At 72.3% G+C, this 57,239-nt stretch carries 52 protein-coding genes (1 of these 52 cut by a window edge); 21 read left to right on the top strand and 31 right to left on the bottom strand.

The annotated features are described in order from the left end of the window. From AB0K43_RS12410 to pyk, 5 genes are all read left to right on the top strand, one after another. Nucleotides 1-236, top strand: partial view of a maltokinase gene (locus AB0K43_RS12410; RefSeq protein WP_363638684.1) — the final stretch only. The gene continues 1,225 nt to the left of window position 1, outside the view; the window shows 236 of its 1,461 coding nt (coding positions 1,226-1,461); its start codon lies beyond the left edge, outside the window; it ends in the stop codon at nt 234-236. 35 nt (nt 237-271) lie between these two features. Next, complete coding sequence (gene glgB, locus AB0K43_RS12405; protein WP_363638682.1) at nt 272-2,746, top strand: 1,4-alpha-glucan branching protein GlgB; 2,475 nt, start codon at nt 272-274, stop codon at nt 2,744-2,746. 152 nt (nt 2,747-2,898) lie between these two features. Beyond that, nucleotides 2,899-5,031: a phosphate acetyltransferase gene (pta, locus tag AB0K43_RS12400; protein WP_363638680.1), complete on the top strand. Its 2,133-nt coding sequence runs from the start codon at nt 2,899-2,901 to the stop codon at nt 5,029-5,031. Further along, entirely contained in the window at nt 5,028-6,239 is a 1,212-nt protein-coding gene (locus tag AB0K43_RS12395; RefSeq protein ID WP_363638678.1) for an acetate kinase, read from the top strand. Before pta ends, AB0K43_RS12395 begins: the two co-directional genes overlap by 4 nt. 102 nt (nt 6,240-6,341) lie before the next feature. Continuing rightward, entirely contained in the window at nt 6,342-7,772 is a 1,431-nt protein-coding gene (gene pyk / locus AB0K43_RS12390) for a pyruvate kinase (protein WP_363638676.1), read from the top strand. Nucleotides 7,773-7,844: 72 nt separating this feature from the next. Here pyk and AB0K43_RS12385 read toward each other — a convergent pair whose 3' ends face one another. The 4 genes from AB0K43_RS12385 to trxA all read right to left on the bottom strand — a co-directional run bounded on the left by AB0K43_RS12385 (nt 7,845) and on the right by trxA (nt 12,063). Next, nucleotides 7,845-9,140 (bottom strand): hypothetical protein, encoded by a 1,296-nt coding sequence (locus tag AB0K43_RS12385; protein ID WP_363638674.1) that lies wholly within the window; start codon nt 9,138-9,140, stop codon nt 7,845-7,847. After that, entirely contained in the window at nt 9,137-9,673 is a 537-nt protein-coding gene (locus AB0K43_RS12380; RefSeq protein ID WP_363638672.1) for a DUF6114 domain-containing protein, read from the bottom strand. Before AB0K43_RS12380 ends, AB0K43_RS12385 begins: the two co-directional genes overlap by 4 nt. 132 nt (nt 9,674-9,805) lie before the next feature. After that, nucleotides 9,806-10,465 (bottom strand): DUF6230 family protein, encoded by a 660-nt coding sequence (locus AB0K43_RS12375; RefSeq protein ID WP_363638670.1) that lies wholly within the window; start codon nt 10,463-10,465, stop codon nt 9,806-9,808. Between the two features lie 599 nt (nt 10,466-11,064). Next, nucleotides 11,065-12,063 carry a thioredoxin gene (gene trxA / locus AB0K43_RS12370; RefSeq protein ID WP_363638668.1) on the bottom strand — a complete coding sequence of 333 codons (999 nt, stop codon included), beginning with the start codon at nt 12,061-12,063 and terminating at the stop codon, nt 11,065-11,067. Between the two features lie 452 nt (nt 12,064-12,515). Between trxA and AB0K43_RS12365 the strand changes: the two genes are divergently transcribed. Then, nucleotides 12,516-13,148, top strand: coding sequence for a TetR/AcrR family transcriptional regulator (locus AB0K43_RS12365; protein ID WP_363638795.1), 633 nt, complete (start codon nt 12,516-12,518; stop codon nt 13,146-13,148). A gap of 83 nt (nt 13,149-13,231) precedes the next feature. Here AB0K43_RS12365 and AB0K43_RS12360 read toward each other — a convergent pair whose 3' ends face one another. From AB0K43_RS12360 to AB0K43_RS12350, 3 genes are all read right to left on the bottom strand, one after another. After that, a complete protein-coding gene (locus AB0K43_RS12360) occupies nt 13,232-14,917 on the bottom strand; it encodes a methylmalonyl-CoA mutase family protein (RefSeq protein ID WP_363638666.1) in 1,686 nt (561 codons plus the stop codon). 266 nt (nt 14,918-15,183) lie between these two features. Then, nucleotides 15,184-15,516: a DUF3817 domain-containing protein gene (locus tag AB0K43_RS12355; protein ID WP_363638664.1), complete on the bottom strand. Its 333-nt coding sequence runs from the start codon at nt 15,514-15,516 to the stop codon at nt 15,184-15,186. A gap of 115 nt (nt 15,517-15,631) precedes the next feature. Next, the gene (locus tag AB0K43_RS12350; protein ID WP_363638662.1) at nt 15,632-16,153 is read right to left on the bottom strand and encodes a MarR family transcriptional regulator; all 522 of its coding nucleotides are present in this window, start codon (nt 16,151-16,153) and stop codon (nt 15,632-15,634) included. A 499-nt stretch (nt 16,154-16,652) separates the two neighbouring features. Between AB0K43_RS12350 and AB0K43_RS12345 the strand changes: the two genes are divergently transcribed. Then, on the top strand, nt 16,653-18,302 hold the full coding sequence (locus AB0K43_RS12345; protein WP_363638660.1) for a M4 family metallopeptidase: 1,650 nt from the start codon (nt 16,653-16,655) through the stop codon (nt 18,300-18,302). Nucleotides 18,303-18,668: 366 nt separating this feature from the next. After that, nucleotides 18,669-20,285 (top strand): M4 family metallopeptidase, encoded by a 1,617-nt coding sequence (locus AB0K43_RS12340; RefSeq protein ID WP_363638658.1) that lies wholly within the window; start codon nt 18,669-18,671, stop codon nt 20,283-20,285. Between the two features lie 83 nt (nt 20,286-20,368). On the opposite strand, the gene AB0K43_RS12335 is transcribed toward AB0K43_RS12340, so the two are convergent. Continuing rightward, nucleotides 20,369-20,698 carry a DUF3817 domain-containing protein gene (locus AB0K43_RS12335; protein WP_363638656.1) on the bottom strand — a complete coding sequence of 110 codons (330 nt, stop codon included), beginning with the start codon at nt 20,696-20,698 and terminating at the stop codon, nt 20,369-20,371. Between the two features lie 249 nt (nt 20,699-20,947). Between AB0K43_RS12335 and AB0K43_RS12330 the strand changes: the two genes are divergently transcribed. From AB0K43_RS12330 to AB0K43_RS12310, 5 genes are all read left to right on the top strand, one after another. Beyond that, nucleotides 20,948-21,724, top strand: coding sequence for a DUF2127 domain-containing protein (locus tag AB0K43_RS12330; protein ID WP_363638654.1), 777 nt, complete (start codon nt 20,948-20,950; stop codon nt 21,722-21,724). Between the two features lie 103 nt (nt 21,725-21,827). Further along, nucleotides 21,828-22,466, top strand: coding sequence for an AIM24 family protein (locus AB0K43_RS12325; RefSeq protein WP_363638652.1), 639 nt, complete (start codon nt 21,828-21,830; stop codon nt 22,464-22,466). Next, nucleotides 22,466-23,116, top strand: coding sequence for an AIM24 family protein (locus AB0K43_RS12320; protein WP_363638650.1), 651 nt, complete (start codon nt 22,466-22,468; stop codon nt 23,114-23,116). The genes AB0K43_RS12325 and AB0K43_RS12320 overlap by 1 nt, the downstream gene beginning before the upstream one ends. A 233-nt stretch (nt 23,117-23,349) precedes the next feature. Beyond that, a complete protein-coding gene (locus AB0K43_RS12315; RefSeq protein ID WP_363638793.1) occupies nt 23,350-24,171 on the top strand; it encodes an AIM24 family protein in 822 nt (273 codons plus the stop codon). Between the two features lie 85 nt (nt 24,172-24,256). Next, nucleotides 24,257-24,772 (top strand): MarR family transcriptional regulator, encoded by a 516-nt coding sequence (locus AB0K43_RS12310; RefSeq protein WP_363638648.1) that lies wholly within the window; start codon nt 24,257-24,259, stop codon nt 24,770-24,772. A 13-nt stretch (nt 24,773-24,785) separates the two neighbouring features. On the opposite strand, the gene AB0K43_RS12305 is transcribed toward AB0K43_RS12310, so the two are convergent. The 3 genes from AB0K43_RS12305 to AB0K43_RS12295 all read right to left on the bottom strand — a co-directional run bounded on the left by AB0K43_RS12305 (nt 24,786) and on the right by AB0K43_RS12295 (nt 27,755). After that, the gene (locus AB0K43_RS12305) at nt 24,786-25,379 is read right to left on the bottom strand and encodes a hypothetical protein (RefSeq protein WP_363638646.1); all 594 of its coding nucleotides are present in this window, start codon (nt 25,377-25,379) and stop codon (nt 24,786-24,788) included. Nucleotides 25,380-25,522: 143 nt separating this feature from the next. Beyond that, a complete protein-coding gene (gene meaB / locus AB0K43_RS12300) occupies nt 25,523-26,479 on the bottom strand; it encodes a methylmalonyl Co-A mutase-associated GTPase MeaB (protein WP_363638644.1) in 957 nt (318 codons plus the stop codon). 88 nt (nt 26,480-26,567) lie between these two features. Then, nucleotides 26,568-27,755, bottom strand: coding sequence for an acetyl-CoA C-acetyltransferase (locus tag AB0K43_RS12295; RefSeq protein WP_363638642.1), 1,188 nt, complete (start codon nt 27,753-27,755; stop codon nt 26,568-26,570). Between the two features lie 246 nt (nt 27,756-28,001). On the opposite strand from AB0K43_RS12295, the gene mce reads away from it, so the two are divergent. The 3 genes from mce to AB0K43_RS12280 all read left to right on the top strand — a co-directional run bounded on the left by mce (nt 28,002) and on the right by AB0K43_RS12280 (nt 34,243). After that, the gene (gene mce / locus AB0K43_RS12290; protein ID WP_363638640.1) at nt 28,002-28,445 is read left to right on the top strand and encodes a methylmalonyl-CoA epimerase; all 444 of its coding nucleotides are present in this window, start codon (nt 28,002-28,004) and stop codon (nt 28,443-28,445) included. 434 nt (nt 28,446-28,879) lie between these two features. Beyond that, the gene (locus AB0K43_RS12285) at nt 28,880-33,205 is read left to right on the top strand and encodes a hypothetical protein (RefSeq protein WP_363638638.1); all 4,326 of its coding nucleotides are present in this window, start codon (nt 28,880-28,882) and stop codon (nt 33,203-33,205) included. A 108-nt stretch (nt 33,206-33,313) separates the two neighbouring features. After that, a complete protein-coding gene (locus AB0K43_RS12280) occupies nt 33,314-34,243 on the top strand; it encodes a cellulose-binding protein (protein WP_350638011.1) in 930 nt (309 codons plus the stop codon). A 136-nt stretch (nt 34,244-34,379) separates the two neighbouring features. On the opposite strand, the gene AB0K43_RS12275 is transcribed toward AB0K43_RS12280, so the two are convergent. After that, on the bottom strand, nt 34,380-35,174 hold the full coding sequence (locus AB0K43_RS12275) for an alpha/beta hydrolase (RefSeq protein ID WP_363638636.1): 795 nt from the start codon (nt 35,172-35,174) through the stop codon (nt 34,380-34,382). 91 nt (nt 35,175-35,265) lie between these two features. Here AB0K43_RS12275 and AB0K43_RS12270 point away from each other — a divergent pair, with 91 nt between their 5' ends. Both AB0K43_RS12270 and AB0K43_RS12265 read left to right on the top strand, forming a co-directional pair. Beyond that, nucleotides 35,266-36,333 (top strand): ABC transporter ATP-binding protein, encoded by a 1,068-nt coding sequence (locus AB0K43_RS12270; protein ID WP_363638634.1) that lies wholly within the window; start codon nt 35,266-35,268, stop codon nt 36,331-36,333. Between the two features lies 1 nt (nt 36,334). Continuing rightward, entirely contained in the window at nt 36,335-37,096 is a 762-nt protein-coding gene (locus AB0K43_RS12265; protein WP_363638632.1) for an ABC transporter permease subunit, read from the top strand. Nucleotides 37,097-37,103: 7 nt separating this feature from the next. Here AB0K43_RS12265 and AB0K43_RS12260 read toward each other — a convergent pair whose 3' ends face one another. Continuing rightward, nucleotides 37,104-37,424, bottom strand: coding sequence for an ATP/GTP-binding protein (locus AB0K43_RS12260; protein WP_363638630.1), 321 nt, complete (start codon nt 37,422-37,424; stop codon nt 37,104-37,106). Between the two features lie 314 nt (nt 37,425-37,738). On the opposite strand from AB0K43_RS12260, the gene AB0K43_RS12255 reads away from it, so the two are divergent. Next, nucleotides 37,739-38,962 carry an LLM class flavin-dependent oxidoreductase gene (locus AB0K43_RS12255; protein WP_363638791.1) on the top strand — a complete coding sequence of 408 codons (1,224 nt, stop codon included), beginning with the start codon at nt 37,739-37,741 and terminating at the stop codon, nt 38,960-38,962. Between the two features lie 53 nt (nt 38,963-39,015). Here AB0K43_RS12255 and AB0K43_RS12250 read toward each other — a convergent pair whose 3' ends face one another. After that, entirely contained in the window at nt 39,016-39,408 is a 393-nt protein-coding gene (locus tag AB0K43_RS12250; protein ID WP_363638628.1) for an SCO5389 family protein, read from the bottom strand. A 562-nt stretch (nt 39,409-39,970) separates the two neighbouring features. Between AB0K43_RS12250 and nucS the strand changes: the two genes are divergently transcribed. Further along, the gene (nucS, locus tag AB0K43_RS12245) at nt 39,971-40,630 is read left to right on the top strand and encodes an endonuclease NucS (RefSeq protein ID WP_363638626.1); all 660 of its coding nucleotides are present in this window, start codon (nt 39,971-39,973) and stop codon (nt 40,628-40,630) included. 10 nt (nt 40,631-40,640) lie between these two features. Here the strand turns inward: nucS and AB0K43_RS12240 are convergent, their stop codons facing one another. From AB0K43_RS12240 to AB0K43_RS12230, 3 genes are all read right to left on the bottom strand, one after another. After that, a complete protein-coding gene (locus AB0K43_RS12240) occupies nt 40,641-42,833 on the bottom strand; it encodes an ATP-binding protein (protein ID WP_363638624.1) in 2,193 nt (730 codons plus the stop codon). Between the two features lie 293 nt (nt 42,834-43,126). Next, the gene (locus AB0K43_RS12235; protein ID WP_363638622.1) at nt 43,127-43,495 is read right to left on the bottom strand and encodes an STAS domain-containing protein; all 369 of its coding nucleotides are present in this window, start codon (nt 43,493-43,495) and stop codon (nt 43,127-43,129) included. Nucleotides 43,496-43,805: 310 nt separating this feature from the next. Then, nucleotides 43,806-44,675 (bottom strand): 3-hydroxyacyl-CoA dehydrogenase family protein, encoded by an 870-nt coding sequence (locus AB0K43_RS12230; RefSeq protein ID WP_363638620.1) that lies wholly within the window; start codon nt 44,673-44,675, stop codon nt 43,806-43,808. Nucleotides 44,676-44,896: 221 nt separating this feature from the next. On the opposite strand from AB0K43_RS12230, the gene AB0K43_RS12225 reads away from it, so the two are divergent. Further along, nucleotides 44,897-45,211 carry a hypothetical protein gene (locus tag AB0K43_RS12225; protein ID WP_350638001.1) on the top strand — a complete coding sequence of 105 codons (315 nt, stop codon included), beginning with the start codon at nt 44,897-44,899 and terminating at the stop codon, nt 45,209-45,211. 3 nt (nt 45,212-45,214) lie between these two features. On the opposite strand, the gene AB0K43_RS12220 is transcribed toward AB0K43_RS12225, so the two are convergent. The 14 genes from AB0K43_RS12220 to AB0K43_RS12155 all read right to left on the bottom strand — a co-directional run bounded on the left by AB0K43_RS12220 (nt 45,215) and on the right by AB0K43_RS12155 (nt 57,047). Then, on the bottom strand, nt 45,215-45,871 hold the full coding sequence (locus AB0K43_RS12220) for a response regulator transcription factor (RefSeq protein ID WP_363638618.1): 657 nt from the start codon (nt 45,869-45,871) through the stop codon (nt 45,215-45,217). Next, nucleotides 45,868-47,088: a histidine kinase gene (locus tag AB0K43_RS12215; protein ID WP_363638616.1), complete on the bottom strand. Its 1,221-nt coding sequence runs from the start codon at nt 47,086-47,088 to the stop codon at nt 45,868-45,870. The genes AB0K43_RS12220 and AB0K43_RS12215 overlap by 4 nt, the downstream gene beginning before the upstream one ends. A gap of 196 nt (nt 47,089-47,284) precedes the next feature. Then, the gene (locus AB0K43_RS12210) at nt 47,285-47,857 is read right to left on the bottom strand and encodes a cob(I)yrinic acid a,c-diamide adenosyltransferase (RefSeq protein ID WP_363638614.1); all 573 of its coding nucleotides are present in this window, start codon (nt 47,855-47,857) and stop codon (nt 47,285-47,287) included. Nucleotides 47,858-47,871: 14 nt separating this feature from the next. Beyond that, a complete protein-coding gene (locus AB0K43_RS12205) occupies nt 47,872-48,048 on the bottom strand; it encodes a hypothetical protein (RefSeq protein WP_363638612.1) in 177 nt (58 codons plus the stop codon). A gap of 389 nt (nt 48,049-48,437) precedes the next feature. Further along, entirely contained in the window at nt 48,438-48,938 is a 501-nt protein-coding gene (locus AB0K43_RS12200; protein ID WP_350637995.1) for a DUF2550 domain-containing protein, read from the bottom strand. Between the two features lie 128 nt (nt 48,939-49,066). Beyond that, nucleotides 49,067-49,447, bottom strand: coding sequence for a F0F1 ATP synthase subunit epsilon (locus AB0K43_RS12195; RefSeq protein WP_363638610.1), 381 nt, complete (start codon nt 49,445-49,447; stop codon nt 49,067-49,069). A gap of 210 nt (nt 49,448-49,657) precedes the next feature. After that, nucleotides 49,658-51,103, bottom strand: coding sequence for a F0F1 ATP synthase subunit beta (gene atpD / locus AB0K43_RS12190; protein ID WP_363638608.1), 1,446 nt, complete (start codon nt 51,101-51,103; stop codon nt 49,658-49,660). Nucleotides 51,104-51,105: 2 nt separating this feature from the next. Beyond that, entirely contained in the window at nt 51,106-52,020 is a 915-nt protein-coding gene (locus AB0K43_RS12185) for a F0F1 ATP synthase subunit gamma (protein ID WP_033824076.1), read from the bottom strand. A 32-nt stretch (nt 52,021-52,052) separates the two neighbouring features. After that, nucleotides 52,053-53,627 carry a F0F1 ATP synthase subunit alpha gene (atpA, locus tag AB0K43_RS12180; RefSeq protein WP_363638606.1) on the bottom strand — a complete coding sequence of 525 codons (1,575 nt, stop codon included), beginning with the start codon at nt 53,625-53,627 and terminating at the stop codon, nt 52,053-52,055. 158 nt (nt 53,628-53,785) lie between these two features. Next, the gene (locus AB0K43_RS12175; RefSeq protein WP_363638604.1) at nt 53,786-54,601 is read right to left on the bottom strand and encodes a F0F1 ATP synthase subunit delta; all 816 of its coding nucleotides are present in this window, start codon (nt 54,599-54,601) and stop codon (nt 53,786-53,788) included. After that, the gene (locus AB0K43_RS12170) at nt 54,598-55,152 is read right to left on the bottom strand and encodes a F0F1 ATP synthase subunit B (protein WP_363638602.1); all 555 of its coding nucleotides are present in this window, start codon (nt 55,150-55,152) and stop codon (nt 54,598-54,600) included. Before AB0K43_RS12170 ends, AB0K43_RS12175 begins: the two co-directional genes overlap by 4 nt. A gap of 41 nt (nt 55,153-55,193) precedes the next feature. After that, nucleotides 55,194-55,421 (bottom strand): ATP synthase F0 subunit C, encoded by a 228-nt coding sequence (atpE, locus tag AB0K43_RS12165; RefSeq protein WP_030909515.1) that lies wholly within the window; start codon nt 55,419-55,421, stop codon nt 55,194-55,196. An 81-nt stretch (nt 55,422-55,502) separates the two neighbouring features. Beyond that, complete coding sequence (atpB, locus tag AB0K43_RS12160) at nt 55,503-56,333, bottom strand: F0F1 ATP synthase subunit A (RefSeq protein ID WP_363638600.1); 831 nt, start codon at nt 56,331-56,333, stop codon at nt 55,503-55,505. A 279-nt stretch (nt 56,334-56,612) separates the two neighbouring features. Then, nucleotides 56,613-57,047, bottom strand: coding sequence for a hypothetical protein (locus AB0K43_RS12155; protein WP_363638598.1), 435 nt, complete (start codon nt 57,045-57,047; stop codon nt 56,613-56,615). Nucleotides 57,048-57,239 lie beyond the last annotated feature (192 nt).

Below are 57,239 nucleotides of genomic sequence, written 5' to 3'. Positions count from 1 at the left end.
CCGGCACCGACCCGGAGCTGGCCCACCTGGCCGCGGCCTGGGCGGCCCGCAACCGGGCCGCGTACTGCGCCGGGTACACCGCGGGCGGCGGCACCGACCCCACGGCCGCACCGGAGCTGATGCGCGCCCTGGAGATCGACAAGGCGGTCTACGAAGTGGTGTACGAGGCCCGCCACCGGCCCAGCTGGCTCCCCATCCCGCTGGCCGCCATCAACCGCCTGGCCCTCACCGTCTGACCCCCGCACAACCACCGCCGCAGGAGGATCCCGTCGTGACACCGCTCGGCCCGAAGCCCGACCGCACCAACCCCGCCGTGCCCGCCACCTTCCTGCCCGAGCGGGGCACCCCAGCCCGGGCGGGTCGGTCGCGGGCGGCCGGGGCGGCTCGGCGGACCGAGCCGTCCGACGGCCGGCCCGCGGCCCAGACCGGACCGGCGCCCGCCGGACGGCAGGCGCCGCCGTCCGCGCCCCGGCCGCCGGCCCGGCGCTCCGCAGAGCCCGAGCCCGCCGAGCCCGCCGACCGGCCGGTCGCCCAGGCCCGCCCGGACTCGGTGCTCCGGCTGCCGGAGGCACCACTGCCGCCGGCCGAGGTCGACCGGCTGGTGTCCGGCGGCCATCACGACCCGCACGCTCTACTGGGCGCGCACCCCACCCAGGGCGGCACCGCGATCCGGGTGCTGCGCCCGTTCGCCGAGCGGGTGCTGATCGAGACCGAGCACGGCCCGGCCGAGCTGACCCACCAGCGGTCCGGCCTGTTCACCGGCCTGCTGGCGGGCGAGGACTTCCCGGCGTACCGGCTGAAGGTGTCCTACCCGGGCACCGGGCTGCTGCCCCAGGAGGACGGCTACCGGGCCGCCCCCACCCTCGGCGAGCTGGACCTGCACCTGATCGCCGAGGGCCGGCACGAGCAGCTCTGGCGGGCGCTCGGCTCGCACGTCCGCGAGGTCGGCGGCGTGCGCGGCACCACCTTCGCCGTCTGGGCGCCGAACGCCGTCGGGGTGCGGCTGATCGGCGACTTCAACCACTGGGACGGCACCGGCCACCCGATGCGCTCGCTCGGCTCCTCGGGCATCTGGGAGCTGTTCGTGCCGGGGCTCGGCGAGGGCACCACGTACAAGTACCAGATCCGCACCAAGCAGGGCTGGGTGCTGGAGAAGGCCGACCCGCTGGCCCGGGCCGCGCAGTGCCCGCCGGACACCGCCTCGGTGGTGCACACCTCGCACTACGAGTGGGGCGACGCCGAGTGGCTGGCCCGGCGGGCGGGCTCGGTGCACCACCGCGCGCCGATGTCGGTCTACGAGCTGCACCTCGCCTCCTGGCGGCCGGATCTCACCAGCTACCGCGAGATCGCCGCCGAGCTGCCCGGCTACCTGGATCGACTCGGCTTCACCCACGTCGAGTTCATGCCGGTGATGGAGCACCCGTTCGGCGGCTCCTGGGGCTACCAGGTGTCCGGCTTCTACGCACCGACCGCCCGGCTCGGCAGCCCGGACGACTTCAAGCACCTGGTCGACACGCTGCACCGGCACGGCATCGGCGTGATCGTCGACTGGGTGCCCGCGCACTTCCCCAAGGACGACTTCGCGCTCGCCCGGTTCGACGGCGAGCCGCTCTACGAGCCCGCCGACCCGCTGCGGGCCGAGCACCCGGACTGGGGCACCCTGGAGTTCGACTACGGCCGCACCGAGGTGCGCAACTTCCTGGTGGCCAACGCGGTCTACTGGTGCGAGGAGTTCCACATCGACGGCCTGCGGGTGGACGCCGTCGCCTCGATGCTCTACCTCGACTACTCCCGCGAGGGCGGCGGGTGGACCCCGAACCAGTACGGCGGGCGGGAGAACCTGGACGCGGCCGCCTTCCTTCAGGAGATGAACGCCACGGTCTACCGGCGCTGCCCCGGGGTGATCACCATCGCCGAGGAGTCCACCGCCTGGGACGGCGTCACCCGCCCCACCGACACCGGCGGCCTCGGCTTCGGGCTGAAGTGGAACATGGGCTGGATGCACGACTCGCTGGTCTACATGTCCAAGGAGCCGGTGCACCGCAAGTACCACCACAACGAGATCACCTTCTCGATGGTGTACGCCTACTCGGAGAACTACATCCTGCCGATCTCGCACGACGAGGTGGTGCACGGCAAGCAGGCCCTGGTCGCCAAGATGCCCGGCGACTGGTGGCAGCAGCGCGCCAACCACCGGGCCTACCTCGGCTTCATGTGGGCCCACCCGGGCAAGCAACTCCTCTTCATGGGGCAGGAGTTCGCCCAGGGGGCGGAGTGGGACCACGAGCACGGCCCGCAGTGGTGGGTGCTCGCCGACGACTGGCCGGCCGCGGCCGAGCACCAGGGCGTCCAGCGGCTGGTCGGCGAGCTCAACCGGGTCTACCGCGCCACCCCCGCGCTGTGGGAGCAGGACAACACCCCCGACGGCTTCCGCTGGCTGGACGGCGGCGCGGCCGAGGACAACCTGCTCTCCTTCGTCCGGTACGCCGCCGACGGCACCCCGCTGGTCGCGGTCTGCAACTTCGCGCCGGTGGTCCGGCGCGGCCACCGGGTCGGCCTGCCCCGGCTGGAGGGGCGCGAGCAGCTCTGGCAGGAGGCGCTCAACACGGACGCCGCGCGCTTCGGCGGCAGCGGTGTGGCCAACTCCCGCCCGACCAAGGCCGAGCCCGTCGCCTGGAACGACCAGCCCCGCAGCGCCGAGCTGATCATCCCTCCGCTCGCCACCGTCTGGCTCCGCCCGGCCTGATCGCGCGCAGGCCCGGGCCCGCCGGTGGCGGCGGGCCCGGGCCCTTCGCCCCTTGCTTCCATCGGCTCCACCCGCGTGCGGCCGTCCGTACCGACGGCGAATGTAGGGTCGACGTGACGGATGGCGCAGGGCGACGGGACGGAGACAGCCGGGTGGCGCGCAGCGTGTACGTGACCGGGATCGACCGGGGGGACGGCCGGCAGGCCGTCGAGCTGGGGGTCATGGAACTGCTCACCCGCCAGGTGGACCGGGTCGGCGTGTTCCGCCCGCTGGTGCACGCCCCGGCGCCCGGCGAGGCGGCCTCGGACCACATGGTCGAGCTGCTGCGGGCCAGGTACCGGCTGGAGCTGCCGGCCGACCAGCTGTACGGGCTGACCTACGAGGAGGCCGCCGCGCTCCAGGCCGCGCAGGGCCAGGACGAGCTGGTCTCGGCACTGGTCGACCGGTTCCACGCGCTGGAGCGGCAGTGCCAGGCGGTGCTGGTGCTCGGCACCGACTTCGCGGGCACCAACATCCCGGACGAGCTGGCCTTCAACGCCCGGCTGGCGAACGAGTTCGGCGCCTGGGTGCTGCCGGTGGTCGGCGGGCAGGGCGAGGACCCGAAGACCGTGATCGCCGAGGTCCGCAACGCCCACCGGGCCTACACCGACCTCGGCTGCTCGACCCTGGCGATGATCGCCAACCGGGTCGTGCCGGGCGCCAAGCCCGAGGTCCGGCAGACCCTGGCACAGAAGCTGCCGGTGCCCGCCTACGTCATCCCGGAGGAGCTGGCGCTGGCCGCGCCGACCGTGGCGCAGCTGGTCGGCGCGACCGGGGCGGAGGTGCTGCTGGGGGACGCGGCGGGCCTCGCCCGGGACGTGCGCTCGTTCGTCTTCGGCGGCGCGATGCTGCCGACCTTCCTCACCGCGCTGACCGAGGGCGCGCTGGTGGTCACCCCCGGGGACCGCGCCGACCTGCTGATCGGCTCGCTGGCCGCGCACGCGGCCGGCGCACCGCCGATCGCCGGCGTGCTGCTCACCCTCGGCCAGCACCCCGGGCCGAACGTGATGGCGCTGGCCGCCCGGCTCGCGCCCGGCACCCCGGTCGCCGTGGTGCCGGAGGGCAGCTGGATCACCGCCGCGGCGCTGACCCACCTGGAGGGCCGGATCGGCCCGGACAGCCCGCGGAAGTCCGAGATCGCCCTCGGGCTGTTCGAACTCCACGTGGACACGGCCGAGTTGACCAAGCGGATCGAGCTGAGCCGGTCCGAGCGGGTGACCCCGATGATGTTCGAGCACGAGCTGCTGGAGCGGGCCCGCGCCGCCCGCCGGCACATCGTGCTGCCGGAGGGCACCGAGGACCGGGTGCTGCGCGCCGCCGAGGTGCTGCTGCGCCGCAACATCTGCGACCTCACCCTGCTCGGCGAGCCGGACGCGGTGCAGCGCCGGGCCGCCGCCCTGGGCATCGAGCTGCCGCCGCCGGACGAGACCCTCGACCGCGCCCAGGTGCGGATCGTCGACCCGGCCACCAGCCCGCTGCGCCGGCGCTTCGCCGAGCTGTACGCGAAGCTGCGCGCGCACAAGGGCATGACCGTGGAGCTGGCGCTGGACGTGGTCACCGATGTCTCCTACTTCGGCACCCTGATGGTCCAGGAGGGCATCGCCGACGGCATGGTCTCCGGCGCCGTGCACTCCACCGCGGCGACCATCCGGCCCGCCTTCGAAGTGATCAAGACCGCGCCGGGCGCCGCGATCGTCTCCTCGGTGTTCTTCATGTGCCTGGCCGACCGGGTGCTGGTCTACGGCGACTGCGCGGTCAACCCCGACCCGGACGCCCGGCAGCTGGCCGACATCGCCGTCCAGGCCGCCGACACCGCCGCGCAGTTCGGGGTGGAGCCGCGGGTGGCGATGCTCTCCTACTCGACCGGCACCTCCGGGTCGGGGGCGGACGTGGACAAGGTCCGCGCGGCCACCGAGCTGGTCCGGGCGCTGCGGCCGGAGCTGCCGGTGGAGGGCCCGATCCAGTACGACGCGGCGGTGGACGCCCATGTCGCGCGGACCAAGCTGCCCGACTCGCCGGTGGCAGGCCGGGCCACCGTGCTGATCTTCCCGGACCTGAACACCGGCAACAACACCTACAAGGCGGTCCAGCGCTCGGCCGGCGCGGTCGCGGTCGGCCCGGTGCTGCAGGGGCTGCGCAAGCCGGTCAACGACCTCTCGCGGGGCGCGCTGGTGGAGGACATCGTCAACACCGTGGCCATCACCGCCATCCAGGCGAGGACGGCCACCGAAGGAGCGGCGCAGTGACCACCGGCACCCGGATCCTCGTACTGAACGCGGGCTCCTCCTCGCTCAAGTACCAGCTGATCGACATGCTGGACGGCAGCCGGGCGGCGGCCGGCCTGGTGGAGCGGATCGGCGAGCCGGCCGGCCGGCTGGCGCACACCCCGCGCAGCGGCCCGGGACGCGAGGAGCTGCGGTTCTTCCCGGACCACGGGGCCGCGCTGACCGCCGTGGCCGCGCAGCTGGCCGCGGACGGGCTCGGCCTGGACTCCCCCGAGCTGGCCGCGATCGGCCACCGGGTGGTGCACGGCGGCCGCCGGTTCACCGAGCCGACCGTGATCACCGACGAGGTGCTGGCCGAGATCCGCCGGCTGATCCCGGTCGCCCCGCTGCACAACCCGGCCAACATCACCGGCATCGAGGTGGCCCGCGGCCTGCGCCCGGACCTGCCGCAGGTGGCGGTCTTCGACACCGCCTTCCACGCCACCCTGCCGGAGCACGCGGCCCGGTACGCGATCGACCGGGCGGTGGCGGACGAGCACCGGGTGCGCCGCTACGGCTTCCACGGCACCTCGCACCGGTACGTCTCCCGGGCCACCGCGCGGCTGCTCGGCAAGGATCCGGCCGAGGTCAACGTGATCGTGCTGCACCTGGGCAACGGCGCCTCCGCCTCGGCGGTGGCCGGCGGGGTCTGTGTGGAGACCTCGATGGGCCTCACCCCGCTGGAGGGGCTGGTGATGGGCACCCGATCGGGGGACATCGACCCGGGCGTGGTGTTCCACCTGCACCGGGTCGGCGGGCTGGGCATCGACGAGATCGACGCGCTGCTGAACCGGCGCAGCGGCCTGCTCGGGCTGTGCGGGGACAACGACATGCGCGAGGTCGTGCGCCGCTCGCAGGAGGGGGACGCCGAGGCCCGGATCGCCTTCGACGCCTACGTGCACCGGCTGCGCAAGTACCTCGGCGCCTACTACGCGGTGCTCGGACGGGTGGACGCGGTCGCCTTCACCGCCGGGGTGGGCGAGAACTCCGCCCCGGTGCGGGAGGCCGCCTGCGCGGGCCTGGACGCGCTGGGCATCGCGGTGGACGCCGAGCTGAACTCGGTCAGGTCCGACCGGCCCCGGATCATCTCGCCGGGGTACGCGCGGGTGACCGTGGCCGTCGTACCCACCGACGAGGAGCTGGAGATCGCGCAGCAGGCCTTCGCCCTGGTGCACACTGCTGTGGAGTGACCTGACTACCAGTCAGTATCCCAACCCTCGGGATGGTTCGTTGGCGATCCCTCAGGTTTCGAGCGGAATGCACCGATAACACGAACGGATAGACTGACCGATATGCGCCGAGCGAAAATTGTCTGCACCCTGGGTCCTGCCACGGACTCCTACGAACAGCTGAAGGCCATCGTCGAGGCGGGCATGAACGTCGCCCGACTGAACATGAGCCACGGCACCCACCCCGAGCACGAGGAGCGGTACCGCAAGGTCCGCCAGGTGGCCGAGGACACCGGCCGCACCATCGGTGTGCTGGCCGACCTCCAGGGCCCGAAGATCCGCCTGGCGACCTTCGCCAACGGCCCGGTCACCGTCGACAACGGTGACACCTTCACCATCACCACCGAGGATGTGCCCGGGGACCAGCACATCTGCGGCACCACCTACAAGGGCCTGCCCGGCGACGTGAAGCCCGGCGACCCGATCCTGATCAACGACGGCGTCATCGCCCTGGAGGTCGTCAGCGTCGACGGCCCGCGGGTGAAGACCGTGGTGGTCGAGGGCGGCGTGCTCTCGAACAACAAGGGCATCAACCTGCCCGGCGCGGCCGTGAACGTGCCGGCGCTCTCCGAGAAGGACAAGGACGACCTCCGGTTCGCCCTGCGCCTGGGCGTCGACATGGTCGCGCTCTCGTTCGTCCGCAACGCCGGCGACGTCGACGACGTGCACAAGGTGATGGACGAGGTCGGCATCCGCGTCCCGGTCATCGCCAAGATCGAGAAGCCGCAGGCCGTCGAGGCGATGGAGGAGATCGTCCTCGCCTTCGACGCCGTCATGGTGGCCCGTGGCGACCTCGCCGTGGAGTACCCGCTGGAGCGGGTGCCGCTGGTGCAGAAGGAGCTCATCACGCTCTGTCGCCGCAACGCCAAGCCGGTCATCGTCGCCACCCAGATGATGGAGTCGATGATCCACGCCTCGCGGCCGACCCGCGCCGAGGTCTCGGACGTCGCCAACGCCATCCTGGACGGCGCGGACGCGGTCATGCTGTCCGCCGAGTCGAGCGTCGGCAAGTTCCCGGTCGAGACGGTCAAGACCATGAGCCGGATCGCCGAGACCGCCGAGCAGCAGCTGGTCTCCCAGGGCCTGCAGCCGCTCAACCCGGGCCGCAAGCCGCGCACCCAGTCCGGCTCGGTCGCCCGCGCCGCGTGCGAGCTGGGCGACTTCCTGAACGGCAAGGCACTGATCGCCTTCACCAAGTCCGGCGACACCGCCCGCCGGCTGTCCCGCTACCGCTCGCCGATCCCGGTGATCGCCTTCACCCCGGACGCCGCCACCCGCAACCAGCTGTCGCTCAGCTGGGGCGTCGAGGCGTACGTCACGGAGCAGGTCGAGACCACGGACGAGATGGTCGAGCAGGTCGACCGCGAGCTGCTGCGCCTCGACCGGCTGGCCGAGGGCGACACCGTGATCGTCACCGCCGGCTCGCCCCCCGGCATCCCCGGCACCACCAACATGGTGCAGGTCCACCACCTGGGCACCCGCGTCAAGAACTGACGCCCGGCACCGACGGCTCCGGCCCGACCGCTACGCGCGGTCGGGCCGGTTTCGCATCCGCCTGACGATCCGTCAGTTCTCGTACGGGGTGTCGTCGTTGTAGAGCTTCATGCCGGGGATCTTCAATGTGCCGCCGAACTGGCCGGCCTGCACGGCGGTGGCGTTGTCCAGGGTGATGTCGAGCGGGATCGGCACCCCGCTGAGCAGGTCCCAGAGCCACCTCGGCAGGGTGTCGGGGGTGAGGGTGATCTCCCCCAGGTCGATCGGGATCGGCAGGCCGTAGATCTCGGACAGGTGGCCGGAGAGCCGCTCCACGTACATGGTGATCGGGCCGTTGCGCATGGTCGACGTGGAGTTCGGCGCGCTCTTCACATGGAAGGTCAGGCCCGGGATCTGAATCGTCGACATGTCGAGGTTGCCGATGTCCACGCTGGCGGTGGTGAACTTCAGCACCCGCTTGCTGCCGGTCGGGGTCTTCACGTCGTAGACGCCGTTGAAGACCGAGCCGTGCAGGGCCAGCCGGGAGGACTTGAGGGTCCAGTTCTGCTCCGGCACCACATGGCCGCTGGTCGCCGCGCGGGCGGCCATGTGGCTGGTGTCCACCGCGCAGTTGGGCCCGGCCGAGGCGGAGGGCGAGGCGGTGGGCGCGGCCGAGGTCTTGGGCTTGCTCGCCGGTGCCTTGCCGGCCGGGGAGCCGGACGCCTGGGCGGCGGCCGACCGGGCGGGCGCCGCCGGGGCCGGGGCGGGCGCCGAGGGCGAGGCGGCGGCCGACGGGGCGGCCGAGGCGGAGGCCGCGGGGGGCGGGGTGGCGGGCGCGCCGCTCGACCCGCCGGGCGTGGTCGGGACGGGGGACGGCGTGGCGCTCTTCCCGCCGCCCGGGTGGAATATCCCGTCCACGATGTCGTCGATCAGCCCGGCCGGCCGGGGCGCGGAGGTCTGCACGGCCCGCCCGGTGTCGACGGTGCTGTACCCGGCGGGGCTCACCCGGGCGGCGGCCGCCTGCGCGGCGGCGTCCTGCGGCTTCGCGGTCGCCGTCGTGGCCGTCGCGGTGGGCGTCGCGGTCGGCGTCCCGGTGGGCTTGCCGGCCTCGGTCGTCGGCGCCGTGGTCGGGGCCTGCGCGCCGGGCTCCGGGGCCACCTTGATCTCGCTCTGCGGGACCGGCGTCTCCTCGATCACCGTGTCCGGGGCGCTCGCGCAGGTGGTCTTGGAGTCGGCCATCGCCAGCGTGGGCGCGTAGGCCGCACCCACCAGCAGGGCGGTCGGCACCGCGGCGATCGCCAGCGCCCGGCCGCGCAGACGGCTGCGGACCCCGACCCGGGGCGCGGCGTGGCGCGGGCCCTCGGCGGTCGGTCCGTCGTGCTCGGTCATCGCTGCTCCTCCGGGTGGACGGGCTGCGGGGCCGCGCCGTACTCGATCGGCTGCGACTGCTGCGGCACGTGCGGCTCCTCGGCCCGGGCGTCCGCCTCGGCGTCCTCGGCGGGGCCGGCCGGCAGGGTCTTCAGCGGGGCCCAGGAGCAGAGCAGGCCACCGGCGATCAGACCGGTCACCGCGCCGAGCAGGAAGCCGCCCAGGTTGGCGACCGGGATCGAGATCAGCGACAGGATCGTGGTGGCCACACCGCAGAAGATCCGGACGATCGGCTGGAACCAGGCGGTCAGCCCGAGTGCGATCATCAGCAGGCCGATGATCAGCGCACCGGCGCCGGCCGTGGTCGACATCGCCAGCGTCAGACCGCCGAGGGTCAGGTGGGCGTAGGGGAAGTAGAGGATCGGAACGCCGGCGATCATGGCCAGCAGGCCGCCCCAGAACGGCCGGGTGCGACGCCAGGTACGGAATCCCGGCCGGATCCGGCCGAGGACGCTGCCGGCCTCGGACCGCGGGTTGGCAGTTGCGCTGGACACGATACGACTCCTCGATGGTGCAAACGAGGGGGAAAGCTGGAATGTGCAGCCGGGAGAGGTGCCTTGGCACCGCCCCCGGCTGTTCGAAGCTCAACTCCGGGTCGCGCCGGACGGCGCGCCCTCAGCGGAGCGTCAGTAGCACTCGTTGCCCGGGCCGTCGCCGTTCTTCAGCGACAGGTGCAGGCCGTTGAGCTTGAAGGTGCCGGCCGAGGTGGCCCAGGCACGCTGCTGCACGTTGGACAGGGTCGCCTCGGGGGCGGCCTGGGCGAAGCCCGACTTGCCCGTGGGCAGGCCCTGCGAGTGCAGCTTCTCGTGGGTCTTCCAGCCCTTGAGGGCGGTCGAGTCCAGGGTGGAGGCGTCCTGGCCGATGTTGATGCCGCGGAACTCGGCGTCGGCGTCCAGCTGGTCCAGGTCGATCAGCAGGTTCTCGGCCTCGACCGGCTTCTTCGGGTCGGTGCCCGCGTTCAGCTGGAGGGTGATCTTGCCGAGGCCCAGCGCCGACAGGTCGGTCACCACGGACTGGCAGAGGTTGTTGATGGTGGCGGTGTCGAAAGCCGACACGGCGACCGGGTGGAACGTGCCGTTGGCCTCGACGTCGACCGAGCCGAACTGCGCGAAGTTGGTGCCGTGCAGCTTGTCCGTGCGGACCTTGAAGCTCTGGCCGGAGACGCTGAACGAGGCGGCCAGGGCGCTGTTGGCCAGGCTGACACCGATGGCGGCGGTCGCGGCGATGCTGGGGACCATCACGACGGCGAAACGACGCCAGCGCGTCTTGCCGAAAGTCTGGGACATGCAGTCCTCCTTCTAGGACGTACATCTCCGGCCGGGTTCCGGTGCGTCCCGCACTGGCCCGGCCCGGGATGGGAGAGAGCTACGTCCTCGGTAACGGAGAGCGCCCGACCGTCGTAGGACCGACGGTCTCGGCGATCACCCCCGAGCGACAACCGACGGCCGCACAGGGTGCGCGACCGACATGAGGCCAGGAGTCGCGGTGTGGGATCTGCGACTACCCCCCTGTCCTCCAGACACCGGCCCAGGGGGCCGGCGGCTGCCCGGTGGGGATCCCTCGACCGAGGGACCGGGCGTCGCCGATCGTGCTTGAATCCCGGGCGAAGCACAAGAGGTCCGTTACTGACGGGTAATCCAACAGCAGATGACGTTGATCATGGAATCGAAGGCGTCACTACGGAGAGTGACATTCTGGAGATTTCGTGGCGCCGAAATCCGCTGGAAACAGGAACGAAACACCCCTCCCCGGTCACCTGTGGTGACCGGGGAGGGGTATTGTCAAGATTTGATAAAGCTCTAGGGTTTCGGTGGGATTGTCGCCAAATCAACCACGACACCGCAGGTCATCCGCCGTGCCATCCGCAGTGCCGTCCGAGCAGGTGTCAGAACAGCACCCGGGCCAGCGCCGCGCGCGCCGCGATCACCCTCGGGTCGTCCGCGCCGATCACCTCGAACAGCTCCAGCAGCCGCAGCCGCACGGTGTCCCGGTCCTCGCCGAAGGTCTTCGCCACGGTGGCCACCAGCCGCCCGAAGGCGTCCTCGACATGACCGCCCACCAGATCCAGATCGGCCGCCTGCAGCTGCGCCGCGACATCCTTCGGATCGGCGGCCGCGGCCGCGCGGACGGTCTGCAGGTCCAGGCTCTCCACCCGGCGCAGCAGCTGCGCCTGGGCCAGGCCCAGCTTGGCCTCGAGGTGGCCAGGGCGGTCGGCCAGCACGTTCTGGTACGCCTGGATGGCGCCGCCGAGGTCGCCGCGGTCCAGCGCGTCGTGCGCGGCCTCCAGCGCCGGGTCCGCCGGCACCCGCGGGGCCGCCGCGGCGCCCTCGCCGGCCTCGGCCGCGGCCGCCGGGTCCACCGGGACACCGGTGATGCCGAAGCGCTGCTCGGCCACGGCGATCAACTGGTCAATGATCTTACGGACGTTGGCCTCGTTCTCGGCGCCCTGGAAGAGCGGCACGAGCTGGCCGGCGACCACCGCCATGACGGCGGGGATGCCCTGGATGCCGAACTGCTGGGCGATCAGCTGGTTGGCGTCCACGTCGATCTTGGCGAGCACGATCCGGCCGGCGTACTCCTCGGCCAGCCGCTCCAGGATGGGGCTCAGCTGCTTGCACGGGCCGCACCACTCGGCCCAGAAGTCGACCACGACGGGCACCTCGGTCGACCGCTGGACGACCTCCGTCTCGAAGGTCTCCTCGGTGACGTCGATAACCAGCGGGTACGCCGGCTCGGCCGGGACACCGCCGGCCGCGGACTGCCGGGCCCGCTCGGCCCGGGCCTGCTCGGCCTTCTGGGCCGCTTCGCCGGCGGCCTTGACGGCGGCGAGGTCGACCGCGCCGCGCAGGGCGGAGTTGTTGAGACGCGAATTCCGTGACTGCATGGCACCATCCTCCCCCGTCGGCACGGATGACGGGCGCCAACCGCTCGGAAATACCCGACCGAGCCGCCCCGCCCGTGCGCCCGCCGGCCGGCGGGCGCCTGTTTCCCCCAGGTAGCCCTGCGTCCCGGTGCGGATCCCCACCCGCACCCGCGCCCGCCCGATCCCTTGGGTCGAGGCGCTCCGGTTGTCGCTCTTTCGCTACGAGTCGTAGCGTATCTGCATCCCGGGCCGGTCCCGCAAGCCCCCGATGCCCTTCCCGGACGTGAGCTGCCCCACTTTCCCGACCCACCCCGCTGCGGGCCCGGCCGGACGGTCGCTACGGTGGCACTGCCCGACAAGTTACTTATCGGTAGAACGTCTTTATCGGAAGACCGCAAGGAGGCTCGGTGGCCCCCACCACCCGGCAGCCCGCAGCAGCGGCGGACCACGCTGCGGACCAGGCGCCGTTCGGCGTGCCCGGCCGCGGCAAGGGCCGGCCGCGCAGCGCCAGTGCCGACCGCGCCATCCTGGACGCCACCAGGGCCGCCCTCGCCGAGATCGGCTGGGGCGGGCTGACCATGGGCCACGTCGCCACCCGGGCCGGCGTCGCCAAGACCACCCTCTACCGGCGCTGGCCGTCCAAGAACGAGCTCGTGGTGGACGCGGTCGCCAGCCTGTTCGACGACCTGGAGGTGGCCGACCTCGGCAGCCTGCAGGCCGACATCGAGGCGGTGGTGGCGCAGTTCGGCGACCTGCTGGCCCGGCCGGAGACCCAGGCCGCGCTGCTGGCCCTGTTCGCCGAGGGCAGCCGCGACCCGCTGCTGCGCCGGCGGATCCGCGAGCGCATCGTGGACCCGCAGAAGCACCTGGTGCGCCTCGGCCGCGCCAACGCCCAGGCCCGCGGCGAACTCGACCCGGACCGGGACGAGGACACCGCCTGCGCGGAGATCGACATCATCTTCGACACCATCGCCGGCACCGTGGAGCACCGGATGCTGGTCAGCGGCGAGCCGATCACGGCCGACTGGATCCACCGCTTCACCACCCTGCTGCTGAGCCCGCTGCCCGGGCTGTCCGCGGCGCTCGCCGACACCCCCCGGAGCTGACCAGGGCCTGATGAGCACCTGATCAGGGGCAGCCCGACGGGGCGCCGGGGAACACCCCGGCGCCCCGTCGTGGTGGCCTCGGCTCAGAAGGAGGCGTTCTCCCGGTAGACGCCCCACTCGTCGCGCAGCGCGTGGCAGATCTCGCCCAGGGTGGCCTCGGCCCGCACGGCGCGCAGCATCGGGGGGATCATGTTCTCCCCGGAGCGGGCGGCGGCGAGCATCTCGGCCAGCCCGGCCCGCACGGCGGCCTCGTCGCGGGCGGCCTTGCGGGCGCCGAGCACCCGGACCTGCTCGCGCTCGACCTCGTGGCTGACCCGGAGGATCTCCAACTCCTTGGTGACGCTGCCCGGGTGGCAGTTGACGCCGACCACCCGCTTCTCGCCCTTCTCCAGCGAGCGCTGGTACTGGAAGGCCGCCTCGGCGATCTCCCCGGTGAACCAGCCCTCCTCGATGCCGCGCAGGATGCCGGAGGTGATCGGCCCGATCGGGTGGTCGGCGCGGCCCTTGTCGAGGATCCGTTGGAAGATCTCCTCGGCCTGCGCCTCGATCCGGTCGGTGAGCGCCTCCACGTACCAGGAGCCGCCCAGCGGGTCGGCCACGTTGGTGACGCCGGTCTCCTCCATCAGCACCTGCTGGGTGCGCAGGGCGATCTCGGCGGCCTGCTCGGAGGGCAGCGCCAGGGTCTCGTCCAGCGCGTTGGTGTGCAGCGAGTTGGTGCCGCCGAGCACGGCGGACAGCGCCTCGACCGCGGTGCGCACCACGTTGTTGTACGGCTGCTGCGCGGTGAGCGACACCCCCGCGGTCTGGGTGTGGAAGCGCAGCCACTGCGCCTTGTCGGTCTTGGCCCCGAAGTGGTCCCGCATCCAGCGGGCCCAGATCCGCCGGGCGGCCCGGAACTTGGCGATCTCCTCGAAGAAGTCCAGGTGGGCGTCGAAGAAGAAGGACAGTCCGGAGGCGAAGTCGTCCACGTCCATGCCGCGGGACAGCCCGAGCTCGACGTAGCCGAAGCCGTCCGCCAGGGTGTAGGCCAGCTCCTGGGCGGCCGTCGCGCCGGCCTCCCGGATGTGGTAGCCGGAGACCGAGAGCGGCTTGTACGCCGGGATGTTGGCCTGGCAGTACTCCATCAGGTCGCCGATCAGCCGCAGGTGCGGCTCCGGCGCGAACAGCCACTCCTTCTGGGCGATGTACTCCTTGAAGATGTCGGTCTGCAGGGTGCCGTTGAGCACGCCCGGGTCGGCGCCCTGCCGCTCGGCCGCGACCAGGTACATGCAGAAGACCGGCACCGCCGGACCGCTGATGGTCATCGAGGTGGTGACCTCGCCCAGCGGGATGCCGCGGAACAGGATGTCCATGTCGGCGGCCGAGTCGATGGCCACCCCGCAGTGGCCGACCTCGCCGAGCGAGCGGCCGTCGTCGGAGTCGTAGCCCATCAGGGTCGGCATGTCGAAGGCGACCGAGAGGCCGCCGCCGCCGGCCTGCAGGATCATCCGGTAGCGCTCGTTGGTCTGCTCGGCGTTGCCGAAGCCCGCGAACTGCCGGATGGTCCACGTCCGGCCGCGGTAGCCGGTCGGGTGCAGGCCCCGGGTGTACGGGTACTCGCCGGGCCAGCCGATCCGCTCGAACCCCTCGTAGGGCTGACCGGCGGGCGGGCCGTAGACCGGCTCGACCTCGTCGCCGCTCAGGGTGGTGAAGTCCGCGTCGCGCTTGCGGGCCTTGTCGTACCGCTGCTGCCAGCGCTGGCGGCCGGCCTCGATCTCGTCGGCGTCCATCGACTCCGAACTCCACTCCGTGCGGCCGCCCGATCCGGGACGGCACAGCTATTAGGACGTCCTACCAATTTACTCGGACGTCCTAGTATCTGTCGATGGCTCGCCGCGTGCCCCGACGCCCCGCCGACGCGGGCCCGCGAACCGCGGGGACGTGGGCGGGCGAACCGCGGGGACGTGGGCGGGCGCGAACGGGGGCGGGCAGGATATGGGAAGGCGCCCCCTCCCGGCCGGGAGGGGGCGCCTGGCAGAAGCCGAGCGGGTGCGGGTCAGGCGCTGACCGGCTGCGCGTCCTGGAGCAGCGGGGCCACCTCGCGGGAGACCTTGCGCTCGACGAAGAAGACGGCGGTCGGGATGGTGCCGGCCAGCAGCACCCAGGCCAGCTTGCCGATCGGCCACTTGGCCTTGGTGCCCAGGTCGAAGGCGAGCACCAGGTAGACCACGTACAGCCAGCCGTGCGCGATGCCGACGGCGGTGGTGAAGCCGGCCGCGCCGGAGATGTCCAGCGCGTACTTGGCGATCACCCCGAGGGTGAGCAGGATCAGGAGGACGCCGGTCACGTACGCCAGCGCCCGGTAGCGGGTCAGCACACTCTGCTTCATGGCATCGAGGGTAACCGGCCCTACGGCCCGCTCCCGCCGCGCCCCGGACCGCACGGCCGGGGCCCCGGGCCGGCCGGGTGGGCCCGGGCCTGCCGGGCGTCGCGGGCCGGCCGGGTCAGGACCCGGTCGCTGGCTCGCTGAAGTCGCCGGCCGTGACCCGCAGCGGGCGCAGCAGGTCGAAGACCTGCCGGCACTGCTCCTCGTCGTAGCCGTCCAGGCCGAAGTCGACGGCCATCAGCTCACGGGTGGCCTCCTCGACCACCTCCCGGCCGCGGGCGGTGATCGAGGCGAGCACGCCCCGGCCGTCCAGCGGGTTCGGGCGGCGGGCCACCAGGCCGGCCCGCTCCAGCCGGTCGACGGTGTTGGTGACGCTGGTCGGGTGGACCATCAGCCGTTCGCCGATCTTGGAGAGCGAGAGCTCGCCCGTCCTGCTGAAGGTGAGCAGCACCAGCGCCTCGTAGCGGGCGAAGGTCAGCCCGTAGGGCTTCACCACCGCATCCACCCGGGAGAGCAGGATCTGGTGCGCGCGCATCACCGAGGTGATCGCCGGCATGGCGGGGACGCTTCCCCACCGGCGCTTCCAGAGCTCGTCGGCGCGGGCGATCGGGTCGAAGTCGAGTGCGAGGGGCTTGGCCACACCTCCACCGTACCGGCGGGCCCGCGGGCGGGTAGCAGGTGTCCACGATGCTGGACAAGGGCACCTGCTGGCGGGATCACGCCAGCCGGAATCACCCGGCAACAGCCCGGTCAATGCTGTGTATATTCCGGCAATATTCAGTTGAATCAACCGAGTTGTCGGAATTCAGCAGGAGTTCGACCCACGTTCGAACGGAAACCCCCTGCCCGCAAAGGCATTTGGGCGATTTGTCGGATTCCCGATGTGCCTGCCGCGGCGCCCCCGCCTGCGCTGAGCTGGCGAGACATGGCCAACTCTTGCTGTAGACCTGTCATTTGATCAGCTTGATTGTCATGCTTCTGGCCAGCCCCGTGAGGCGGCCGCCACCCCCACCCCGGCAGCCGGCTCGTGACCGCACGGAGCAGCACGTCAGCGTCCGTTCCGCCCCAGCAGGCACCAGCTCCGGTGCCCCGGAGCGAGGCGCGACCGCGCACGCGGTTGATCCGGAAGGAATCCGTACGTGAAGCGAAAGCTGACAGTCGGAGCCGTTCTCTCTGCCTCGGCCATTCTCGCCAGCGCGATCCAGGTCAGCGCCGGAATCGCCCAGGCCGCACCGTCCCCCCTCGCCGAGGCTCCGGCCGCCGGCAAGCAGCGTGTCGAGCTGATCGCGCTGGCCGACGCACAGGCTCCGACCGCGGCCCGCGCCCTCGGACTCGGCGGCCAGGAGAAGCTGATCGCCAAGGACGCGATCGTCGACGCCGACGGCACCCGGCACCTGCGCTACGAGCGCACCCTCGGCGGCCTGCCGGTGATCGGCGGCGACGTGGTGGTGCACCTCGACGCCAAGGGCGCCGTGAAGGCCTCCGACCGCGCCGTCCAGGGTTCCGTCGCCCCGGCCACCGCCACCCCGAAGCTGTCCGCCGACCAGGCCGCCGCCGACGCGGCCGGCGCGGTGCGGGCCACCGTCGGGATCGCCAAGGACGCCGACGAGCCCGCGCTCGTCTCGGCCGGCGAGGCCGGCCCGGCCGAGCTGGTCGTCTGGGCCAGCTCCGGCACCCCGCGCCTGGCCTACCGGACCACCGTCAAGGGCCTGCGCGCCGACGGCACCCCGAGCAGCCAGCTGCTGGTCACCGACGCCGCCACCGGCGAGGTGCTGTCCAGCCACGAGCAGGTGCAGACCGCCGGCGCGGCGGGCACCGGCAAGGGCGTGTTCGTCGGCAGCGTGCCGCTGACCACCACCACCTCGGGCTCGACGTACCAGCTCAAGGACGCGAGCCGGGGCGGGATGTACACCAGCAACCTGGCCGGCAAGACCTCGGGCAAGGGCACCCTGTACACCGACGCCGACAACGCCTGGGGCACCGGCGCCGCCTCCAACACCCAGTCCGCCGCCGTGGACGCCCAGTTCGGCGCCGCCGCCACCTGGGACTTCTACAAGAACACCTTCGGCCGGCTCGGCATCCGGGGCGACGGTGTCGGCGCGTACAGCCGGGTCCACTACGGCAAGAACTACGTGAACGCGTTCTGGGACGACAGCTGCTTCTGCATGACCTACGGCGACGGTGACGGCAACAGCCACCCGCTGACCGAACTGGACGTCTCGGGCCACGAGATGACCCACGGCGTGACGGCCAACACCGCGGGCCTGAACTACTCGGGCGAGTCCGGCGGCCTGAACGAGGCCACCTCGGACATCTTCGGCACCATGGTCGAGTTCTCCGCCAACCTGGCGTCCGACAAGCCGGACTACCTGATCGGCGAGCTGATCGACATCAACGGCGACGGCACCCCGCTGCGCTACATGGACAAGCCCTCCAAGGACGGCGGCTCCGCCGACTACTGGTCCTCCACCGTCGGCAGCAAGGACGTCCACTACTCCTCGGGCGTCGCCAACCACTTCTTCTACCTGCTGGCCGAGGGCAGCGGCGCGAAGGTGATCAACGGGGTCAGCTACAACAGCCCGACCTCCAACGGCTCCACCCTCACCGGCATCGGCCGGGACAAGGCCGCCAAGATCTGGTACCGCGCGCTGACCGTCTACATGACCTCCACCACCAACTACAAGGCCGCCCGCACCGCGACGCTGAAGGCCGCGAGCGACCTCTACGGCGCGACCTCCACCGAGTACAAGGCGGTCGCGGCCGCCTGGAGCGGCGTCAACGTCAGCTGACCCGACGTCACCGAGCCACCTGAACGCGTGGCTGCCGGGCCCTCCGGAGGGGAGGTCCGGCCGCCACGCCGCAGGCCCTGGCGGTGTCCGGCATCGCCGGGTGCCGGACACCGCCGGGCTGACGGACCCCGCTCCACTGACCGGATCTCGCCAATTCCTGTCGCAGACCTGTCATTTGACTGACCGGATTGTCATGCTACTGACCAGCCCCGTAGGGCACCCGTAGCCACCCCCACCCTGGCCGGTGCCCGAAGCCCGCACGGAGCAGCACGTCAGCGTCCGTTCCGCCCCAGCAGGCACTAACCCCGGTGCCCCGGAGCGAGGCGCGACCGCGCACCCGCGGTTGGATCCGGAAGGAACCCGCACGTGAAGCGAAAGCTTGCAGTCGGAGCCGCACTCTCCGCCTCGGCCCTGCTGGCCGGCGCGATCCAGGTCGGCGCCGGCATGGCGCAGGCGGCCCCCGCGCCCGCCGCCGCCCAGCAGCGCGCCGCGCTGGTCGCCCAGGCGGATGCCGAGGCCCCGGCCACGGCCCGCGAACTGGGCCTCGCCGCCCAGGAGAAGCTGGTCGTCAAGGACGTGGTGACCGACGCGGACGGCAGTCGGCACGTGCGCTTCGAGCGCACCTTCGGCGGACTCCCCGTCCTCGGCGGCGACCTCATCGTGCACCACGACGCCCGGGGCGCCGTGACCTCGGTCGACCGGGCCGTGCCGGGCTCCATCGCCCCGGCCTCGCTCGCCCCGAAGCTCTCCGCCGACCAGGCGGCCGCGAAGGCCACCGGCGTGGTGCAGGCCACCGTGGGCAGCACCGCGGACGCCGACCAGGCCGCGCTGACCTCGGTCGGCAAGGCGGGCGCCGCCAAGCTGGTGGTGTGGGCCGCGAGCGGCACCCCGCGGCTGGCCTACCAGACGGTGGTCGAGGGCGTCCGCGCCGACGGCACGCCCAGCCGCCAGCTGCTGGTCACCGACGCCGCCTCGGGCGAGGTGCTCTCCACCCACGAGCAGATCCAGACCTCCAACGCCACCGGCTCCGGCAAGGGCGTGTTCGTCGGCAGCGTCACCCTGACCACGAACTACACCGGCAGCACCTACCAGTTGAAGGACAACACCCGCGGCGGCCAGTACACCGTGGACAAGAACGGCACGCTGTACACCGACGCCGACAACGTCTGGGGCAACGGCCTCGCCAGCAACCCCCAGTCCGCCGCGGTGGACGCCCAGTACGGCGCCGCCGCCACCTGGGACTTCTACAAGAACACCTTCGGCCGGCTCGGCATCCGGAACGACGGCGTCGGCGCCTACAGCAAGGTCCACTACGGCAGCAACTACGTCAACGCGTTCTGGGACGACGGCTGCTTCTGCATGACGTACGGCGACGGGTCCGGCAACACCCACCCGCTGACCGCGATCGACGTGGCCGGCCACGAGATGACCCACGGCGTCACCTCGGCCACCGCGGGCCTGAACTACTCGGGCGAGTCCGGCGGCCTGAACGAGGCCACCTCGGACATCTTCGGCACCATGGTCGAGTTCTACGCCAACCTGCCCGTGGACACCCCGGACTACCTGATCGGCGAGCGGCTCAACCTGAACGGCAACGGCACCCCGCTGCGGTACATGGACAAGCCTTCCAAGGACGGCGCCTCGGCCGACTACTGGTCCTCCACGGTCGGCAACAAGGACGTCCACTACTCGTCCGGCGTCGCCAACCACTTCTTCTACCTGCTGTCCGAGGGCAGCGGCGCGAAGGTGATCAACGGCGTCAGCTACAACAGCCCGACCTACACCGGCGCGGCCGTCGCCGGCATCGGCCGGACCAAGGCGGCGGCGATCTGGTACCGCGCGCTGACCACCTACATGACCTCCACCACCAACTACAAGGGTGCCCGCACCGCGACGCTGAGCGCGGCGAGCAGCCTGTACGGCTCCGGCTCCGCCGAGTACAACGCGGTGGCCGCGGCCTGGAAGGCCGTCAACGTCAACTGACGCCGACGGCGCCCCGCACACCCGCGGCGGCCGGGATCTCCATCAGGGAGGACCCGGCCGCTGCGCCAGTTCCCCGGCCCGGCTCAGGCAGCGGTGGCCGCGCCCGCCGGCGCCGCCGGGTACTCCCCGCGCTCCTCCTTGGCCAGCATCCGCTCGGCGAAGAACCCGCCGGTGGGCAGCAACGAGAGCACGAACAGCAGGACGCCGCGCCTGGCGTCCCAGCGCTGCCGCTGCCAGGCCAGGGCCAGGAACACCAGGTAGAGGATGAACAGCACGCCGTGCACCATGCCCATCACCGGCACGGCGTTGAAGCTGGTGGTGCGCTTGAGCACCGAGCAGACCAGCAGCAGGATGAAGGACAGGCCCTCGGGGCCGGAGACAAGGCGCAGGCGGTGGACGGCGCTGCTCTTCACGGTGGGTTCCTCACGGGGCGGTCGACGTGCAGACGGGGTGCTTGTGAACCGACGCACAAGCCGCCACCCATTATCACCGACCGGCCGACCGGCCCCCGGGCGGGGTGCGGGGCCCCACCCGGGGGCCGGATTCGTCACAGCCGGGCCACGGAAGCCGCCCGGCGCCGCACCCGGGCCGCCACTCCCCCCTATCCTGCTGGCGCGCGGTCTGACGGACAGGCCCGCCACGGACACGGGGGCTGCTGCCAGATGTTCACGCTCGACTGGGACCGCCGGACCTGCTCCCGGCGCGGTCACATCACCTACGCGCCGGCCGAGCCGGAGCTGCGCGCGCGGCTGCACGCGCACACCGCGCTGGGCGACGCCTGGCGCTGCCTGCGCTGCGGGGACTTCGCGCTGGGGACGCCGCACGGCGCCGGACCGGCCGACCGGGCGCCGCTGGTGCCGCGCGGCCGGGCCCTGCGCGACCTGTTCATCCTGCGGTTCCTGGCCGTCGAGCGGGGCCTGCGCGGGCTGCTGGTGCTGGTCGCGGCCTGGGCGGTGTGGAAGTTCTCCAACAGCCAGGACGCGGTGCAACGGATCTTCGACGAGAACCTCACCGTCCTGCGGCCGGTGGCCGACCACTTCCACTGGGACCTGGAGCACTCCCCGGTGGTGGACACCGTCCGCAAGGCCTTCGGCCACGAGCACCGCACCCTGCTGCTGCTGGCGGTCGGCCTGGTGGCGTACGCGGTGATCGAGCTGGTCGAGGCGGTCGGCCTGTGGATGAACCGGCGCTGGGCGGAGTACCTGGCGGTGGTCGCCACCGCCGCCTTCCTGCCCATCGAGGTCTACGAGCTCACCGAGCACATCAGCGTGCTGAAGATCTGCACCCTGCTGCTCAACATCGTCGCGGTGCTGTGGATCCTGCTCTCCAAGCGGCTCTTCGGACTGCGCGGCGGGCACGCGGCCTTCGAGGCGGAGCGGCACTCGGCCTCGCTGCTGGAGGTCGAGCAGGCGGCCGGCACGGTGCCTGTCAAGGCCTGATCGCCGGACAAACCCGGACAGAACGACCCCTTCTGTCCCAGCTGGGTACCGAATGGCCCGAGCCCCCTCCCCGGAGGGGGCTCGCTGCCGTTACATTCGCCCGGTGGCACAGTTTCGACTCCAAGGGTCAAAGGTGCTCGCCGTCGACATGACGGGCGACACGGTCAAAGCACGTAACGGGACGATGGTCGCCTACACCGGGCAGATGGGCTTCAAGAAGCTCTCCGGTGGCGGGGACGGGCTGCGGGGCATGGTCACCCGCAGGCTGACCGGTGAACAGATGGTGGTGATGGAGGTCAAGGGGCAGGGCACCTGCTTCTTCGCCGACAAGGCCAGCGAGGTGAACCTGGTGCGGTTGAACGGCGAGACGCTGTACGTCGAGGCCGAGAACCTGCTCTGCACCGAGGCGACCCTGCACACCGGCACCAGCTTCACCGGCCTCAACGGGATGGCCTCGGGCAACGGGCTGTTCACCACCAAGGTGGACGGGCACGGCTGGGCCGCGCTCACCTCCCGCGGTCCGGCGATCATCCTGCGGGTCTCCCAGGGCACCCCGCTGCGGGTCGACCCGGGCGCGTACATCGCGCACACCGGGAACCTGAACCGCAGCCTGAAGTCGGGTGCGGGCTGGACGACCCTGATCGGCGAGGGCGGCGGCGAGGCGATGCAGGTGGAGTTCACCGGCGAGGGCCTGGTCTACGTGCAGCCGTCCGAGAAGATGACGTTCGGGGGTGACGTCTGATGCCGTTCCACAAGATCAACAACAAGATGGTCGAGGCCCAGGTGCTGCCCGGCCAGAAGGTCTTCAGCCAGCGCGGCGCCATGCTCGCGTACACCGGCGAGGTCTCCTTCACGCCGAACGTGATGGGCGGCCAGGGTGGCGTGCTGTCGATGATCGGCCGCCGGGTGGCCAACGAGGACACCCCGCTGATGACGGTCGAGGGCCACGGCAAGGTGATGTTCGGCCACGGCGGCCACAACATCCAGGTGATCGACCTGACCGGCGACACCCTCTACGTGGAGGCCGACCGGCTGCTCGCCTTCGACGGCACCCTGCAGCAGTCCACCATGTTCATGGGCCAGCAGGGCGGCGTGATGGGCATGGTCCGCGGCCAGGTCACCGGCCAGGGCCTGTTCACCACCAAGCTGGACGGCCACGGCTCGGTCGCGGTGATGGCGCACGGCGGCGTGTTCGAGCTGCCGATCGGCCCCGGCCAGCCGGTGCACGTGGACCCGCAGGCGTACGTGGCGCACCGCGGCCAGGTGACCAACAAGCTGTCCACCGCGCTGGGCTGGCGCGACATGGTGGGCCGCGGCTCGGGCGAGGCGTTCCAGCTGGAGCTGTCCGGGCACGGCATGGTGTACGTGCAGGCGAGCGAGGAGAAGCTCTGATGTCCTACCCGCCGCAGCAGCCCCCGTACGGGCAGCAGCCCTACGGTCAGCCGCAGCAGCCCTATGGCCAGCCGCAGCAGCCGTACGGTCAGCCGCAGCCGGGCCAGCCGCCGTACAACCAGCAGAGCTACGACCAGGCGTACCAGCAGACCCAGGTCGGCATGCCGGGCCAGCCCTACGGCGCCCCGCCGCCGCAGCAGTACGGCGCACCCCAGCAGGGCTACGGCGCCCCACTGCCGTACGCGGCTCCCGGCACCGAGGGCCCGACCGTGCACGACGCGCACAGCCTGCCGGTGAACGACAACGTCAACCCGTACGCCTTCTCGGTGGACCTGAACGGGGCCTACTACCTGCAGAAGGGCAAGATGATCGCCTACTACGGCGACATGCGCTTCTCGGGCATCGGCCGCGGTGTGATCGACCAGATGCTGGAGCGGAACTTCAACTCCCCGCTGCACGCCTCCGACTGGGTGGTCGCCGAGGGCCGCGGCAAGCTGCTGCTGGCCGACCGGGCCTTCGACCTGAACTCCTACGACCTGGAGAACGGCAACCTGACGGTCCGCTCGGGGAACCTGCTGGCCTTCGAGCCGACCCTGCAGCTGAAGCAGTCGATCATCCCGGGCTTCCTGACCCTGATCGGGACCGGCAAGTTCGTCGCCGCCTCGAACGGACCGGTGCACTTCGTCGAGCCGCCGATCCGGGTCGACCCGCAGGCACTGGTCGGCTGGGCGGACTGCCCGGCGCCGTGCCACCACTACGACCACGGCTACATGCACGGGCTGATCGGCGGGCTGCGCCACCTCACCGGGCTCGGCGGCGCCTCCGGCGAGGAGCACCAGTTCGAGTTCATCGGGGCCGGCCAGGTGCTGCTGCAGTCGACCGAGACGCTGATGGCCGAGCGCTCGGTGGGCGTGGTGCACGCGGAGGCCGGGGTCCCCGGCAGCGGGGTGCCGCACCAGCCGGCCGGGCACGGGCAGCAGCAACAGCAGCTGCCCAACGTGAACATCCCCGGACTGGGCAACCTGGGCGATCTGGGCCGTCGATTCGGCCTCTGACCGGCCCCCGACCGCCCTCGACCGCCCTCGGCCGGCCCGGAACGAATATTGTACAACTTTTAACAAACCGGGCTATGCTGGGTTCATGGAAACGAACCTGACCGAAGCGCCGGCGGTCTCCGCCTCCGAGTCCGAGGCGGAGACCCCCTGGCTCACCGCCGCCGAGCAACGGTTCTGGCGCGCCCATCTGGAGGTCAGCAAGCTCCTCGACTACCAGCTCGGTCGGGAGCTCCAGCCGCACAACCTGGCCATCAACGACTACGAGATCCTGGTGGTGCTCTCCGAGGCCCCGGACCGGCGGATGCGGATGACCGACCTGGCGACCGCGACCCTCCAGTCCAAGAGCCGGCTCTCGCACCAGATCACCCGGATGGAGAGCGCCGGCCTGGTGCTGCGCCAGGAGTGTCCGGGCGATCGCCGCGGCCTCTACGCCAACCTGACCGACCTGGGCTGGGAGACGATGCAGAAGGTCGCCCCGGACCACGTCCGCAGCGTCCGGCAGCACTTCGTGGACCGGTTCACCCCGGAGCAGATCGATGCGATGTACCAGGCCCTGGCGCCGGTCGCCGAGCACCTGCGGGGGCTGCGCGGCCGCGGCTGAGCCGGGCGGGCGGTCAGAACAGGCCGTTGGCGAGCGCCTTCCCGTCCGCGTTGAAGACGTTGACCAGCCCGTTCCGCGCGCTCTTCCACTCGGCGAACGCCTCGGTCAGCAGCTTCGCGGTGCCCGCGTCCGCCAGGAAGTCGCCGTCCAGGTCGGTGAAGACGTCGACGATTCCGCTGATGCCGTCCAGCCGGACCGGCATGTTGATCTTCTGGACGTGCTGGACCGCCTTCTTCTGGTTGGCCGTCCCGTTGGCCGCCACGAAGGCCTTGAACTCCTCGACGGCCGCGGCCGAACTCGGCTGCGTGGGCTGGGCGGTGACCGTCGCGGTCGCGGTGACGGTGACCCGCGGGGCGGGCAGCGCCACGACCGGCTCGCCCCGATCGGATCCACCGTGGCCCAGCCAGCCGACGACGGTGCCCAGCACCAGCGCCAGCACGGTGGCGACGGCGCCGATGACGGCGTTGCGGGTGGCGGCGGACGCACCGGCCGGCGGCGCCCCGAACGGCTCGACGTAGGCGAACGGGTTCGGCGCCGCGGGCGGCGGGGCGGGCAGCTCGGCGGCCGGCGAGGGGGGCGGCGGGGGCTGCGGCGGGGGCGTGGTCACCTCAAGATCGTAGAGAGCCCGGCCCCGGCGACCGCGGCCGGGGCCGCACCCGCCGGCCCGCTGCCGCCCGGCCTCGGCCGCCGGCCGGGCAACCTCCGGGCAGCCGGTGGTCAGCCGCCGGGCAGCCGGTGGTCAGCCGGTGGTCAGCCGGTGGTCAGGTCGGCGATCAACTGGTCGGCCGCGCCGTACGGGTCCAGCTCGCCTGCGGCCACCCGCTCCGCGAGCGCGGACAGTCGCCGGTCGCCGCGCAGGTCGCCGATCCGGGCCCGCAGCGCGGCCAGCGCGATGGCCTGGACCTCGTCCGCCGCCCGCCGCCGCCGCCGGGCGGCGAGCTCACCGGTCTCGGCCAGCCAGGCGCGGTGCTTCTCCAGCGCCTCGACCACCTCGTCCATGCCCTCGCCGCGGGCGGCCACGGTCTTGACGATCGGCGGCCGCCAGTCGCCGGGGTTGCGCGCCTCGCCGAGGCCGAGCATGTGGTTCAGCTCCCGGGCGGTGGCGTCGGCCCCGTCCCGGTCGGCCTTGTTGACCACGAAGAGGTCGCCGATCTCCAGGATCCCCGCCTTGGCGGCCTGGATCCCGTCGCCCATCCCCGGGGCCAGCAGGACCACCGTGGTGTCCGCCTGCGCGGCGATCTCCACCTCGGACTGGCCGACCCCGACGGTCTCCACCAGGATCACCTCGCAGCCGGCCCCGTCCAGCACCCGCAGCGCCTGCGGCGCGGCCCAGGACAGCCCGCCCAGGTGCCCGCGGGTGGCCATCGAGCGGATGAAGACCTCCGGGTCGGTGGCGTGGTCCTGCATCCGCACCCGGTCGCCGAGCAGCGCCCCGCCGGAGAACGGCGAGGAGGGGTCGACCGCCAGCACCCCGACCCGCTTGCCCAGCCTCCGGTACGCGGTGACCAGCGCGGAGGTCGAGGTGGACTTGCCCACCCCTGGCGAGCCGGTCAGCCCCACGGTGTAGGCCTGCCCGGTGTACGGGGTGAGCGCGGCCATCACCTCGCGCAGCTGCGGCGCGGCGTTCTCCACCAGCGTGATCAGCCGGGCCACCGCCCGCGGGCGGCCCCCTCTGGCCTGCTCGACCAGCGTCGCCACATCGACCATCAACGTGCTCCTCGATCGGGAACAGGGCTGCCCGCCGCGACGGTGTCCGTCCCGGCGAGCAGCCCTCGTGTCCGTGTCAGCTGGTGGGTCAGGCCTTCGGCACCCGGACGATCAGGGCGTCGCCCTGCCCGCCGCCGCCGCACAGCGCGGCCGCGCCGACACCGCCGCCGCGCCGCTGCAGCTCCAGCGCGAGGTGCAGCACCACCCGGGCGCCGGACATCCCGATCGGGTGACCGAGCGCGATCGCACCGCCGTTGACGTTCACGATCTCCTCGGTGATGCCGAGGTCCTTCATCGACTGGTGGGCGACCGCGGCGAAGGCCTCGTTGATCTCGACCAGGTCGAGGTCGGCGACGGTCAGGCCCTCCTTGCCGAGCGCGTGCTTGATGGCGTTGGAGGGCTGCGACTGGAGCGAGTTGTCCGGGCCGGCCACGTTGCCGTGGGCGCCGATCTCGGCGATCCAGCTCAGGCCCAGCTCCTCGGCCTTGGCCTTGCTCATCACGACCACCGCGGCGGCGCCGTCGGAGATCTGCGAGGACGTGCCGGCGGTGATCGTGCCGTCCTTGGTGAAGGCCGGGCGCAGCTTGGCCAGCCCCTCCACCGTGGTGTCCGCGCGGATGCCCTCGTCCTGGCTGAACAGCACCGGGTCGCCCTTGCGCTGCGGGATCTGCACCGGCGCGATCTCGGCCTCGAAGACGCCGTTCTTCTGGGCGGCGGCGGCGCGCTGGTGGGAGAGCGCGGCGAGCTGGTCCTGCACCTCGCGGCCGATGCCCAGGCGGGTGTTGTGCTTCTCGGTGGACTCGCCCATCGGGATGTTCTCGTAGGCGTCCGTGAGGCCGTCGTGGGCCATCGCGTCGAGCAGCTCGATCGCGCCGTACTTGTAGCCCTCGCGGGACTTCGGCAGCAGGTGCGGGGCGTTGGTCATGGACTCCTGGCCGCCGGCCACCACGATGTCGAACTCGCCGGCCCGGATCAGCTGGTCGGCCAGCGCGATGGCGTCCAGGCCGGAGAGGCAGACCTTGTTGATGGTCAGCGCCGGGACGTTCATCGGGACGCCGCCCTTGATGGCGGCCTGGCGGGCCGGGATCTGGCCGGCTCCGGCCTGGAGCACCTGGCCCATGATCACGTACTGGACCTGCTCGCCGGTGATGCCGGCCCGCTCCAGCGCGGCCTTGATGGCGAAGCCGCCGAGTTCGGCGCCGGAGAAGCCCTTGAGCGAGCCGAGCAGTCGGCCCATCGGGGTGCGTGCACCCGCGACGATCACTGAGGTAGTCATGGGACGAGCTCCTTCGCGCGTCATGGCCAGGAGAGGGTGTGGGGATGCGGCTCAATGTACTGACCCGTAACCCGTGCGTCACCGGCGCGAGGGTGTGATCAGCGGCACTGGCACCGACCAGTCAACACCGTGTCAGCCCGGCCGGAGTGAATTGTGAGCAGGCTCGCACGTCGTGCGGTGGCCAAGGCCTGCCGCGATGCGCTGCACTGGTGCCCCCATCGTCCGCCCAGCCCTCCGGAGGCCGTCATGCTGACCCGTATCGACCACATCGGCATCGCCTGCTTCGACCTCGACAAGACGGTCGAGTTCTACCGCGCCACCTACGGCTTCGAGGTGTTCCACTCCGAGGTGAACGAGGAGCAGGGGGTGCGCGAGGCGATGCTGAAGATCAACGACACCGGCGACGGCGGGGCCTCCTACCTCCAGCTGCTGGAGCCCACCCGGGAGGACTCCACGGTCGCCAAGTGGCTGGCGAAGAACGGCGAGGGCGTGCACCACATCGCCTTCGGCACCGCCGACGTGGACGGCGACGCCGCGGACATCCGGGCCAAGGGCGTCCGGGTGCTCTACGACGAGCCGCGGATCGGCTCGATGGGTTCGCGGATCACCTTCCTGCACCCGAAGGACTGCGGCGGCGTGCTGACCGAACTGGTGACCTCGGCGGCCCCGCAGGAGCACCCGGAGCACTGAGCGCGAACCGGCCCGGCCCGGGGCGACCGGTCGGTAACTTCGGAAAAGACAGATGCCCCCATTCCCCCGGGGGCCGCGCCCACTACAATGCCCAGGTGCGCCAATGCTCCGGGGAGACCGGATCCGTCGGGCACAGCCGAGCGCGAGTGGGGCTGGTCTTCCGACGGCTCGTCTCGTTGCAGGGGAGTCCACTACGCGGGCACGGCTGAACGGTCGCAGTTCGGATCTGTCACCATTCTCCAAAGGCAAGAGTTCGCTCAGGAGTCCACCCGGACGGCGGAGCGCGGTCCAACCGCGCACCACCGGACGGCGCGGGCTCCGACCCGTGGCACCAGCCGCGGATGCAAGGACCAGCCGCTCCGCTCCCGAGAGATTCGGGGGCGCCGGGAGCGGCCGGGTCGAGGACGCGACCAGGAGATGGATGGGACCGCGGAGTGCGGGGCTACGACCGCTACGAGGTTGATGATCACCTCTCCCAGTTCGAGGCCGAGTTGGAGCGGGCTCGCAAGGAGCGGGACAAGACCGTCGAGCATGCCGAGGACCTCGCCTACCAGGTGGAGGTGCTCCGGGCCAAGCTGCACGAAGCCCGACGGCAGCTCGCTCAGCCGCGCGCCTTCGACTCCGTCACCGGCCAGGCCGAACAGGTCCTGCGCAACGCCGAGCTGCAGGCCGAGGCGCTGCGCGCGGACGCCGAGCGCCAGTTCCGCGAGTCGCAGGCGGCCACCCAGCGGCTGATGGCCGAGGCCGCCGAGCGCACCGCGCAGCTGGAGGCCGAGCTCTCCATCCGCCGCCGCCAGCTGGAGGAGGAGCTCACCGAGCTCCGCCGCTCCGCCGAGCGGCACGTCAACGAGAACGTCAACTGGGCCGAGCAGGCCCGCGCCGGCACCGAGCAGGAGGCCCAGCGCCTGCTCCAGGAGGCCCGCGCCGAATCCGAGCGGATGGTCGCCGCCGCCCGGGCCGAGGCCGCCGCCCTCGCCGACCAGGCCCGCGCCCAGACCGCCGCCGACGTGGACGCCGCCCGCGGCGAGGCCAGGGCCGCCGCCGAGGCCGCCCTCCAGCGCGCCCAGACCGACGCCGAACGCCTGCTGCGCGCCGCCTCGGAGCAGGCCCAGCAGGCCAGCGTCGCCGCCGAGCAGCTGCGCGGCAGCGCCGCCAACGAGGCCCAGCAGCAGCTGGCCGGCGCCCAGGCCGCCGCCGGGCGCCAGCTCGCCGCCGCGCAGGCCGAGATCACCGCCCTCAAGCAGCAGGTCCAGGCCGACCAGGAGCGCGCCGCGGCCGCCCTGGCCCAGGCCCAGGCCGAGATAGAGCGGCTGCGCGCCGAGGCCGAGGCGGAGGCGGAGCGGGCCCGGCAGGAGGCCACCGAGCTGCGCATCCACGCCGAGGCCGCCGCGCAGCGCCTGCAGGCCGAGGCGGAGGCCGCCGCCGAGCAGAAGGTCGCCGACGGCGAGGCCGCCAGCGAGCAGCGCTCGCTCACCGCCCGGGCCGAGATCGCCCGGATGGTCGCCGCCGCCACCCGCGAGGCCGACCTGATCAAGGCCTCGGCCGCCACCGCCAAGGCGGAGGCCGAAGCCGCCAAGGCCGCCGCCGCCGAGGAGAGCGAGCGCCTGCGCGGCGCCGCCGAGAGCGTCGCCACCCAGCTGCGCACCGAGGCCGAAACCGCCATCGCCACGCTGCGGGTCGAGGCCGAGCGGGAGGTCGCGGCGCTGCGCGCCGAGGCCGAGGCCGCCGCCGCGACCCTGCGCCGGGAGGCCGAGGAGGCCGGTCGCGCCGAGGGCGCCAAGGACGCCGCCATCCACCTCGCCAAGGCCGCCAAGCAGGCCGAGGACGTCCGGCTGCGCACCGCCCGCGAGGCCGAGGCCGCCCGGGAGGAGGCCGCCGCCGAGGCCGAGCGCCTGCGCGAGGAGGCCGCCGCCGAGGCGCGGCAGCTGCGCGAGCAGGCCCAGGCCGCGGTCGAGCAGGCCCAGAACGCCGCCCTGGACGACGCCGCCTCCATCCGCGAGCAGATGGAGCGGATGCACGAGGAGGCCTCCCGGCTGCGGGCCGAGGCCGAGGAGCTGCGCGCCCAGGCCGAGGCCGAGGCGGAGCGGGTCCGCGCCGACTCCCGGCGCCAGGCCGTGGTGCAGATCGAGGAGTCGGCGAAGACCGCCGAGGAGCTCCTCACCAAGGCCAAGGCCGACGCGGACGAGCTGCGGGCCGGCGCGGCCGCCGAGGTGGAGCGCCGGCAGGCGCAGGCCGCCGAGCAGGCCGCGGAGACCCAGGCCAGGGCCGAGCAGACCCTCGGCCGGGCCCGCGCGGAGGCCCAGAAGCTGGCCGCCACGGCCGCCCAGCAGCACCAGGAGGCGCTGGCCGCCGCCAAGGCCGCCGCCGCCGAGAACCGTGCCGCCGCCGAGCGGGAGACCGCCGAACTGCGCCGCGAGGCGGCCGAGTTCGACCAGCGGGTGCGGGCCGAGGCGGTGGCTGCCGCGGAGGCGCTCCAGGCGCGGGCCCAGGCGCACGACACCGAGCTGCGCGAGCAGGCCGCGACGGCCGCCGAGGACACCCGCGAGGAGGCCCGCGGCTGGGCCGAGAGCCACCGCACCGAGGCGGAGAACTGGGCCCGGCAGCAGCGCGCCGAGGCCGAGGCCGCCGCCGCCGCCCTGCGCGAGGAGAGCCGGCGCGAGCGCGAGGAGGCCTCCGCCGCACTGCTCCGCGAGCAGACCGAGACCACCGAGCTGCTGGCCGCCGCCAAGGCCGCCCGGGAAGCCGCCGAGACCGAGGCCGCCGCACTCACCGAGCGCACCGCCGCCGAGACCACCGAGCTGGTCGAGCGCACCGCGGCCGAGACCGCGGCGCTGGTCGAACGCACCGCCGCCGAGACCGCCGAGCTGCGGGCCGCCGCCGAGCGCGAGAGCGCCGAGCTGCGCGAGCAGGCCGCCCAGGCGTTGGAGGCCGCCGGCGCCACCGCCGCCGAGCAGCTCGCCGAGGCCAAGGCCGCCGCGCAGAGCGTCCGTACCGAGGCCGAGGCCGAGGCCGACCAGCAGCGCGCCGAGGGTGCCCGGGAGCTGGCCGAGGCCCAGAAGCAGGCCGCGGCGGTGCTCGCGGAGGCCCAGGAGCAGCGGGCGCTCGCCGCCACCGAGGCCGAGGAGCTGACCGCCGACGCCACCCGCCGGGCGGCCGAGCTGGTCGCCGCCGCCGAGGACGAGGCCGCCGACACCCGCCAGTCCGTGGCCGGCCTGCACGAGTCCGCCTCGCAGCAGATCGCCGAGCTGCGGGCCACTGCCGAGCGCGAGAGCGCCGAGCTGCGCGCGGCCGCCGAGCGCGAGAGCGCCGAGCTGCGCGCGGCCGTCGCCGCCGAACTGGCCGCCGACCGGGAGGGCGCCGCCGAGGAGATCGCCCACCAGCGGGCCGAGGCGCAGGCGTACGACGCGGAGCTGCGCGGCCGGGCCGAGGCCGAGCGGCAGTCCGCGCTGGACTTCGCCGAGCAGCACCGGGCCGAGGCCGAGGAGCAGGCTCGCGCGGCCGTCGCCGCGGCCGAGGAGCGGGCCGCCGCGGTGATCACGGAGGCCGAGGAGTTCGCGGCCGCACTGCGCGCGGAGGCCGAGGAGTACGCGCTGGCCACCCGCACCCTGGCCGAGGACTTCGACTCCTCGACCCGGGCCCGCGCCGAGGACTACGACAGCCGGACCAGGGAGGCGGCCGAGCAGTTCGACAAGGCCACCCGGGAGCAGGCCAAGTCGGTGCTGGAGCGGGCCTTCGCCGACGCCGAGCAGCTCGGCGAGGACGCCCAGACCACCGCGCTGGCCACCACCGCCGCCGCCGAGGAGCAGGCCGACGCGATGGTGGCGGCGGCCCGCAAGGAGGCCGAGCGGCTGACCGCGGCCGGCGAGGCCGCCGGCCAGGCCGAGGTGGAGAAGGCCAGGTCGGACGCCGACGCCCTGCTCTCCGAGGCCCGACGGGACTCCACCGCGATCCGCGAGCGGGCCGAGGAGCTGCGCGAGCGCACCGACAACGAGATCGAGGCGCTGCACGAGCGGGCCCGCAAGGAGAACGCGCAGGCCATGAAGTCGGCCGGCGAGCGGGTGGACGCGCTGGTCACGGCGGCCCAGGAGCAGCTGACCGAGGCCGAGGAGCAGGCGGTGGCCGCCGTCGCCGAGGCCGAGGAGCGAGCGGCCGCACTGGTCGCGGCGGCCGAGGAGCGGGCCTCCGAGCTGACCTCCGAGGCTTCGGCCGAGGCCGGCAAGGTCCGGATCGCGGCCGTCCGCAAGGCCGAGGGCCTGCTGAAGGAGGCCGAGCAGAAGCTCGCCGACTCCACCTCGCGGGCCGAGGCCCTGATCGTGAAGGCCGAGGCCAAGCTCAAGTCGGCCGAGGAGGAGGCGGAGCAGCAGATCGAGGCCGCCGCCGCCGAGGCCGAGAAGCGGCTGGCCCGGGTCGACCGGAGCGCGGACGAGCAGCTGCGGACCGCCGAGGAGGAGGCCGAGCGGGTGCTCGCCGAGGCCAAGGCCGAGGCGGAGCGCGTGACCGACGAGGGCCAGCGGGAGTTGGACGAACTGGTCCGGCGGCGCAAGGACATCAACACCGAGATCTCTCGGGTCCAGGATGTGCTGTCGGCGCTGGAGGCGTTCGAGGCACCGGCACCGGTGGCCCAGACGAACGGGGGAAGCGGCAAGGGCGGCAGTGGGGGCCGCGGCCCCGTCGCCCGCGAAGGGGCGTCGAAAGCCGGCGCCGGAGTGGGCGCTCCCCGTTCGGGTGGCAATCGCTCCGGAGGGGCGCCACCCGATTGAGCGGACATTGTCCGCGAAGCATCGGCATTTCGCCGATGACACTCCGGTAACGTGTCAGGATTCCCTCAACCACCTCAGCGGTTCGACGACAGGAAGCCCAGAAATCCCATGAGCGACAGTCACTCCCCGCACGGCTTCGACCTGGTACGCCGTGGGTACGAGCGCGCCCAGGTCGACGAGCGGATCGCCAAGCTGGTAGCCGATCGCGACAGCGCGCTGGCCCGGATCGGTGCGCTGGAGAAGCGCATCGAGGAGCTCCACCTGGAGACCCAGAGCGCGCAGGCCCAGGTCGCCGAGGCGGAGCCCTCGTACGCCGGTCTCGGTGCCCGGGTGGAGAAGATCCTCCGGCTCGCCGAGGAGGAGGCCAAGGACCTGCGTGAGGAGGCGCACCGCGCCGCCGAGCAGCACCGCGAGCTGGCCGAGGCGGCCGCCCAGCAGGTCCGCACCGAGGCGGAGAACTACGCCAAGGACCGCAAGGCCAAGGCCGAGGACGAGGGCCTGCGGATCGTCGACAAGGCCAAGAGCGACAGCGCCCAGCTGCGCGCCGAGGCCAACAAGGACGCCCAGAACAAGCGCGAGGAGGCGGACGCCCTCTTCGAGGAGACCCGCACCAAGGCCGCCCAGGCCGCGCTGGAGTTCGAGACCAACCTGGCCAAGCGCCGGGAGCAGTCCGAGCGCGACCTGGCCGCCCGCCAGGCCAAGGCCGAGAAGCGCCTGGCCGAGATCGAGCACCGTGCCGAGCAGCTCCGCCTCGAGGCGGAGAAGCTGCGCACCGACGCCGAGCGCCGCGCCCGCCAGACGGTGGAGACCGCACAGCGCCAGGCCGAGGACATCGTGGCCGACGCCAACGCCAAGGCCGACCGGGTCCGCAGCGAGTCCGAGCGCGAGCTGGCGGCGCTCACCAACCGCCGCGACTCGATCAACGCCCAGCTGACCAACGTCCGGGAGATGCTCGCGACGCTGACCGGCGCGGCCGTGGCCGCCGCCACGCTGCCCACCGACGACGCCCTCGGCGTCCCGGCCCAGCAGTCGCGCTGACCCGACCACCCGGTGGGGCCCGTACCGCACGCGCGGCGCGGGCCCCACTGCCGTCCGGCGCATCGGGCAACCCCCTGAAAAACACGCTGCGCCCCCGGCCGGCCGGCCCCTGGGAAACGCTCCGCGCCCCGCGAGGTCAGTCTCGGACGCGGCGCAGGAGTGCGCGGACCGCCGCGTCGAAGGTCTCCGGTGCCTCCAGCGAGCTGAGGTGGCCGACCGCGGGGATCACGGTCAGCTCGGCGTCGGCCATCGCCTCGGCCATCATCCGGGCGTCGGCCAGCGGCGTCACCGTGTCGGCCTCGCCGACGATCACCGCGGCCGGCACCTCCAGCCCGGCCAGCACCTCCAGCGAGTCGCCCCGGGCCGCCATCGCCCGCTGGGCCCAGGCGACCGCCCGCGGCGCCGCCTCGGCGACCATCCCGCGGACCTCCGCCAGCAGTTCCGGGCCGGCCGCGGGGCCGAGCAGGGACTCGGCCGTCTTCTCCTCCGCCAGCAGCCGCACGCTGTCCCGGGCCAGCACCGCCCGGGCGATCCGCTCCCGGTTGGTCCTGGCCTGCTCGGTGTCGGCGGCCGCCTTGGTGTCGGCCAGCAGCAGGCCGCAGAGCCGGTCGGGGTGGCGCCGGGCGAAGGCCATCGCCACGTACCCGCCCATCGACAGCCCGCCGACCACCGCGCGCTCCACCCCGGCCCCGTCCAGCAGGCGGGCCACGTCGTCGGCGACGAGGTCCAGCGAGGGCTCGTCGTCACCGAGCGGAGCGCTGCCGAAGCCGCGCTGGTCGGGGGTGAACACCCGCGCCGTCTCGCCCGCCGGGCCGGAGAGCCGGTCCAGCTGGGCGGCCCACATCCGGGCGGAGAACGGGAAGGCGTGCAGCAGGACGAGCGGGGTGCCGGGGCCGTGCTCGTGGACGGGCGGCGTGCTGGGGAGGGTCATGGTGCCACCGTATTGTGGTCCACCGGCCCCCCGCAGCCAGCGCGCCTCAATACCCGCTCTGCCATAATCTGACGGAGAGTGAGGGAGCGAAATGATCGAACTTCATCAGTTGACGAAACGTTACGGCAGCAAGCTCGCGGTGGACGGACTCAGCTTCCAGGTCCCCCAGGGTGTGGTGACCGGCTTCCTCGGGCCGAACGGCGCCGGCAAGTCCACCACCATGCGCATGATCCTCGACCTGGACCGTCCGACCAGCGGCCGGGTCACCATCGACGGGAAGCGCTACGGTCAGCTGGCCGAGCCGCTCAAGAAGATCGGCGCGCTGCTGGAGGCGAAGGCCGTCCACCCCGGGCGGTCCGCCTACGACCACCTGCTCTGGCTGGCCCAGAGCAACCGGATCCCGCGCTCCCGGGTGGACGAGGTGCTGGCCCTGGTCGGTCTGCACCCGGTGGCCAAGAAGCGCGCCAAGGGCTTCTCGCTCGGCATGGGCCAGCGCCTGGGCATCGCCTCGGCGCTGCTCGGCGACCCGGAGATCCTGATGTTCGACGAGCCGGTGAACGGGCTCGACCCCGAGGGCATCCTGTGGATCCGCAACCTGATGAAGGGCCTGGCCTCGGAGGGCCGGACGATCTTCGTCTCCTCCCACCTGATGAGCGAGATGGCGCTCACCGCCGACCACCTGGTGGTGATCGGCCGGGGCCGGCTGCTGGCCGACCTGTCGATGGCCGAGTTCATCAAGCAGAACTCCCGCTCCGCCGCCCGGATCCGCACCCCGCACGTCCAGCTGCTGCTGGACGCGCTGCACGGCGCCGGTCTGCGGGCCGAGCCCGTCGGTGACGGCAGCTACGAGGTCGAGGACGGCGATCTGGTGCGCCTGGGCGAGCTGGCCGCGCAGCACCACATCACCCTGCACGAGCTCAGCCAGCAGCAGGCCTCGCTGGAGGAGGCGTTCATGCAGATGACCGCCGACTCGGTGGAGTACCAGGCCGGCGCGGACCGCCCGGCGCCGGGCGCACCGCCCGCCTGGGGCGCCGGCTGGCAGCAGGACCACGGACCGCAGGACGGCGCGGCGGCTCCCGGGCCCGCCTCGCAGGCACCGGCGCAGGCGCAGGCACAGGCCACGGCGCAGGCCGCCCCGCAGGGCGGAGAGGAGAACTGAGATGGCGTCCTTCCCCGCGATCCTGCAGTCCGAGTGGACCAAGATCCGCAGCGTCCGCTCCACCATCTGGACCTTGGCGCTGACCTTCGTGGTCACCCTGGGCCTGGGGGCGCTGCTCTCCCTGCTCACCAAGAACAACTTCCAGGAGTTCGCCGGCGACGGCCCGTTCGACGCCACCAGCACCTCGCTCTCCGGCATCGGGCTCGGCGAACTGGCCATCATCGTGTTCGGCGTGCTCGCGGTCGGCAACGAGTACAGCAGCGGCCTGATCCGGGTCTCGCTGGCCGCCGTGCCGCAGCGCGGCACGCTGCTGACCGGCAAGGCCGTGGTGCTGGGCGCGCTGGCGCTGGCCGTCTCGACGGTGACGGTGTTCGTCACCTTCTTCGTCGGCCAGGCGCTGCTCGGCGAGCACTCCACCGGTCTGGGCGAGCCGAACGTGCTGCGCGCGGTGCTCGGCGCGGCGGCGTACCTGACCATGCTGTGCCTGTTCTCGGCCGGCGTCACCGCGATGCTGCACAACCAGACGCTGGCCCTCGGCATCCTGGTGCCGTTCTTCTTCCTGCTCTCGCCGATCCTGTCGGCGGTGCCGAAGGTGAAGACCGTGGCGCACTACTTCCCCGACTACGCGGGGCGGCGGATGCTGCTGGTCTACGGCGAGAGCGGGCAGCCGTACGGCGCCGGGGCGGGCTTCCTGATCTGCCTGGCCTGGACGCTGGCCGCGCTGGCCGGCGGCGCGCTGGTGCTGAAGAAGCGCGACGCCTGAGCCGCGCTCAGTAGCGGGGGGCGCCGCGGCCGCGCTGGAGGTTCGAGCCGCGGCGCTCCCGGGCACCCCAGCAGGCCCGGTGCCAGTGCCGCCGGTCGTCCACCCCGGCCCCGTGCTCCGGCCAGGCCACCAGGTGGCCGACCCCCGGCGGGATCTCCTGGTCGCAGCCGGGACAGCGGTAGAAGCGGCCGGCCGTGCCGGCCACCGTCTGCACCACCCACTCCTCGCCCCGGTAGCTCTCGGTACGGCGCAGTGAGCCACCCAGCGGGGCGGCCGGCGCGGCATCGCGGTCGGCGGCGCTGCTGGTCCGGTTACGGCGGGGCGACACGTCAACTACCTCTCGGCCGGGCACGATTTACCCTCAAGGGTAAGGGGCGGCCGGCGGCCTTCGGGGCCACTATCACGAGGCGACCTGGGGGTCGGGTGTTTCCCCTGAGATCCATCCTTTCTTTCGGGAAATTGGTCGATCGGCGTGCCATTGGCACATGACATGGGTTACTCACAAGGGGACAAGGCGGGGCACGCAGACCCTGCGCGCTCCCGAGGAGGCCTCCGATGACCAAGACCACCCCGCGGCCCGGCGTCCAACTGCCGGCCGACGTGCCCGCGCCCGCACCCGCGCGGCCGGCCGGCACCGACTCGATCCGGGTCGGTGCCTTCCTGCTCTCCGCGCAGTTCCCCGGCCAGACCCACGGGCAGGCGCTGGAGCGCACGATGAGTGCCACCACCGCCGCCGAGCGGTCCGGTCTGGACAGCGTCTGGCTGGCCGAGCACCACTTCGTCCCGTACGGGGTCTGCCCCGACGCCGCCACCCTGGCCGCGATGCTGCTCGGGCGGACCCGTCGGATCGGCGTCGGCACCGCCGTGAGCGTGCTCCCCACCAACCACCCGGTGCGGCTCGGCGAGCAGGCGGCGCTGCTGCACCTCACCTCCGGCGGCCGGTTCACCCTCGGGGTCGGCCGCGGCGGCCCGTGGATCGACCTGACGGTCTTCGGCACCGGCCTGGACGCCTACGAGCAGGGGTTCCCGGAGCGGCTCGACCTGCTGCTGGGCTGGCTGCGCGGTGCCCGGGTGGGCGCCGACGGGCCGCAGTTCCGCTTCCCCGAGGTGGACGTGGTGCCCAGGGCGACCGAGCCGGTGCTGCCGGCCGAGCCCACCGGCCGGGACGGCCTGGCGGGCTGGCTGGGGCTGGAGGAGGAGCCGGAGGCCGCGCTGAGGGCCTTCCCGCGGCAGCGGCACGAGCAGGGGCCGCGGCAGCGGCACGAGCAGGCTCCGCTCCGGCCCGGCCGGGCCGGCCGAGGCGGCCACCGGGTGGTGCCGCGCCCGGCGCCCGGCCCGGGCGGCCCGCCGGTGGTGATGGCCTGCACCTCGCCGAGCGGGGTCCGCACCGCGGCCGAGCGCGGCCTGCCGATGCTGCTGGGCATGCACTCCGGCGACGAGGACAAGAAGGAGCTGCTGGCCGCGTACCGGGCCGCCTGGCGGGCCGCCGGCCGCGGCGAGGAGCAGCTGGCCAGGGTCGAGCGGGAGCACGTCGCCGCCGGGGTGGCGCAGGTGGACGACCGTGCCGCCGACGCGCGGGCCGAGCTGCTGCGGGCGATGCCCGGCTTCTTCGCCCACGGGCTCGGCGCCCACCGCACGGTGGACGGCCAGGAGCGGCGGATGCGCGACCCGCGCGCGTACACCGAACTGCTCTGCGACCTGCATCCGGTGGGCACGCCGCGGCAGTGCGCGGACCGGCTGCTGGCCACCGCCGAGCGGACCGGCATCCGCCGGTTCGCGCTGCTCACCGAGGGGTCGGGCGACCGGGAGACGACCCTGCACAACATCGCCCGGCTGGGCGCCGAGGTGCTGCCCCAGCTGGGCTGAACGCACGTCGGTGGGCCACCCCCGTGAGGGCGGCCCACCGGCGGACGCGCGGTTCAGCAGTCGCGCAGCTCGGCCGACTGATTGAGCACCTGGGCCCGGACGGAGGTGAAGCGCTTGTGGCGCTCCGCGGAGGTCTCGGAAGGCGAGAACACCGCCACCCGGTGGCAGTTCTGGAAGGCCAACTGCACGCCGAAGTGCCGCTGCAGGGCCCCCCGGATCGCGTCGCTGGCCATGGCGCGCAGGAGCTGGCCGCGGGCCTGCTCGCTGGGCGGCGGGACCTGGTTGTCGGCGAAGTCGGTGCCGTCGACCTTGAGCTGGGCGACCAGCGAGCTGATCAGCTCCCAGGCGTACGGCAGGGAGACGCGGACGCAGTCGACGAACTCCCTCTCGTCGACCTCGCCTCTCTCGGCCTTCTCTAGCAGGGCCGGTGAGACGTCGAGCGACATGGGTTCTCCTCTCGCGGTCCACCCTGACGCGGCTGCCGGGGTGGTCGTGCGGTCGTGCGGATGGTGCCGTGCCGTGCTCACACAGGTGGTGCGGGTGACGGGTGCCGCCCGGCCGACTGACGTCCGGTCAGGCTGACGTGGCTCGGTGGAACGGCGGTGGGTCCGCAGGGCCCGTCCGTCCGTACACCGAGGACAGGGGACAGCACCCGGGTCGGCCGAAGCCCGGGCGTACGCCGATGCCGTGGCGACACCGCCAGGTGGGGCGGCGGCTACTCACTCCAGCGTGGCAGGCGACGCTCAGCCCGGCTGGAGAATCCCTCGATTCACAGCTCGTACGCGGTCCGCCGGCACAGATTGGCCGGATCCCGTCGGAGCGTTCATCTCACTTCTCCATCCCCGTCGCCCGCACCCCGGCGACCGGACATCCGGGTGCCGTACCTTCCGCGGACCGGTCCGGGCGGCGCGAGGTGCCGTCACACCATGGTTCGCCGCGTTCGCGCTTTCTTCACCCGGCTGTCGCGGAATCGCATCAACTGGCCTCGGTGGGCTAGCGTGGTCGACCGTGCGTCTCGTAATTGCCCGCTGCTCCGTCGACTATGCCGGACGGCTCTCCGCCCATCTCCCGTCCGCCACCCGCCTGATCCTGGTGAAGGCCGACGGGAGCGTCAGCATCCATGCCGACGACCGCGCCTACAAGCCGCTCAACTGGATGTCGCCTCCGTGCAGCCTCAAGGAGGCCGACACCACTTGGACGGTCACCAACAAGGCCGGTGAGAAGCTGATCATCACCCTGGAAGAGGTGCTGCACGACTCCTCGCACGAACTCGGGGTCGACCCCGGACTGGTCAAGGACGGCGTGGAGGCCCACCTCCAGGAGCTGCTCGCCGACCGGATGGAGGTCCTCGGCGCCGGCTGGCAGCTGATCCGGCGCGAGTACCCGACCGCGATCGGCCCGGTCGACATCCTGTGCCGCGACTCCGACGGCGCCACCGTCGCCATCGAGATCAAGCGGCGCGGCGAGATCGACGGCGTCGAGCAGCTCACCCGGTACCTGGAGCTGCTCAACCGCGACCCGCTGCTCGCCCCGGTCAAGGGCGTCTTCGCCGCGCAGGAGATCAAGCCGCAGGCCCGGGTGCTGGCCACCGACCGCGGGATCGGCTGCGTGGTGCTCGACTACGACGAGCTGCGCGGCATCGAGGACGACAAGCTCAAGCTGTTCTGATCCGCCGCTCCTACGGGGGCGGGCTGGTCGAGGCGCTCGGGCTCGGTGACGTGGTCGGTGCGGTCGTCGTCACCGTGGCCGTGGGCGTCGACACCGGCGGTGTCGGCTGGCCGCCGCCCGAGGTCGGCGTGGCGGGCGCCGAGGTGGTGCTCGCCGAACGGCTCGGCGTGGGCTTCTTCGTACCGCGCGAGGTGCTCGCCGACGGCGAGGGGCCGGCGGGCTCCTCGGTCGCGCTCTCCGAGGCCGCCGAGGCGTCCGGACTCTGCTCGGCCGAGGCGCTGCCGCTGGGCACCAGGTTGAGGCCGCTCGGCAGCACGTAGTCGTCGACCGAACTGCCCGGCCTGCTGCGGCCACCGCCGTCCGAGCCGGTCCCCGCGGTCAGGCTCAGCCCGATCGCGGTGCCGAGCACCCCGAGCGCCAGCACCGCCGCGGAGGCCGCCAGCACGGCCCGCCGGGTGTCCTGCCCGGTCCGCGGCGCCGCCTTGAACCGGAACGGCGCCTGCGCGATCGCCCGGATCACCGGCCGCCGACCGCCCGGGGCGGCCTCGTCCTCCTCCTCGGCCGGCGCGTCCAGGTTGGCCCGCAGCAGCTCGACCATCCGCCGCGCCGCCGCACCGCCGCGCGGCTCGCCGAGCGCGGCCCGCAGCGCGACCGCCGCGTCCAGCTCGGCCGAAGCCTTCTGCGAGCTGCCCTGGCACAGGGCGAGCGCGCCGAGCTCCTGGTGGAACCAGGCCTCCTCCCCCGTCGCCCCCAGCCGCCGGGCGGCCTCCAGGCCGAGCTGCAGAGCCCGTTCCCAGGCTCCCCAGCGCAGTGACAGGGCCAGCGCCGGGGCGGCCGCCCGGGCCAGCTGGAGCACGGCCTCCGGCCGCCCGGCCGCCCGGTCGGCGAGCATCGCGCCGAGGACCACCTCCGCCTCGGCGGCGATCTGCTCGGTGTCCACCGAGCCGTGCCCGACCCACCAGGAGAAGTGCTCGGCCCCGCCGAACCCGATCTCGCCGATCTCCCAGTGCCCGCTCAGGCCCTCCAGCACGCCGGCCGCCAGCCGGTGGTGGCCGCCGATCGACACCGCCAGCCCGGCGTCCACCAGTTCCTGCAGGGCGCTCTCGCCCAGCCCGACGTCGATCAGCGCCGGCAGGTGCGAGGCGGTGGGGCACTCGCCGCCCAGTGCCAGCGCGAGGCGCAGCACCTCGCGCGCGGACTCGCCCAGGCCCTCGGCCAGCCGCAGCGCGGGAGCCGCGCTCTCCGCGACCGTCGGCAGCGGCACCGAGCGGCGCAACTCCGCCTCCAGCTCGGCCGGGTCGGCCGGTCCCTCGACCTCCTCGACCAGGCCGAAGACGCTGTGCCGGTCCTCCTGCGCCGCCACCAGGGCATCCACCGCGACGTCCCGCTGGCGCAGCAGCGCGGCCGCCTGGACGAAGCGCAGCGGCAGGCCCTCCGACTCGAACCAGAGGTCGACCGCCCAGGCCCGCTCGGCCTCGTCCAGCTGACGGCCCGCCAGCCGGACCACCAGGTTGAGGCAGGCCCCCCGGGACAGCCCGGCCACCAGGTGGTCGCGCAGCCGGGAGCCGGGCTGGGCCGGCGGGCTGTCCGGCGGCACCGAGATCAGGAAGGCGCAGTCGGGGGCCATCGCGAGCAGCGGCTCCAGGTCGGCCTCGCCCACCTCGACGTCGTCGATCACCACGATGGCGCCCACCGCGCCGAGCCGCTCCGCCAGCTCCTGGCGGTCCGGCCGCACGCCGGGGGCGTGGTGGGTGGCCGCGAACAGGTCCTGCAGGAGGTCCGCGGCGTTCCGGTGGTGGCCGTTGAGCCGGACCACGCCGTCGGGGGCCAGCCCGTCGGCGGCCGCGGCGACCGCGGCCAGCAGGGCGCTGCGGCCCGAGCCGGCCTGGCCGACCAGCCGGACCGAGCGGCCCTCGGCCAGCAGGCCGAGCAGCTGGGCGATGTCGGCCTCACGGTCGAGCAGCGGCAGGTCGGCGGGGCCGGTGCCGAGGGCCAGCGGGCCGACCGCCAGGTCCGGGCCGAGCGCCGGGCCGCTCTGCGAGGGCTGCCGGCCGCGGCGCGGCTCGGGTCGCCAGCCGTCCGGGCAGGCGGTCGCCTCGGAGCCGTCGGCACCGCCCACGGCCAGCATCAGGTCACCGGGGAACACCTCACCGGTACGGGGGCGCAGCCCGTCCTGCCCGAAATCGCCGGTTGGCTGTCCCACGTCCATGCTCCGCCCATGTTCGACCGCCCGCCGCGAAGACCCCGGGCGCTGACGACCGGCCGCGGACCGGACCCGGGCGGCCGTGACTTCTGAGCGCAGACTTTCCCACACCCGTGTCGCAGAGCACAGACCCGGCCCCGGTTTGCGGGCGACGGCCGAAGAGTCGGACACGACCGATCCGGGCCCGCGCCGGTACCGGCCCTCGATCCTCGCGCACCGGCCGGGAGTTGGCGCGCCCGGCCGCAGTCCGGGCGGCCCCGCGGGTCGGAGCCGGCGAGCCGGGCCCGGCAGCGCTAACGGGTCGGGGCGACCAGCGGCTGGGCGGTGACGCCGATGGCCGGGAGCGTGGTGCCGTAGGCGTCGGGGACGGCGCCCTCGACCGCCAGGATGCGGTGCAGGCGGGTGGCCACCAGCAGCCGCTGGAGCTGGGCGGGCACGTCCCGCAGCACCAGGCGGCGGCCGAGCCGGCCGGCCCGGCGGTGGGTGCCCATGATGACGCCGAGGCCGGTGGCGTCCCAGAACTCCAGCCGGCCCAGGTCCAGCACCAGGTCGCCGTGCCCGCCGTCGACGGCGGAGTGCAGGCGGGCCCGCGCGTCGGCGGCGCTGCGCACGTCGAGCCGGCCTTCGATGGCCAGGCCGCGGTGGTCGCCGGTGATACGCACGCTCTCCTCCTCCGCCGTGCTGATGCGCTGTGCGATACGGGTCCGCAGGGGCTCCGCCACGGGCGCGGGCACCGGGCGCCCGCGCTCCGGGGGCCGCGCCGGTCTCCCCCTCATCTGACGGTGAACCAACTCCGCAGGTTGCTCCCACCCGGCAGGGTGGCGGTCAACTTCACCCGTCCGAGGGAATATACGCAGGAAGTCGCCACACTCACGCTCGATTCCCGCCCAAATCACCCGTCTGCGGCGCGGGCGTGAGCAAACTCACCCGGGTGGTGGGCCGGACGCCCGGCCGCCACCACCCGGACGAGTGTTACTTGCTCTCGTAGCCGTAGAAGCCGCGGCCGCTCTTGCGGCCGAGGTCGCCCGCGGTGACCATCCGGGCCATGATCTCCGGGGCGGCGAACTTCTCGTCCTGGGTCTCGGCGTAGATGTTGTGCGCGGCGTGCAGCAGGATGTCGACACCGGTCAGGTCGGCGGTCTGCAGCGGACCCATCGGGTGGCCGAAGCCGAGCCGGCAGGCGGTGTCGATGTCCTCCGCGGTGGCGACGCCCGACTCGTACAGCTTCGCGGCCTCCACCACCAGCGCGGTGATCAGGCGGGTGGTGACGAAGCCCGCCACGTCCCGGTTGACCACCACGACCTCCTTGCCCACGCCCTCGGCGTAGGCCCGGACGGTGGCGAGCGTCTCGTCGCTGGTCTTGTAGCCGCGCACCAGCTCCACCAGCCGCATCAGCGGCACCGGCGAGAAGAAGTGCACGCCGACCACGCTCTCCGGGCGCGAGGTGGCGGCGGCGATCCGGGTGATCGGGATGGCGGAGGTGTTGGAGGCCAGCACCGCGCCGTCCTTGGCCAGCTTGTCGAGCTCGCGGAAGACCGCCTCCTTGACCTCCAGCTGCTCGAACACCGCCTCCACCACGATGTCCGCCTCCGCGACCGCGCCCAGGTCGGTGGTGGTGGTGATCCGGCCCAGCGCCGCCTCGGCCTGCTCGGCCGTCAGCTTCCCCTTGGCGACGAACTTCTCGTACGAGGCGCGGATGCCGGCCAGGCCGCGCTGCAGCGCCTCGTCGGTCACGTCGCGCAGCACCACCGGGTGGCCGGCCTGGGCCGAGACCTGGGCGATGCCTGCGCCCATCAGGCCGGCACCGATAACGGCGATCTGCTGGGTGGCTGCGTTGCTCATGGCTGGGTCTCCCGAGTGACGATGTTCGCCCGTCGGGCCCACCGGGGCACCGGGTTCGATTCCGCTGCGCCAGCTGGTCCGGGGCGGTGCCTGAAGGCGACTCAGGACAGGGGTCTCCCCTCCGAGCCGCGCCGCTCACGCGCCGGACTCTAACGCCCCGGCGGGCTCCGTGGTGAGATTGAGGAGTGTGATCTGTGCCGGACCGAGGAGAGGTAGCCGCGTTGACCGCTGTGCACCCGCTGGTGGCGCTGCTGCTCAGTCTGGGGGTGGTCGCCGTCCTGATTCTGCTGCTGCGCTGGACGTACCGCCGGGGCAGCTCGCTGGTGGCCCGCCCCCCGCACTCCGGCAACCCGGACGAGTACGGGCTGCTGGTGACCGTCGCCGCGCCGACCGACCCGGCCGAGGCGGCCCGGCTCGGCGGGCTGCTGACCGCCGCCGGAGTGCGGCACACCCTGGTGGACACCACCGCCGGGCCCCGGCTGATGGTCTGGGCGGGCGACGCGGACCGCGCCCGGTCCGCGCTGGACCGCAGTTGACGGTCAGTCGGGTGCGCGCACGCCCAGCTCCTGCGCCAGGATCGCGGCCTGCACCCGGCTGCGCAGCCCGAGCTTGGCCAGGATCCGGCTGACGTGGGTCTTGGTGGTGGCCTCCGCCATCGCCAGCCGGGCGGCGATCTCGCCGTTGGACAGGCCCGCCCCGACGCAGCCGAGCACCTCCCGCTCGCGGGGCGTGAGCTCGGCCAGCCCGGCCCGGCCGTCCGGCTGGTCCGGCCGGCTCGGCCGGGCGAAGGTGCTGATCAGGCGCCTGGTCACGGAGGGCGCCAGCATCCCGTCGCCGCGGGCCACCGCCCGGATCCCGTCCACCAGGTCGGCGGCCTCGACGTCCTTCAGCAGGAAGCCGGCCGCACCCGCGCGCAGCGCGCCGTAGACGTAGTCGTCCAGGTCGAAGGTGGTCAGCACGAGTACCTGTGCCGACCCCGCGGCGACCACTTGGCGGGTCGCCGCGACCCCGTCCAGCCGGGGCATCTGGACGTCCATCAGCACCACGTCCGGACGCAGCTCGGCAGCCAGCCGGACGGCCTGCTCACCGTCGGCCGCCTCGCCGACCACCTCGATCCCGGGCTCCGCCCGCAGGATCATCACCAGCGCGGCCCGGACGGCCGCCTGGTCCTCCGCCACCAGCACCCGCACGGTCATGCCCGCTCCTCCCCCGTCCGCTCGCTCCCGGCCGGCCCGCGCCCGGCCCGCCCGCTCTCGCGCGGCAGCACCGCGCGGACCTGCCACTGCCCGTCCACCGGCCCCGCCTCGAAGTGGCCGCCGAGCAGCTGGGCCCGCTCCCCCATGCCCACCAGTCCGGCCCCCGCGCCCACCGGCGCCCGGCCCGCCACCGGCCGGTACGGACTCCGGGCGACGATCTCCAGCTCCGCGGGACGGTAGCCGATCCGCAGCCGGACGGTACCGGCGGCCGCGTGCTTGAGCGCATTGGTCAGGGATTCCTGGACGATCCGGTAGGCCGCCAGCTCCACCGGCGCGGAGAGCTCACCGCGCTCGCCGCTCTCCTGGGCCTCGAACGCCAGCCCGGCCTCCCGGCCGACCGCCCTGGCCTGCTCCAGCAGGGTGTCCACCGCGTCCAGCCGGGGCGCGGCGTACGACTCCTCGGGGTGCTCCTCGCGCAGCAGGCCGATCATCCGGCGCATCTCGGCCAGGCCCTGGACGCTGTTGTGCCGGATCACGGCCAGCGCCGCCACCAGCGGCTCGTCCTCGGCCCTGGCCTGCCGCCGGGCCAGCGCCTGCGCGCCGGTCGCGTGGATGGCGATCGCGGACAGGTGGTTGGCGATCACGTCGTGCAGCTCGCGGGCCATCCGGGCGCGCTCGGCGGCGACCGCGCCGCGGCGGTCCAGCTCGGCCAGCAGGGCGGTCTGCTCGGCCCGCAGCCGGGCGCTCTCGGTCTGCTCACGCTGGCGCCGGAGCAGGTCGCCGGTCCACACCGGGGCGATGAACACCACCCCGCACAGGCCGACCACCACCAGGGCGTCCGACACCCGCCCGTAGAGCAGGGTGAGGCCGCTGAGCACCACCGTGGTCGCGGTGCCGGTCAGGTGCAGCACCCGGGACATCCGGGGCGGCCCGTACAGGGTGGCCGCGTACAGCAGGTCGGTGTACATCACCACGGTGGCGAGCACCGAGCCGGCGAAGATGTTGGCGCCGAGCAGCAGCCCGCCGATGGAGACCGTCCAGATCGTGCGGGTCCGCCGCAGCGGCTCCAGCGCCGCCATCGCCAGCAGCGGCAGGGCCGCCACCCAGGGCGCGATGTGCTCGTTGCGGTCGTACGCGCCGGCGGCGATCAGCAGCAGGCCGCCGAGCAGGCCGGCGGCCGCGATCGCCAGGTCCTCCTGGCGTGGGGTGAGTCTCACGCCCCCATCCCATCACCGCCGGCCGGCGCCCGGCACCGGCCGGCCGGACGAGCCGCCGTACATCGAAGGTCGCACCCGGCTCCGGCCGGACCGACGGTGCCCCGGGCGGCCGGGCCGGGCGAGGCTGGAGCCGTGGTCCCGATCATCATCGTCGGCGAGGTCGGCTTCCGGGTGCTCCCGAGCGGGAGAAGCGGGGCTAGCGGTTCTCCCCCGGCACCCACAGCACGTCGCCCTGTGCCTTGTTGGCCACCCGGGCCAGGATGAACAGCAGGTCGGAGAGCCGGTTCAGGTACTTGGCGGTGAGCGGATTGACGCTCTCGCCGTGCAGGTCGATCGCCGCCCAGGTGGCGCGCTCGGCCCGGCGGACCACGGTGCAGGCCAGGTGCAGGTACGCGGCGCCGGGCGTACCCCCCGGGAGGATGAAGCTCCGCAGCTTCTCCAGCTGCTCCAGGTACAGGTCGCAGTCCGACTCCAGCCGGTCCACGTAGCTCTGCAGGACCCGCAGTGGCGGGTACTTCGGGTCCTCCACCACCGGGGTGGCCAGGTCCGCGCCGACGTCGAACAGGTCGTTCTGAATCCGCGTCAGCACCGCCACCACGTCCTCGGGCAGCGCGCCGACCGCCAGCGCCACACCCAGGGCGGCGTTGGCCTCGTTGGTGTCCGCGTACGCGATCAGCCGGGGGTCGGTCTTGGTGGTGCGGCTCATGTCGCCGAGTGCGGTCGTGCCGTCGTCACCGGTGCGGGTGTAGATCCGCGTCAGATTCACCATGGCCGCCAGCCTAGTCAGGCGCCGCGCGGCCCACCCGTGATTGCGACGCCGATCACAAACCCCTTGGCCGGGCCCTCGGGGATGATGACGTCCGTGCCGTACGGCATCCGGACCTCGGCCTCGTAGGTGGCCTTCCGCGGATCGGGCGCGGTCAGCACCGTCACATGCCCGGGGCCGTCATGGTCGTCCACCAGGACGTAGACCGGGATACCGGCTCGGGCGTAGGCCCTGCGCTGCGGACCACCTCCCGCTCGCGGGCCTCGGCTCCCGCCCGACTGGCGATCCGGGCGTGACCGCGTCGTCCGGTAGGTGAGACCTCGATGAACCCCTCTACGATCTCCGCCCGATAGCCCTCGGGGAGTTCGAGAGACCTCCACGCCTGCCGGAGCACCTCGTCCAGGTCCGGAACAAGGCCGGAGTCGAGATCGGGCTCGTGCGCCATAGCGGTCATCGAGAGCGCACCTCCTCCGTACGGTGTGAGCGGGCCGAGTGCCGTGGCACAACCAACGCTCCGACGGTAGGACGCCGACGGGTCGTACGGAAAGGGAATCCGCGGAGGCCACCGCTACGGAGGACCGCCCTACGCGACGTTGACCCGCTGCCCCGGAGGGGCCGCCTCCAGCCAGGCGAGGAAGCCGGTGAGGGCGTCGTCGCTCATGGCGAGTTCCAGCGGGGCGCCGTTGTGCAGGCAGCGCAGGACGACCGAGCCGGAGAGCAGGGCGAGCTCCTCCTGGCCCTCCGGGTAGCGCCGGCCGAGCACCTCGATCTGGGTCCGGGGCAGCACCCGCCGCGGGCGGGGCGCGTACGAGAAGACCCGGAACCACTCGATGGAGTCGCCGCTGTAGCGGCCGATACCGAAAACCCACCCCTTGCCGTCGGTCACCGGGACCGGGGCGGAGGTGGGCTGGCCGTTCTCGTCGAGATCGGGCTGCGTCGAGGCGTCGGCGGGCATTTTGAGCCGGAAGCTGCAGTCGAACGTACCGCCGACCCGCTGGATCACTCGGCGGCGTACCGCGAAGGCGACCAGGCCGGCCACTCCGAGGGCCACCACCGTCGCGCACACCACAAGGGCGAGGACCATGCTCACCGACCTCCTCGCTACCTGCGTCCCCGTTGCGGTCGTATCAACGACCGCACTGTCCTACCAACTGATACGACAGTCCCGGGGTCACGCATTCGCGTCCCCGGGACCGTCGGTCTGACGTGCGCTCAGGCGGCCTTGAGACCGCGGGCCGCGATCAGGCGGACCTCGGCCCGGCGCTCGGCGTGCTCGTCGAGCTCGCTCTGGGCGCTGTCCAGCGCGCGCTGCGCCCGCGCGACGTCGATCTCGTCCGCCAGCTCGGCCACCTCGGCGAGGATGGAGAGCTTGTTGTCGGCGAAGGAGATGAAGCCACCGTGCACAGCGGCGACGACGGTGCCGCTGTCGGTGGTGCGGATGGTGACCGGACCGGTCTCCAGCACGCTCAGCACCGGAGTGTGACCGGGCATGATGCCGGTGTCACCGGAGGCCGTACGGGCGACAACGATGGTGGCCGCACCGGACCACACCTTGCGGTCGGCTGCGACCAGCTCGACGTGCAGCTCAGCCAACGTGGGCTCCTAGGCTCTTGCCGGGGAATCGGAACAGCCCGATTACTCGGCAGTTTCGGTAAGAATAACGGGCCCGCGCCCCCGGCATGAAACCAAGGGCCCGGAGATGACCGGGATCACAGCCGTCCTGTGCCGTGAGGGGTGGCCCCCGGGAGCCCGGGGACCACCCCTCACGTTCGGTCGGCCGTCATGCCGGCCGGTTACAGCTGGTTACTTCTTCGCCAGGTCGGCGGCGTTCTTCTCGAGGTCCTCGATGCCACCGCACATGAAGAAGGCCTGCTCCGGGACGGAGTCGTACTTGCCGTCCGCGATCGAGTTGAAGGCCTCGATGGTCTCCGACAGCGGCACGGTCGAGCCGTCCACGCCGGTGAACTGCTTCGCGACGTAGGTGTTCTGCGACAGGAAGCGCTCGATACGACGGGCACGGTGAACCGTGATCTTGTCGTCCTCGGACAGCTCGTCGATACCGAGGATCGCGATGATGTCCTGGAGGTCCTTGTACTTCTGCAGGATGCCCTTGACGCGGATGGCCGTCTCGTAGTGGTCCTGCGCGATGTAGCGCGGGTCCAGGATGCGGGACGTGGAGTCCAGCGGGTCGACGGCCGGGTAGATGCCCTTCTCGGAGATCGGACGGGAGAGCACCGTCGTCGCGTCGAGGTGGGCGAAGGTGGTGGCCGGCGCCGGGTCGGTCAGGTCGTCCGCGGGGACGTAGATCGCCTGCATCGAGGTGATCGAGTGACCGCGGGTCGAGGTGATGCGCTCCTGGAGGAGGCCCATCTCGTCGGCCAGGTTCGGCTGGTAACCCACCGCGGAGGGCATCCGGCCGAGCAGGGTCGACACCTCGGAACCGGCCTGGGTGAACCGGAAGATGTTGTCGATGAAGAGCAGAACGTCCTGCTGCTCCACGTCACGGAAGTACTCCGCCATGGTCAGCGCGGAGAGCGCGACCCGCAGACGGGTGCCCGGCGGCTCGTCCATCTGGCCGAAGACCAGCGCGGTCTTGTCCAGAACGCCCGAGTCGACCATCTCGTGGATGAGGTCGTTGCCCTCACGGGTGCGCTCGCCGACACCGGCGAACACCGACACACCACCGAAGTTCTCGGCGACGCGGTAGATCATCTCCTGGATCAGAACGGTCTTGCCGACACCGGCACCACCGAACAGACCGATCTTGCCACCCGTGACGTACGGGGTGAGCAGGTCGATGACCTTGATGCCGGTCTCGAACATCTCGGTCTTGGACTCGAGGTCCTTGAACTCGGGAGCCTTGCGGTGGATCGGCCAGCGGACCTCGACCTGGGACTCGAACTCGTCCTTGTCGACGTTCAGCACCTCACCGAGGGCGTTGAAGACCTTGCCCTTGGTGATCTGGCCGACCGGGACGGAGATCGCCGAACCGGTGTCGGAGACCTGCGCGCCACGGACCAGGCCGTCGGTCGGCTGCATCGAGATGCCGCGGACCAGGCCGTCGCCGAGGTGCTGGGCGACCTCGAGGGTGAGGATCTTCTTGCCCGAGCCGTCGGGGTTGTCCACCTCGACGTGCAGGGCGTTGAACATGTCCGGAATCGCGTCGACGGGGAACTCCACGTCGACGACCGGGCCGATGACCCGCGCGACGCGGCCCGTCGCCGTGGTCGGCTCAACTGTGGTGGTCATTCTCATTCGCTCCCGCGGCTAGCGTCGGCGAGCGCGTTGGCACCGCCGACGATCTCGCTGATTTCCTGGGTGATCTCGGCCTGACGGGCCGAGTTGGCAAGCCGCGTGAGCGACTTGATGAGCTCTCCCGCATTGTCGGTCGCGCTCTTCATCGCGCGCCGACGAGCGGCGTGCTCCGAGGCGGCCGACTGCAGCAGCGCGTTGTAGATCCGGCTCTCGACGTACCGCGGCAGCAGTGCGTCCAGGACGCCCTCCGCCGACGGCTCGAAGTCGTACAGCGGGAAGATCTCCGCCTTGGCCGGCTTGTCGTCGCTGAGCGTGACCTCGTCCAGCTTCAGCGGCAGCAGCCGGGCGTCCACCGGGGTCTGGGTCAGCATCGACTCGAACTTGGTGGAGACCAGGTGAAGCTCGTCCACGCCGCCCGTCTCGGCCGTGAAGGCCTCGATCAGGTCGACCGCCACGGCCTTCGCGTCGCCGTAGGTCGGCTTGTCGGAGAATCCCGTCCACGAACCGCCGACCTCAAGGTTACGGAAGTTGTAGTACGAGACGCCCTTGCGGCCGACGATGTAGGTCACCACGTCCTTGCCCTCGGCACGCAGCCGCGCGGAGAGCGCGATCGCCTGCTTGATGGCGTTGGTCGAGTAACCGCCGGCCAGGCCGCGGTCCGCCGTGATCAGCAGGACAGCGGCCGTCTTGGCCTGGGGGTTCTCGGTGGTGAGCGGGTGCTTGGCGTTGGACCGGGTGGCCACCGCCGTCACCGCCCTGGTGAGCTCATCGGCGTACGGAGTGGAGGCGGCCACCGCGCGCTGCGCCTTGACGATGCGCGACGCGGAGATCATCTCCATCGCCTTGGTGATCTTCTTCGTCGCGGTGACAGAGCGGATCCGGCGCTTGTAGACCCGAAGCTGTGCTCCCATGGGTCGTTACGTCCTTTCCCTCGTTACCGGACTCAGGCCTGCTCGGACAGGAGCTTGCCGTCGGCCGTGGTGAAGCCCTGCTTGAAGGCGTTGATCGCCTCGGTCAGCGCGTCGATGGTGCCGTCCTCGAGCTTCGAGGTCTCGACGATGCCGGCCAGCAGGTCCTTCTTCTCGATCCGCAGGTGGTCCAGGAACTCGCGCTCGAAGCGGCGGATGTCCGCGACCGGGACGTCGTCCAGCTTGCCGGTGGTGCCGGCCCAGATGGAGACGACCTGCTCCTCGACCGGGAACGGCTGGTACTGGCCCTGCTTGAGCAGCTCGACCATGCGCGCACCGCGCTCCAGCTGGGCCTTGGAGGCCGGGTCCAGGTCGGAACCGAAGGCGGCGAACGCCTCCAGCTCGCGGTACTGGGCCAGGTCCAGGCGCAGGCGGCCGGCGACCGACTTCATGGCCTTGATCTGGGCCGAGCCACCGACGCGGGAGACCGAGATACCGACGTTCACGGCCGGGCGGATGCCGGCGTTGAACAGGTCGGACTCCAGGAAGCACTGGCCGTCGGTGATGGAGATGACGTTGGTCGGGATGTACGCCGAGACGTCGTTCGCCTTGGTCTCGATGATCGGCAGACCGGTCATCGAACCCGCGCCCAGCTCGTCGGAGAGCTTCGCGCAGCGCTCCAGCAGGCGGGAGTGCAGGTAGAAGACGTCGCCCGGGTAGGCCTCGCGGCCCGGCGGACGGCGGAGCAGCAGCGACACGGAGCGGTACGCCTCGGCCTGCTTCGACAGGTCGTCGAAGATGATGAGGACGTGCTTGCCGTCGTACATCCACTCCTGGCCGATGGCCGAGCCGGTGTACGGGGCGAGGTACTTGAAGCCGGCCGGGTCGGAGGCGGGAGCAGCCACGATGGTGGTGTACTCCAGCGCGCCGGCGTCCTCCAGGGCGCCGCGCACGGACGCGATGGTGGAGCCCTTCTGGCCGATGGCGACGTAGATGCAGCGGACCTGCTTCTTCGGGTCGCCCGAGCGCCAGTTGTCGCGCTGGTTGATGATCGTGTCGATCGCCACCGCGGTCTTGCCGGTCTGGCGGTCGCCGATGATCAGCTGACGCTGGCCGCGGCCGATCGGGGTCATCGCGTCGATGGCCTTGATGCCGGTCTGCATCGGCTCGTGCACCGACTTGCGGACCATGACGCCCGGCGCCTGCAGCTCCAGGGCGCGGCGGCCGCTGGAGGCGATGTCGCCCAGACCGTCGATCGGGTTGCCCAGCGGGTCCACGACGCGGCCGAGGTAGCCCTCGCCGACCGGCACGGAGAGGACCTCGCCGGTGCGGTGCACCGTCTGACCCTCCTCGATGCCCGAGAACTCACCGAGGATGACGACACCGATCTCGCGGGTGTCGAGGTTCAGCGCGAGGCCGAGGGTGCCGTCCTCGAACTTCAGCAGCTCGTTGGCCATGACCGAGGGAAGGCCCTCGACCTTGGCAATACCGTCCATGGCCTCGGTGACCGTACCGACCTCTTCACGCGAGGCGGCGTCCGGCTGGTACGACTGGACAAAGTCGGCCAGCGCGTCCCGGATCTCCTCCGGACGGATCGTAAGCTCCGCCATCAGGCTTCCCTGCTCTCCTAGTTTGCGATCCTCGGCCCGCCATTGAGGGCCGCAAGTACTCGACTCTCGGCCGGGTCAGGTGAACCGGCCGTACGTTTTGCCGGCCCACCCCGAGTGGAACCGACGCCCGACCGAGGGTCGGATGGTGCGTGGTGTGATCAGCCTTCGAGGGCCTGGCGAGCGCCTTCGAGGCGGCTCGACACGGTGCCGTCGATGATCTCGTCACCGATCTGCACCCGCACACCGCCAAGGACCTGGGGGTCGATGTCGATGTTCAGGTGCACCTGGCGGCCGTACAGCCCGGCCAGCGAAGCGGCGAGCCGCTCCTTCTGGGCGTCCGACAGCGGAACCGCGGTGGTGACCAGGGCCACCACCCGGCCGCGACGGGCCGCGGCGAGCTTGGAGTAGGTCTCCAGACCCTGCTCAAGGCTACGTCCACGCGGGTGGGTGACCAGGGCGGTGACCAGCCGGACGGTGCCCGGGTTGGCCCGGCCGCCGAGCAGCTTCTTGATCAGCTCCGCCTTGGCGGCGGTACCGGCCTTCGGCTCGGTGAGCGCCGAGCGCAGCTCGTGCGACCCGCTGACGACCCGGCCGAACCGGAACAGCTCGTCCTCGAGGTCGTCGAGCACGCCGGCCCGGTCGGCGGCGATGATCTCGGCCAGCGCCGAGAGCTCCTCCACCGAGTCGACCAGGTCACGGGCGCCCGACCAGCGGGAGCGGACCAGGCCGGAGACCAGGTCCACGGCCTCGCCGGAGACCTGCCCGGAGAGCAGCGAGCCGGCCAGCTGGGCCTTGTCCTGACCGGACCGCGAGGGGTCGGTCAGCACGCGGCGCAGCGACACCTCGCGGTCCAGCAGGACCGTGACGGCGGCGAGCTCCTCGGCGAGCTTGGCCGCGTCCACCGAAGTGTTGTCGGTCAGGCTCTGCAGGTTCTCCCGGCCGGCGGCCAGGGCCTCACGGCTGGCGCCGATCACTTGGCGCCCGCCGAGGCAGCGGCCTTGCTCTCCAGGTCGGCCAGGAAGCGGTCGATGACGCCGCTCTGGCGGGCGCTGTCCTCCAGGGACTCACCGACGATGCGGGAGGCCAGCTGGGAGGCCAGCGAACCGACGTCCTGACGCAGCGCGGCGGTGGCCTGCTTCTTGTCGGCCTCGATCTGGGCGTGACCGGCAGCGACGATGGCCTCGCGCTGACGCTGGCCCTCGGCGCGCATCTCGGTGATCAGGGCCGCGCCCTGCTCGCGAGCGTGCTCGGTGATCCGGGCGGCCTCGTGACGCGCCTCGGCGAGCTCGGCGCGGTACTGCTCCAGCAGGGCCTGGGCCTCGGCCTGCGCGGCCTGGGCCCGCTCCATGCCGCCCTCGATGGCGTCACGGCGCTCCGTCAGCACCTTCTCGATGCTGGGGAGGAGCTTCTTGCCGAGAAGACCGAAGACGATGAAGAAGCAGAGCAGGCCGATGATGACCTCGGGCCATGCGGGGAGGAGCGGGTTCATCTGCTCCTCGGCCGCAAGGGCGAAACCGGGGTTCATATCAGAACCTTTCGTCGAAAAGGGCTACCGGTGCGCCGGACTTACTTGCCGTAGACGAACGGCATGACGATGCCGATCAGCGCGAGCGCCTCGGTCAGCGCGAAGCCGATGAACATGTTGGAGCGGATCAGGCCGGCAGCCTCGGGCTGGCGGGCCATGGCCTGCACACCGTTGCCGAAGATCAGACCGACACCGATGCCGGGGCCGATCGCGGCGAGGCCGTAGCCGATGGAAGCGACGGAACCGGAAACCTCAGCGAGAGCGGACATCTCTGCTAATCCTTTGCGGGATGGAGTACCGGTGGGTGTTGGCCACCGGGAGTTCTGGGCGCAGCCGGGAGGCTGCGGGGCTCAGTGCGCCTCTTCGAGGGCACCGGCGATGTAGCTGCTCGCCAGCATCACGAAGATGTAGGCCTGCAGGAACTGGACCAGCAGCTCGAAGGCGGTGAGGGCGACGGCGACCACGAAGGAGACCGAGCCGTACAGCGCACCGATGCTCGGGCTGAGCAGGTACCAGGAGGCGACCGAGAACACCACGATCAGCAGGTGGCCGGCGAACATGTTCGCGAAGGCTCGGACCGCGAGGGTGAACGGGCGCACGAAGATGTTCGAGAAGAACTCGATCGGCACCAGGATGAACATGACCCAGCCGGGGATGCCCGACGGCCAGCAGAGGTTCTTCAGACCGCCGACGAAGCCGTGCTTCTTGAAGGTCAGCGTCATGTAGGTGACCCACACGATCGCCGCGAGCCCGACCGGGAAGGCGATCTTCGACATCACCGGGAACTGGGCGAACGGGATGATGGACATGATGTTCATGATCCACACGAAGAAGAACATCGAGACCAGCATCGGGACGTACTTCTCGCCCTTCTTGCCGATCGTCTCCAGCACGATGCTGCGCTTGACGAAGTCGTAGCCGATCTCGCCGACCAGCTGCAGCTTGCCGGGGAGGAGCTTCGGCTTCGCGAAGGCCGCCCAGAAGAAGCCGACCACCAGCAGGGCGCAGATCATCGACAGCAGCATCGGCTTGTTGAAGTCGATGCCGCCGACGGTGAAGATCGGCTTGAAGTCGAACTCGTTCAGGCCAGGGGCGGGGAAGCCGCAGCCGGAGTTCAGGTGGCATCCGGCCTCAGAGGCAAGCTGCCTTACGTCAGCACCCACCACAGACTCCTTCGTCATGACGCATGGTTACGGCAACCTCGGTGTGTCGGCGTGGCCTGCGGCCACGGAGCGGCACTGGAACTTGATGGAAATCTCGCTGACCCCAGGCGGCCTCGTACACAGCCGCGGAATCTTCGAAGACCTGTCGGAATCGGGGGGCGATGCGTCCGAGCGGTATGCCTTCACCGCTTGGAGGGACCAGGCCGCATCCCGTACTCCGTTGTTGCGACGGACGATAGCAGTCCGTCAGGAGGGCATAAACACCGCCCCCCTCGCGCGAGGGACAGCCGGCAGCCGTCACTGTTGACGCTCCGACTTGGAGTCCTTGCGTTCGGACTCACCGGTGTGCACGTAGTACAACTTCGCCTTCATGGCACCGCGCACCTGGAAGCCCGTCCAGATCAGAGCGCAGCCGAGCAGCGTGAAACCGAAGACTTTGGTGTCGAAGAGTGAGGTGTTCTTGAACACCGCGAGAACAATCCCGACCAGCAGGATCTGCGTGGTGTAGACCGCGAGCGCGGCCGCCATCAGGAGCTGGGGATTGTTCCTGGTCAGCCGGTCGAGAGCGACCTGGCCGAAGCTGAAGAAGGCCATCACCAGCAGCGTCGCGAACAGTGCGCCGAGCAGGCCCTTGACCCCCACGAGCGCGGTGGAGATCGCGATGGCGAGCACTCCGGCGACCGCAGTGGGGATTGCGGCGCCACGGAGGATCCGGGCGTCGTGGGACGGCATGTCGGCAGCTCCGGCGGCATGTCGGTGTGACGGGGGACGGGCACAGGGGTGCGGCGGTGACACCGCGCCGAGAACCTCGGCCGTGGGACGGCCGCTCGGCGGCCGAACCCGTCGAGGGAGACCGACCGGGGACGGAAGTCCTCCACCTGTCAGGTCTTTCGGCGTGTTCTCGGTACTCGTGAACGGTATCAC

The organism is Kitasatospora sp. NPDC049258 (assembly GCF_040678895.1).
Classification (GTDB): Bacteria; Actinomycetota; Actinomycetes; order Streptomycetales; family Streptomycetaceae; genus Kitasatospora.
The sequence above is the reverse complement of the archived record's forward strand: the minus strand, read 5'-3'. Positions and strand labels throughout refer to the sequence as shown.

What these genes read in the sequence shown, in the direction of transcription:
- AB0K43_RS12310 (WP_363638648.1), top strand. Translation starts at nt 24,257, where the DNA reads ATGGAAACGAACCTGACCGAAGCGCCGGCGGTCTCCGCCTCCGAGTCC.
- meaB (WP_363638644.1), bottom strand. Translation starts at nt 26,479, where the DNA reads ATGGTCGATGTGGCGACGCTGGTCGAGCAGGCCAGAGGGGGCCGCCCG.
- AB0K43_RS12185 (WP_033824076.1), bottom strand. Translation starts at nt 52,020, where the DNA reads ATGGGAGCACAGCTTCGGGTCTACAAGCGCCGGATCCGCTCTGTCACC.
- AB0K43_RS12200 (WP_350637995.1), bottom strand. Translation starts at nt 48,938, where the DNA reads ATGGTCCTCGCCCTTGTGGTGTGCGCGACGGTGGTGGCCCTCGGAGTG.
- AB0K43_RS12375 (WP_363638670.1), bottom strand. Translation starts at nt 10,465, where the DNA reads ATGTCCCAGACTTTCGGCAAGACGCGCTGGCGTCGTTTCGCCGTCGTG.
- AB0K43_RS12250 (WP_363638628.1), bottom strand. Translation starts at nt 39,408, where the DNA reads ATGTCGCTCGACGTCTCACCGGCCCTGCTAGAGAAGGCCGAGAGAGGC.
- AB0K43_RS12295 (WP_363638642.1), bottom strand. Translation starts at nt 27,755, where the DNA reads ATGACTACCTCAGTGATCGTCGCGGGTGCACGCACCCCGATGGGCCGA.
- AB0K43_RS12230 (WP_363638620.1), bottom strand. Translation starts at nt 44,675, where the DNA reads ATGAGCAACGCAGCCACCCAGCAGATCGCCGTTATCGGTGCCGGCCTG.
- AB0K43_RS12330 (WP_363638654.1), top strand. Translation starts at nt 20,948, where the DNA reads ATGTTCACGCTCGACTGGGACCGCCGGACCTGCTCCCGGCGCGGTCAC.
- AB0K43_RS12210 (WP_363638614.1), bottom strand. Translation starts at nt 47,857, where the DNA reads ATGGTGAATCTGACGCGGATCTACACCCGCACCGGTGACGACGGCACG.
- atpE (WP_030909515.1), bottom strand. Translation starts at nt 55,421, where the DNA reads ATGTCCGCTCTCGCTGAGGTTTCCGGTTCCGTCGCTTCCATCGGCTAC.
- AB0K43_RS12280 (WP_350638011.1), top strand. Translation starts at nt 33,314, where the DNA reads ATGAGCGACAGTCACTCCCCGCACGGCTTCGACCTGGTACGCCGTGGG.
- trxA (WP_363638668.1), bottom strand. Translation starts at nt 12,063, where the DNA reads ATGCAGTCACGGAATTCGCGTCTCAACAACTCCGCCCTGCGCGGCGCG.
- AB0K43_RS12270 (WP_363638634.1), top strand. Translation starts at nt 35,266, where the DNA reads ATGATCGAACTTCATCAGTTGACGAAACGTTACGGCAGCAAGCTCGCG.
- AB0K43_RS12220 (WP_363638618.1), bottom strand. Translation starts at nt 45,871, where the DNA reads ATGACCGTGCGGGTGCTGGTGGCGGAGGACCAGGCGGCCGTCCGGGCC.
- atpB (WP_363638600.1), bottom strand. Translation starts at nt 56,333, where the DNA reads ATGACGAAGGAGTCTGTGGTGGGTGCTGACGTAAGGCAGCTTGCCTCT.
- atpD (WP_363638608.1), bottom strand. Translation starts at nt 51,103, where the DNA reads ATGACCACCACAGTTGAGCCGACCACGGCGACGGGCCGCGTCGCGCGG.
- AB0K43_RS12385 (WP_363638674.1), bottom strand. Translation starts at nt 9,140, where the DNA reads ATGACCGAGCACGACGGACCGACCGCCGAGGGCCCGCGCCACGCCGCG.
- AB0K43_RS12360 (WP_363638666.1), bottom strand. Translation starts at nt 14,917, where the DNA reads ATGGACGCCGACGAGATCGAGGCCGGCCGCCAGCGCTGGCAGCAGCGG.
- pyk (WP_363638676.1), top strand. Translation starts at nt 6,342, where the DNA reads ATGCGCCGAGCGAAAATTGTCTGCACCCTGGGTCCTGCCACGGACTCC.
- AB0K43_RS12320 (WP_363638650.1), top strand. Translation starts at nt 22,466, where the DNA reads ATGCCGTTCCACAAGATCAACAACAAGATGGTCGAGGCCCAGGTGCTG.
- AB0K43_RS12170 (WP_363638602.1), bottom strand. Translation starts at nt 55,152, where the DNA reads ATGAACCCCGGTTTCGCCCTTGCGGCCGAGGAGCAGATGAACCCGCTC.
- AB0K43_RS12355 (WP_363638664.1), bottom strand. Translation starts at nt 15,516, where the DNA reads ATGAAGCAGAGTGTGCTGACCCGCTACCGGGCGCTGGCGTACGTGACC.
- AB0K43_RS12155 (WP_363638598.1), bottom strand. Translation starts at nt 57,047, where the DNA reads ATGCCGTCCCACGACGCCCGGATCCTCCGTGGCGCCGCAATCCCCACT.
- AB0K43_RS12265 (WP_363638632.1), top strand. Translation starts at nt 36,335, where the DNA reads ATGGCGTCCTTCCCCGCGATCCTGCAGTCCGAGTGGACCAAGATCCGC.
- mce (WP_363638640.1), top strand. Translation starts at nt 28,002, where the DNA reads ATGCTGACCCGTATCGACCACATCGGCATCGCCTGCTTCGACCTCGAC.
- AB0K43_RS12275 (WP_363638636.1), bottom strand. Translation starts at nt 35,174, where the DNA reads ATGACCCTCCCCAGCACGCCGCCCGTCCACGAGCACGGCCCCGGCACC.
- atpA (WP_363638606.1), bottom strand. Translation starts at nt 53,627, where the DNA reads ATGGCGGAGCTTACGATCCGTCCGGAGGAGATCCGGGACGCGCTGGCC.